A 57,671-nucleotide genomic window follows, 5' to 3' on the forward strand; every position below is an offset into this window, starting at 1 on the left:
ACCCTGGGCGCCATCACAGAGGCGCGTGCCGAGGTGCTCTCAGGCCTCACGGCAGGAACGGTGGTCGCGCTGCCCACGGGAAGCACGCAGTTTGCCGACGGCATGGCGGTGCGGGTCAAGTAGGGAAGGCTGTCGTGGTGGATCAAGAGGGGGCCATTGCCGCGAAGACGCCAGAGCTCGAGCCGAGCCCGTGCCGGGCGGACGCCGTTCTCCAGGTCCGTGGCGTGACGAAGCGCTACGTGCTCGAAGACGTCGTGGTAGATGCGCTCCGGGGAGTGGATCTCGAGGTCTGCCGCGGTGAGATGCTCGCCATCATGGGACCTTCGGGCTCGGGCAAGTCGACCCTCATGCACATCGTCGGCCTGCTCGACCATCCCACGACAGGAAGCGTGAACATCGACGGCGAGGATGTCTCGGGGATGTCGGCGAATAGCCTCGCTGCCGTCAGGAATCGGCGCATCGGGTTCGTCTTCCAGTCATTCAACCTGCTCGCACGCACAACCGCGCAGGCCAACGTGGAGCTGCCACTCATCTATGCGGGTCTCTCGGTGGGGGAGCGCAGCAAGCGCGCGAAGGCGGCACTGGAGCGCGTGGGGCTTGGGGACCGGCTCGGCCACATGCCAAACCAGCTTTCGGGCGGACAGCAGCAGCGCGTAGCGATCGCGCGGGCGCTGGTAACCGAGCCGAGCATCGTCTTAGCCGATGAGCCCACGGGCAACCTCGACTCGCGCAGCGGCGTCGAAGTCATGGCGATTCTCCAGGAGCTCAACAGTCAGGGAATCACGGTCGTGATCGTCACGCATGATGCCAGGGTTGCTCGGCATGCCGAGCGGGTGGTGCATGTGGCGGACGGTCGGCTCGTGCTCACCGAGCGCGTCACCGACCGCATCGTCGCGAACGCCGAGATCGCCGAGCTAAACGCAGATGCGTTGCAGGCGAGCGAAGCGGAGAGCCTTTCGGTCAACAGGAAGGCGGGCGCGTGAACCTCTTGGAGAGTTTCCGCATTGCGGTGAGGGCGCTTGGTGCGAACAAGGCGCGTAGCGCGCTCACGATGCTCGGCGTCATCATCGGCGTTGCGGCGGTGATTCTGCTGGTGTCGCTGGGCACCGGGGTGCAGCGCGAGGTCACCGGTCAGATAGAGGGACTGGGCTCCAACCTGCTGTTCGTGTTCCCGGGGAATCTCACGGGAGGCGGAGGCGGGCAGGGTGGAGCGGACATTCAGAAGCAGTTCACGCTCGATGACGCCGACTACCTTCAGTCGAGGTTGGGGGCGCAGGGGACGGTTATTCCGCAACTGCAGGCGGCGGCCTCCATGCGGGCCGGGAATCGTACGCTGAACGCCGCGCTCACAGCGTCAAACGAGAACGTGAAGGATGCCTCGCTGGGCACGCTCGCAAGTGGCCGGTGGTACAGCCGAGGTGAGGTTGTGGGCGCGTCTCGGGTGGTGGTCATCGGAAGCGGTGTTCGGGATCAGCTTCTGCCGGGAGTCAAGGATCCGATCGGCCAGCAGATCAAGGTCAACGGGCAGCCGTTCACGGTCATCGGCCTACTTGAGGCGCGCGGCGGTTCGTTCGCGGGCAACCAGGACAACAACATCTCGATTCCGATAACCACGGCGCAGCAACTGCTGGGGACTGGCGACATCTCTTCGATGCTGGTCAAGACGGTCTCGGCGAACACGGTGGATGCGGTCAAGGCCCAGACCGAGCGCATCTTAAGCCCGCGCTTCGGCGAGCAGTTCACGGTGTTCACGCAGCAGCAGACGCTGAGCATCCTGTCGACGCTGCTGGGGACACTCACGGCGATGCTCGCGGGGCTCGCCGGCATCTCGCTGCTAGTGGGCGGGATCGGCATCATGAACATCATGCTGGTGAGCGTCTCCGAGAGGACGCGCGAGATTGGGATACGCAAGGCGGTGGGAGCGCGGACTTACGACATCCTGAGCCAGTTCGTGATCGAAGCGGTGCTGCTCTCGGCGCTGGGCGGGGTCATCGGGATCGTCGTGGGAGCGGGCGGGGCGCTGGCAATCCATAAGTGGGTGCCCGCGCAGGTGACGCCTTGGGCCGTGGTGCTGGCGTTCGTGTTTTCGGCGGCGGTAGGGGTGTTTTTTGGCGTGTATCCGGCGTACAGGGCTTCTCGGCTTGATCCGATCGAGGCGCTGCGCTACGAGTAGAGCGTGTGAGCCGCGATCAGGACTTGAAGTCCTCGGGATCGACGGCGTCGAGGAACTCGCGGAACGCTTCGAGCTCGGCCTCCTCATCGACGACCTCGCCTGACTCGTCGGGGACGGACACCTCGGAGAAGACATCGTCGGCAACGAAGATGGGTGCGCCTGCGCGGACAGCCAGCGCGATGGAGTCCGACGGGCGGGCATCGATGTACAGCGGGCCGGTGGCGGTCGAAAGTTCGATGGTCGCGAAGAAGGTTCCCTGGTCGAAGCGAACGATCTCGACGCGTTCGACGCCGGCGCCCAGCGTCTCGATCAGGCTCTTCATGAGGTCGTGGGTGAGCGGCCGAGGAAGCTCGATGCCTTCAAGGGCGAGCAGTATTGCGGTCGCCTCCGGGTGGCCGATCCAGATGGGGAGCACCCGATTCTCCCCGGGAGTCTCGTCCTCGAGAGGGCGCAATACTATCACCGGTTGGTTGGAGCCAGAGTCCAATGCGAGGCTCGCTATACGTAGCTGAATCATGGGAGTTCACTTTCACGCGGCGGCCAGTGCGGCGGGCATGTGATGTCGGTTGCTGACCATCATACGCCAACGGCATCACGATTCTTGACCGAGGCATTATCGCTGGTATATGGTATGCGGGCGTTTCACCCGAAAGGGCCCGTAGCTCAGTTGGTTAGAGCGCACGGCTGATAACCGTGAGGTCGATGGTTCGAATCCATCCGGGCCCACCATCACATCAAAGGAGACCTGCTCGCATCTGAGCGGGTTTTTGGTTTCTCATGGGAATTGACAAACGAAAGGCAGCTCGTTACAGAAGTCGTGAGAGCGACGCCATGACTCTCGCTCAGAGTTCGGCAGTGCGAGACATTCTCAGGAAGGCGAACAAGGATTACCTATATTGGGACAAATTCAAGCACATTCCTTTGCCAGGGGTCTTGACCCGGAAGCTGCTTGGTTCGTGCTCAAGCTAGCGAGGGCGTTGGACAGGCACGAAACGCCCGTAGCCGATGTGAATGGTCGCACGTTCTCATACTCGCTCACACCCGAGGTGCTGAGATGTCTTCATGTAATTGACCAGCGTGCTGGCGGTAGTATCACGCTGGAAAGCGGTGGAATCCCCGAAGAGAACCGGAAGCGTTTTCTCGTGAACTCGCTAATGGAAGAGGCAATCGCATCAAGCCAGATAGAGGGGGCAGCAACGACAACGCGGGTTGCCAAGGAAACGGCGCACCTCGAACTCCTCGGGCTCTTCGAGATGTCATGCGGCCGCGCGAATCGATTCACTACGCATCTGCCTGCAGGGTCTCCATATGAGTTCTCTCGATCTCATCGAGGAGTTCCTGCTGCGAATTGATGCCCATCTTCCGGTAGATATGCGCCGTGTGGGTCCGCACCGTGCTTTCGGATAGGAAGAGGTCACGAGCAAGATACGGCGCAGTTCTCCCCTTTGCCAAGAGAAGCAGGATCTCGTTCTCTCGCGTGGTGAGTGCATAGCGTTTGCCGACGATCTTGCAGGAGGATTCGAAGCCGTATTCCGGCTTTGCCGAAAGGGCTTCATCCGTATCACGGTAGCTTCTTGCGAGCGACATGATACTCAGGACAACGAGGAGCACGAATGCCAAGATGACGACAACGGTCCCGATCCAAGCGTGGTATTGCCAAGGGAAGGAGCGGGTGAAGGCGAGCCCAATCGCCCATCCCATCTTGTGCGCAAGAAAACCAGCGGCCAAGACGTAGACTACCTTGGTTCTAGCGTAGATGAGCGGAGCAATCCAAATTGAGAAGAGGATCAATCCCCAAGCCAGATCGAACAGGAGAAGCGAGATCGAGACGACCGGACCCCTGAACACTGTGCCAAGATAGAGGGCACCAAGCGTGATAGGCAAGACAATCGTCTGACAGAGGAAGAAGAGCGATCGTATCCTCAAGTACTTCTGCGCAACGACGAGGCAAGCAGCGGCGAGAATCAGGCCCAGGCCTGAGAAGACCTGTATCAAGACGGAGGCGGCACCACCATCTTGCTGGCTCTGCCATTGGGCATACGCACCCATGAGCACTAGGCTTATGAGGAAGATCCTCCAAATGCTTTGCCTGAGGCGGTGGGGCTCCTTCGCGTCCTTCGCCTCTTCACGGAGCCATGGCCTGACACCTGCGACGAACATACGGTCGCGCTCGGTGGGATCCTCCGCCCTGTTCGCCATGGAGAAGTACAGCGTCACTGCGGAAGCAAGGCAGAAGGCGGAGACCAGCCATCTGGCAACCGCGACGTTGAGGAAGATCAGGAAGATCTGCATGGAGCCTGCGACGAAGATTCCGTAAACGAACGAGTTCACGATCTTCTGTCTATCGAAGGAATAGTGGTATTGCGCAATCACCAGAAGCAGGAAGACGGAGATCTCCATTCCAAGAAAAGAGATGAACACCAGATGCTCGGGAATGGCGACTCCAGAACTTCGGAGCGTGTGGAGGATCATTCCCGCAGTCTGGAGAAGCGCCAACATGATGATCGTCATCTTGTGGCGATACAGGACGACATCTCGCTTCTTTGAGAGAAACATGACGCCAGCGTAGACAAAGAGGTAGAGAATCCCGATAGCGACCACCAGAAAGATCGGTTTCTCGTCGAAGTGCCACAGGCCGGTGTAGCGGACGGACTCCTTCGCCGAGAGGCACAGGCCGAAGCTGACCCAAGCGAGCGCCCACGCTATGTTGCCCTGCCTCTCCATGTACGTGTCTCCCAGCCTCCTCAGTAGCACACCAGCAGGAATCATACCTGCATGCCTGCTGCGATGTCAGTGTCAGCAGACTTTGGCGACACGAAGGACGCGAGCCGATTCTGGTTCATGCTGGCGAATCCGTTCCTCTCCCTAGGATATCCCCGGCTGGTTCCAACACTTCAGCAGAAATCATAGCCGTGGGACTAGCTTGACTCTCCCGAAAAGGCAGCATCGTATCCACAGGATGAGGCCGGTTTTCCCAGTTCCTCGTATGGTCGGCTTGTTCGCGATGTCGTCCAGCGAGTGGGTCATGAGGAGGATAAGGAATCATGTTGGAGAACAAGGAAGCAAGTGGAACGGGCCTCTCCAGAAGGAGCTTTCTGGCAGGTGCAGGGTTGCTGGCGGTCTCGGTCGCAGGCGCCGGCATCGCCGGTTGCTCGGCGAAGCCAGAGGGGGCACAGGTTGCCCATGCTGGCACTTCGGCCAAGAAGAGAGCCGATCGTACGGTAGAAACCGACGTCTTGGTCGTCGGTCTTGGCGCATCCGGGCTCTTAGCCGCATACGGAGCCGCCGCAAAGGGCGCGAAGGTCATCGCCATCGACACTGCCGAGAACATGTCAGGAACAACCAACGTAAGAACTTCCGGCGCTTGGGCCGTGGGATCGGAGCTTCAGAAGAAGGATCCGAGGCCGTTTGGCATACGGGATGCGATGAACCACGTCAACGAGAAGACCAACTACGTGGCCAACCAAAAGGCGATGCGAGCGATCCTCGGCGCGGGAGGAAGAGCGATTGATGCTCTGAGTTCCGCTGGCATGAAGTGGCGCATGGAATACGAGGCGGGGCTTTTCGGCGATCCTGCCACTGCTGAACTTACCGTGCGAGGCATCCATTGGTACGGATTCAAGGGTGATGAGAGAGCGGCGGTCTTCCAGAAACTCGCGGACATGGCAGGCGTCGAGTGCATGTTCAGCACAACTGCCGAAAGCGCTCTGCTTGAGGACGGAAAGCTGGTCGGTGTCCGGTGCTCATCCAAGCGAGAGACCGTTGACATCTTGGCGAAAGCGACCGTGATGGCCGCAGGCGGGTTCCTGTCCAACCCCGAGATGGTTGCCGAGTACTTTGCCGGTGGGGATATCGTCAATATGGGGAGCCAAAACAGCACTGGTGCCGGTATTAGGTTGGCCATCGAGGCAGGTGCGCAAACCGGGATGAACTTCAGCGTTTCAGGTGGGGAGTATGGTGGAGCGAACAAACAGGCCACGCCCACGTTTGCCTTCCGCCCGAACACCGGAACCAACGACGCGATGCGCCTTCCCGTCTTCGGCGGGTTGCTTGTCGACGCAGAAGGCCGCCGTTTCATCGACGAAGGCTTCGCCAACGAGCGCGCAATGTTCGCGGGAGAGTCACTGATCCGCGAGAGGTTCTACTACGCAGTGGCCGATCGGTCCTTCATCGAACGACTCGCAACCGAACCTGTCTCGAACTTCTATGGGGACGAGCGAATGAAGGGCATGTTTGCGGGGATCGTTCTCTCTGAGATCGAGAAGCATTTCGACGAAGCCATCAAACAAGGATGGGCTTTCAAGGCCGATACCATCGAGGCTCTGGCCGCCAAGTTCGGCCAGGATCCGACGAAGTTCGCCGAGACGATCGCCCAGTACAACGAGTATTGCGCCAAGGGTGAGGACAAGTTCTTCTTCAAGGACAAGAAGTTCTTGCAGCCGCTCAGCAGAGCGCCGTATTACATTGTCCAATCACAGGCATCTGGATGGGTCTCGCTCGGCGGAATCAAGACCAACGCGTCTCTCCAGGCGCTCGGCTCTGACGGGCAGCCGGTACCTTCGCTCTTCGTCGCCGGTGCCGATGCGGATATCTTCACTACACCCCTCTACCTGACCGCCTCGGAGAACGGGTTCTCGCTTGCAAGTGGCTTAGTCGCGGGGGAGGCAGCCGCCGATAGCGTCTAGGCCACGTGCCATCAACATCGAGGGCTGAGTCTGTCGCTCAGGACTGGTCTGAATAGCGATTGGCGCAAGCCGACCGAAGAAACAGAGGCCGAGGTGGCTTGACGCCGCCTCGGCCTCCGACATGTGCGCGGGGCGGAGAGTCCCCTGCGCACTTGGCAGTAGAAGCCGCTTGCTCAGGGCAAGGGTGTCCGCTGCGAGGCCGGAATCTGAAGGAAGTCTGAGGCAGAATCCCGAGCCGACGAACAGAAACCGCATATGAGAGTGGACAGGGGTTGATGAGTTTGCATGCCAGCAGGCTGCCAGAAGCGCCGAAAACGCTACCGCGCCTACGATTCACGCGGAAGACTCTCAGGTAAGAGGCACATTTCCGAACAGCCGCCCGAGGTCGAGAGCCGAGAAGTGATGGGGCACTGGGAGATCGACACGGTCAAGGGAGACAGTCAAGGGAGGCACACTGTGGTGACGATGGTGGAGCGAAAGACGGGCTATCTGGTGATGGGAAAGCTCGAGCGCCACACGGCCGCCGAGGCGACAGTTTGCACCATCGAGTTGATCAAGCGACACACCAACAGAGTCGCAACTGTGACCGCCGACAACGGTACCGAATTCCACGGCTATCGCGACATCGAGGCCGCGACCGGAGTGCCGTTCTACTTCGCCACACCGCATCACTCCTGGGAGCGCGGAACCAACGAAAACACGAACGGACTCATCCGCCAATACCTGCCGAAAAGACAGGGCATGGCCCACGTGAACGGGGAAACCTGCGAGGAAGTCATGCGCAAACTCAACACCCGGCCGAGGAAGCGGCTGGGCTATCGAACACCGGAGGAATGCTTTGCCGAAGCCAGGTAGACGGGAACATCCGCGTCAGAGCAAGCGTTGCACTTCGCACTTGAACTCAGGCCGTCCAGCTTCTGGGGTCTAGTCCAAAACCGACCCATTCTCTATTACTGCAGCCCTTCTCGTCCACAGGGAGGCCTCATCACCACGCCGATCCCGAGATTCAGCAGACATCTGTAGGAAGTGCAACTAGTTCAACCCGTTGCCACCGGCTAATGCTTCAGTCTCTAGAAGCCTTGCCACCTGCTCCTCCGAGGGCGGCGTGCGAAAGCTGCATGGTACCAGCCTTCCAAGTGGCTGCGGCTCTGAACTCTTCCCACAGGGATTGGCGCAGATCAACCCCGCATGCTCACAGCGCGCCGGAATGGGCAGGCGGCGCTCGGGCAACTCGGCACCACATTTCTTGCACACACCGAACTCCCCCCTGTCGGGGAAGTTCGCCGTGTCGCACTGCACGCAGAGCAACGGCTTCTCCTTGGGTGGACGACATCTGCCACAGTAGGGATTGCAGACATGACCGTAGCCCATAGAACCCATAACACGTCCTCCAGTGAAACGCACTATCTTGTTCCGGCTCGGAACAAGAGCCTCAATCGCATCACACTAAGTGCGCGCGTGGACCTCCGTCAACTCCATCTACGTCGTGGGAAGCATCACAGGTCGCCACAACCCACTGTCAGAAAGGAATCCGCAATGCCGATGATAGTCCGTGTCAAGCAGGGTGTCCTCGAACTCAAGGTCCCGGATTCGCCTTCTTTGGCCCAGATCGATCTGTCTGTCGAGGAAGCGATGAGGAACCTGCAGCGCAGGGGCCTTCGCCTTGGCCTGTGCGGATGTCGAGCGAAAGCTGCTCGAAGATCGCTCTTGTCCTCTCTGCGGCGACAGGGCCATGATCGACGGTGGACACAAGGCGAATCACGATGCTCGCCGGAACGGTCAGTGTTCCCGCAAGGCGGCTTCGTTGTACGGGATGCGGTAACGTGTTCGCGCCCCCGTCGGCCGTCTGCCCAAGGACCGATACACCGCGCCCCTCGTGGAACGCGCGCTGCGTCTTGCCACCGAGATAGGCTGCGCGAAGTCCTCCGCGATGCCGCACCACCTCGCCGGTGCTCAGATCAGCCATGAGCAGATCGCCTGGCGCTTGAGGAGGAGAAACACATCGGAGGTGAGCTCACGGGGGAGACAACCGCCCTCTTCTCCCGTGGAATCTTCCCCAACGGCTGCGTAACCCGGGGAAAGGATGACACGCTGGTGATCGCTATTAACGGCGGCTTGTCGCCCACCGTGCGACAAGAGAGACGTTTGATGCCGCGCGCCGAGGTCGTGTGGTGCGGATGTGCCGAGATCTCGCATGACAGGAGGATGCTGCTTTCGCGACGGGCGCACGTCGGGATCGAGGGCATGACCGAGTTCGCGAGGAAGATGAGCACACTGGCGATCAAGTCCGGCATGACCCAGAGAGCGCCGGGCACCCCAGATGCCAAACTCGATCCCGGTACTCATCGAACATCGGATCGTCGCCTGGGCACTCGGCAATCCCGGGCAGGGACCGGCTAGGATCTCTTCAGAACTGGCCCGCGAGAAGAACGGAGGCTTCGGAGTCTCCGCCAACGGCGCCTACCGCATGCTCCGTCGTCACGGCCTCCACGCGCGGGCCTTGCGAAACGGCCTTCTCGCCGGCTACGCGGCACTTCCCGAGCCGATGCGCGACTGAAGAATCCGAGCGTCACATCGAGGGCGACCATTCCGGTGAGATCGTACAGTTCGACTGCCTCTGTGTGGACGTCTCTCCGGTACGAAGGGCGTCGTGCGGCAGTATGCGGCGATCGATGCCGAGATCGCACGACTCAGAGCGACGCACACCCTGATCCGTCCGGGTCGTCCGCAATTCAACGGCTTCGTCGAGCGGTTGCAGCGCACCATCCTCGAGGAGTGCTGGAAACCGGCGTTCGCACGCTATCTGGTCCGAAGTACATGGGTCTCCAGCGCGAACTGGAGCGCTACCTTCAGGTCTACAACTACGACCGGGCGCACAACGGACGCCCGGCAAAAAGGTCAGACGCCCGTACAAGTGCTCGGTGCCGCTAAGATCTGGAGGTGGCAGACAAGATGTGTCGGCACATCTCCGAATCAGTACAGACCAGTCTCCTCGGCGCCTTGCTGATGCCGCGACATCCTTTCAACGAACGAATCATGCCTGAGGCATTAGGGCCGTCTCGCGTGGACTACTCCCTTTCGAAATACCCCTCTGAAGAGAATCACGCCTCGCTGCCGATGCGAAACAGACCTGCTGTTCGAAAGAATGGCGGTGGCTTGGCAGCATGACGGAATTCTCGAAGGTCCTCATCTCCTGCTAGGGGCCGTGTCTGTGTCTTGGAAGGAGAGGTGAATCCATATTCCTACGATGCAGCCAGCGAAGGAAATCCGAAGGGCGGCGTGTGGAGAGTAGCTATCGGTTGTGCACGTGTACGCATGGGTATGAGGTTCCATCTAAGGAGGGCTTTGTATGGAAGAAGTGTTTCCCGCCAGACAAACGCGAAGTCTGCGACTCACTGTCCCTGGTTACGCTTGGGTACTTCTTGCTGTCGTGTTCTTGGCCGGGGTTACCGCACCGGCTAACATGTCCAAGGTCATGGTACTTGCTCCTGTATTGATGCAGGAGTTCGGTATCGGCGTGTCCCAAGTCGGTTACTTGATCGCCGGGTTCTATCTCCTCGGGTTTGTCTTGGCATTTCCAGCCGCTGCGATTGCCAATCGTTGGGGAGTCAAGGTCACGATTCTTGCTGCGGTGGGGGTGGGGGTTGTCGGCTCCCTGCTCGGCGCGCTGTCAACCGGCCTAGGTTTGCTTCTGGTCAGCCGCGTCCTAGAAGGTGCCGGTTTTGCCATGATGGGCGTAGCGGGTCCTTCGGCCATTTCCCCTTGGTTCCCAAAGGAAAGGCGTGGGACGGCCCTGGGGATTTGGGGTGCTTGGGCTGCAACGGCGATGGTCATCTGCCCGACTCTCTGGGCGTGGATCTACTCGGTTGCCGCATGGCGAACCGTTTGGTGGGCTACCTTCGCCTTTGACCTACTCGTATTCATTCTCGTCATGCTCTTCGTCAAACAGCCGGATTTCTATTATGAAGGCGAAGAGGAGGCACACCTTGAGCAGAAGACCAAGATCTCTGACGTCTTCAAGGTCAGATCCGTTGTGTTGCTCGGACTGATATTCTTGTTCGGCGAACTCGCATTCATGAGCATGAACGGCTTTCTTGTTACCTACCTCAATACCCAAGTCGGACTGCCCTTGAGTCTGGCTTCGCTGATGATGAGCGTCTGTGCCCTAGTCGGCGTCATTGGCTCAGTCTTGGCGGGAATGATCTCCGACAAGCTCAAGACTCGCAAGTGGGTTCTCATGTTTGCCATTGTCACAGGTATCGTCTTCTCCGCAGCCATCTTCAGCACTCACAACGTCACGGCACTCTGGATATGGATCATCATCGGTGGAGTCGCCGGTGCAGGTGTGCCGGCCGTGCTATGGGCTGCCGTTCCAGGTCTCGTAAGGCCCTCCCAAGTGGCAAACGCTGTGGCGGTCAATGCGTTCTCTCAGAACGTAGGGATGTTCATTGGGGCGACCGCAATCGGAACCGTCATCGCCTCCCTTGGCTGGAGTGCCGCAGGATACTTCATATTGGCGCCGTGCTATGTCATTTGCGCGATCCTCCTGCTCTTTACCGGGAAGCAACTGCGCTAAATGCCGTTGAGCTTCGTGCATGGAGCCAAACGCAGGAGGCTTGCCGGCAATCATGCGGTCTTGTGTGTCGCGGGCGAGACTCGATAGGGATTAGCCAATACGGGATCGATAAGGTCCGGCCAGAGTCTGGATAGAAGGCCAGACGCGCTGGAATCGCATAGCGACTATCGAAGAAGAGCAAAAGGAGCTGGCCAAATGGAATTTAAGAACGACATCGGAAAGCCATGGCGCTTTGAAGAGGGAGACTACACGGTCACTAGGTCGTCGGTATGGTCTCCCCCTGGGTGTCACCCGACCAGCTGTGGTGTGAAGTTCTACGTCAACAGCGACGGTATCCTCAAGAAAGTGGAAGGGGACGAGAACAATCCTATAACAAACGGTCGTCTCTGCCCGCGCTGCTTGGCTCTGAAGGATTACATCTACAATCCGTCACGTGTCATCAATCCAATGAAACGCGACCCAGAAGATCGCGGCAAGGATAAATGGGAACGCATTTCTTGGGACGAAGCTTACGATCTCATTGCTGAGAAGACCGCCTATTTCAAGGAGAAGTATGGCCCGGAGAGCATAGTCGCTTTTTCCGGTACCGGTCGTGACGGCGGCATCATGATTCAGAGTTATGCGCATCGTATGCTCGGCACGCCAAATGGTTGTTACACACAATCAGGCTATGCCTGCTACATCCCGCGCGTAGCGGGGACCTCCTACGTGCTCGGCGCCGCATACCCGGAGATGGACTACGCTGGCGGCCTGCCCGGGCGGTACGATGATCCTGCCTTCCAACTCCCCGAAGTCATCGTGGTTTGGGGTAAAGAGCCACTACCTTCTAACGGCGACGGGTTGTTCGGACATGCAGTAATCGACATGATGCGACGCGGAAGCAAGCTCATATCCATCGACCCGCGTCTCAATTGGCTGTCCACAAGGGCTTCCCTGCGTCTACCTCTGCGCCCCGGCACGGACGCCGCTCTGGCTATGGCGATGCTGAACATCATCATCACAGAAGGTCTCTATGACCACGATTTCGTCGACAAGTGGTGCTACGGCTTCGACGAGTTCACCGAGCGCGTGAAAACCATGTCTCCTGAGAAAGCGGCAGAAATCTGTAACCTCGATGTTGACGACATCTACGCGGTCGCTCGCATGTACGCGAAGGCGAAGCCAGCACAGATTGCTTGGGGCCTTGCCGTCGACCAGAACCCCAATGGCGTCCAGGTGGGGCACGGAATTCTCGCCCTTATGGCCATCACAGGGAATCTCGATCGTCCGGGCGGGCAGATTCTCGGCACCCCCTTCACTGAGGAGGCGACTCTTCCCCAGGTCGGCTGGAACGCGATGAGTGAGGAACTCCAATCCAAGATACTCGGCCTAAAGGAGTATCCGGCATATGTGAGTCTGATTCTCAACGCCCATGCGGATCTCATGCTTGAGACCCTTGAAACCGACAAGCCCTACCCGATAAAGATGGGCTACATCTCGTCAACCAACATCCTCGCTCCGACAAATTCGGCGCAGCCCAAGCGTTGGCATGATGCGCTCCTGCGGCTGGAGTGGACATTCGCTACCGATTGCTTCATCACTCCGACCATTCAGGCTGCAGCGGATCTCTTCCTGCCGTTATCAACGGTTGCCGAGCATGATGGTGTCACTTTCACCCATTACGACCAGACTCCCATCACGGTCGGCGCCATGTCCAAGGCGATCACTGTGGGCGAATGCAAGAGTGACCACGAAATCATCTTCGAGCTTGGCAAGAAGCTCATGCCAGAACTGTGGGACATGTACGCAGACATCGATGAGTTTATCAACGATGAGCGTCTCAGGGGCCATCCCGTGAACTTCGAGCAGCTGCGCAAAGAGGTCGTCCGTCAGAAACCTGTTGAGTACTACAAGTACCTGTCAGGGCACCAGCGAACAGACGGTCAGTTAGGCTTCCTCACGCCCACCGGTCGTGTTGAGCTCTACTCGACCATGTTCGAACAGTTCGGCGATGATCCACTGCCGTACTTCTCAGAGCCGCCCTATAGCCCTGTCTCTACGCCGGATACTTTCAAGGAGTATCCATTCATTCTGACTACTGGCGCTCGTACCTATGCGTTCTTCCACTCAGAGCATCGCCAGATCCCGCGTCTGCGCGAGCTCAATCCCAATCCGCTGCTCGAGATCAATCCGGCGGACGCCGACAAGCTCGGTATCACCGACGGACAGTGGGTTGAGATCGCCAATCAGTTCGGGAAAGCCAAGCTCAAGGCGAAAGTCTGTGAGATCGTAAAACCCGGCGTCGTTCATGCCCAGCATGGTTGGTGGTTCCCTGAAGAAGACGCGGAGGAACCGAGCCTCTTTGGAGTCTGGAAAAGCAACATAAACGAACTCGTGCCGCACAAGCACGTCGGCAGGATGGGCTTCGGAGCCCCCTACAAGTGCAACATCTGCAAGATCACTCCGCTCGCGGAGAATCTCGATTCGGACATGAGCTACATTTGGGATAAATTCGGAAAGCTGGTGATGTAAGTGACGCGCAATGGTCTCTTGATTGACTACGAGTTCTGTACCGGTTGCCAGTCTTGTGAGGTTGCCTGCAAGGAAGAGCACGATTTCCCAGTAGGGAAATGGGGCATTAGGGTCTATGACGAGGGCCCGTGGCAGGTTGACGAGAAGACATGGAACTGGAACAAGATTCCTGTTCCCACAACCCTCTGCGATCTCTGTGAAGACCGTGTAGCGGAGGGCAAGAAGCCGACGTGCGTCCATCATTGTCTTGCCGCTGTTATGAAGTTTGGTCCGCTCGACGAACTTGTTGAAGATCTCGACGCGAAGCCACGCCAAGTTCTGTTTGTACCTCGGTAGTTGTGCTGCTGCCTTGCCGAGCACTAGCTCGGCAAGGCAGCAGTTCGTCAAGCTTGTTGGGCCAAGTCCGAAACTGGCGTTGGATTGGAAATGGAGCCATGCAAGAACGAATGCGTTTCTGGATCAACTACAAGGGGATGTTTCCAGACGGTACCGTCTTCGATGATAACGAAGACGGAGAACCACTTGAGGTTCTTATAGGAGCACGTCATTCTGTGATGGAGCCGCTCGAAAACACCGTTCGTCAGATGAATATCGGAGAGGAGCGCATCGTAGAGATTCCGTGTGAACTGGCATACGGCAAGTATGATCGCGATGGTGTAAAGAGAATCCAGAAGTACTTGGTGCCAAATGCGGACAGACTTGAAGCCGGGATGAGTATTCAGTGGACCAGCACCAACAGTATTGAACCGATCCATGTCAGGGTTGTTCATGTTGATGATTTCGTGGTTGAACTCGATTTCAACCATCCACTCGCTGGGAAAGATTTGGTCTATTGGGTGAAAGTGGTCGATATTCTTGATTGATTATCCGCTCTATATTTGCGAGGAGAGTAAGCGCACGTATTTTGGGCCAACAGTCGTGAAGACGGAAGCCAAATGCCCCGCATATGGTGTTCTACGAGGTGGGAGAGAAGACCTGCAAGGCATGCGGGACTGAACTCACGGGAAACAGCCGCAGTCGAGCATCTCGTTCACTAGGCCCGCGATCGGGCTCGTGCCCGCGGTCCGGCTCACCACAATTCCGTCGAAACAGTCGATCACCGGCGAAAGATGGACCGTCCCTGCGGAAATCCGGAACTCAGTGAGGTCGGTGAGCCATTTGAGGTTTGGCGCGCCGGCATGGAAATCCCGCTTCAGAAGGTTGTGGGGGGCCGGACTTGTCTCGCCTCTGTAGGAGATGTAGCCGCGCCTTCTCTTGACCGGGACGATCATTCCTTGGACATGATGCGCCTCACGACCTTCTCGGAGATCTTCAGACCTTCGCGTCCAAGCAGTGAATGCATGCGGCGGAAGCCGTAGCAGCAGCCGTTCCCGTCGAAGAGCCTCGCGATCAGACAGCTCACCTCGGCGTATTTGTCCTCGCGGCGCAGCGCGAGGCGGCAATAGAAGTAGCTGCTCTTCAAGATGCCTAGGCATGCTCGGGGCTCGATGAGTCTACAGGCCGGCCTCAGGGCGTCGATCAGAAGAGTCTTCTCCATGTTCGCCAGAGATTACCCGGATCGGCGCCCGGATCTTCTCATACTATCTTGTGACCGTGCCTTAGAGAATGTAGCGTTCCATCTGGCGGCGGATCTGCTCCCTAAACGATTCGACTTTCGACTCCAAGGCATCCTTGCCATCAGGAAGGTCGGCGTTTCCGCGTGTTGCGTCCATGCGGGACAGGCCCCCTCTCCAAGCAGTGCGTTTCTCCACTTGTAGAGCACCGCTCTGGTCACCCCGACGGCAGTGGCGACTTCCCTGGCACTCTCCTGTCTGAAGCAGAGCGCCATCACGGTCTCTTACTTCTCCTCTGGGGAGAAGCGTACTCGGCCGCGGCGCCGGATCAACGTGTTTGGCGCGGTCTCGTCAATCCACTTTGCGAGTGTGTCAACGCCCGGATACCAGAATTCCCTGACGGGCGCCCGGCAAAAAGGTCAGACGCCCGTACAAGTGCTCGTTGCCGCTAAGATTTGGTGGCAGACAAGATGTGTCGGCACATCTCCGAATCAGTACACCCTAGACTCGAGCTGCTACTTCGCGGTCGAGTCGATGCTCTTGCGCTCTTGGGCATGGCGCGCGGTAAGGTCTCGACAATCTCAAGATCGCGTCCGGGAGATACCCGAGGGACCTGACCGCTTCGAGCACAAACCCCCTCATGGCGCCTCTGTCGCGCACGACGTCAGTAGTGACCGGCGACCCGTCCCGAGGCAATGAGCCATAGAAGGCGGATACCAGCGAAGGGACCCCAATTCTAAACCGGTATTGGCTCGATCAACGCTCTTCGACGGTAATATCGTGAATCACAGAGATAGTGCAATGTGTGCACACTTCGCACACCAAGTATTACTGACATTACGAATCAACAGCTTCTATGATGTCAAGAAGTTGCTGACGAGAACTCAAGTTCATCTTCTGATAGATATGATAGATGTGTGTCTTAACGGTATGATACGACAGGTGAAGACTCTGACTGATATATTCAGCATTACGCCCCTTGGCCAAGAAATACAGAATCTCACTCTCTCTCGGAGAAAGACCATAGCGGTTTGCAGCAGTCTCACATCCCTGTTTCCACTTCCCTGACTCATGTTTGTTCCATTTCTTGGAATCTTCAACACAGGAATCATCGATTGTATAAGCTTTATCAGGCAATCTAGGTTGAGTTGTTATGACAATCGCCAAGGCGACGACGATGAGAAGAGAAGACGCTGACATGAGCTCGGCGTCGGGCGTCCCGCTTCTGAAGACAAGCGCACCAAGAAGCCACCCAAGACTCTGTCCCAGGGTCATCGGAATTCGTCCATGCCCGAAGAAGGAATATGGAGAGAGCGAGAAATGGTTAGTGAGTTTCGTCAGGGTATTCCAGTTCGAAATATCAAAGGCATATACTAATACGATGACAAGAAACAACAAAGACAGACAGACTAGTGTGCTATATGAATTGGGATATATAATGTTAAGAGAAGTTACTAGAATTCCAGAGATCACAAACGGGAATGCCATTCTTAGCAGAGTCTCAGGATAGATAGACACTGAGTGTATTCGACGTTCCACGATAATAATAAGCGCTGAAAAAATAGATGCAGTAGCTACAGAGATAGTGAAACCAAATCTATGAGATACGAGAAACCCCGATAGTAAACAACAGACAAATCCAAGAGTAATACCACTTACCGCAATCGGAATATCTTGTGGCCATAGAGGAATCTGTTTGGTAAGTGCTGGACTCTCGGTGAAATCAGATTGGCGAAAGCCGCTGGTAGTGAGGAATAGCGCCCCTAGGGAGAAGAAAGGCATAAGCATGATGACGACGAAGTTGACGGGAGGAGCCATCGCGGCCGTTCCAACAATGGCGAATGCCGAGGCGATAACAGCAAGCGGCACGATTTCTTCAAGGAACCTCGACTTTGTTCGACCGAAATAGCGTGCCCAAGAGAGCGTCGCATAAGCAAATGAGATCCCAAAGAAGGCCCAGCTCATGATTTCTAGGGATAGGGGAACCTCTGTCCCGACACTGGTTGCGAAAGCGGCTATCGGAAGAGCCATCTGGGGAACAAGTGCCATTGCGGCCACAGATGGCGAGGTGAGCTTCCGGGAGAAGCTATCACCGCATAGCGTTGCAAGAAACAGAACAAGGGCTGCACAGCCAAAAGCAACAGCTCGCGCGAACAAGCCGACGTACATTTCGCCGATACTGCCCCGCATAGAGAGCGAGCCGTAGACACACGAGGCGCCCCACGCGACGAAGAGGGCGAACCCTAGCACTCCGGACAACGTCGGGGTGTCGAACTCATCTCGGGGGCTTCCTTCTGAGAGAACGATGTCTACCGCCACGAGGGCCTCCTTTCCGGACAGACGTTCGCAGAGTGTCAGCAGCTATTGGCATTCGCCACACAGAAGAGTGCAGCCAGTGCTGAGTTCGGTTCGCACGCTCGATTATAGCGCGTGCCCACGTGGTCGCACCAAGTGGCAAATCGCTGGATGGACTTGGCCCGTACGGAAAGCTCTCCGACTACCTGCACGGGCCGAAAGTCGTTCACAGACTCGATCCGTGGCACCTGAATCGGAAGATCGGGCGCGCCTTCCCGGACCCGCAAGACTCCAGCCTGCTCTTTGATCTGCTCCACGAGGGCAATATCGACGAACTGCTCGACGTGCCCCGTTTGCGGCTTGAGACTGATTACGGCGACGAGGGAAAGACGCGCGAGCTTCTCGGCTACATCGAGAACAACCGCATCGCGATCAAGGTGGCTGCTCCTTCGATGGAAACGATGGAGGGCACGAACGCGCATCTCTACGCCGAGAAGATGATGGTGTGGGGCGGAGCCTGGTCGAGGAAGAGAGCAGGCGACACGGATCGCATCAGAGCCGTGCTCTTCTCAGGAGAGCGTCTGTCGATGCCGCAAAGAGAGCCGACGTTTTCCGGAAAGGACCGCAAGCGACGCGAGCACGTCTTAGAGAAGATGAGATACGAGTTTGGCTACGAGGGGGTACGATTTCCGACAGGCCAGGTGTTCCGCGCGATTTTCAATCCCCTCAACTGAGAGTAGACCCTCCGAATTCTCACGCAGACATCAAGCACGCCGAGCTGGGCTTTCGCGACACAAAGGTTTACAATCAGCAGTAATAGACCCCCCCGCGTGAGCCGAGTTGCCGCGGAGGGGTCTATTGTGATTTCTATGGGTGTTGGCCGAGCAGGTCAGGTTACTTGCTGCTTGAGCCTGGCTGACCTGAGCCCATGCCGCTGCCGGCGCTTCTGCGCCTGCGGGCGCCGCCGCCGGGACGATCCTTGCGCGCACCGCTGCCGGGCACCGGGCGCTTCTGCTGGCCGCGCTGCTTTGCGGCGAGGCGATCGGGATCCGGAACCATGCGCGGGTCGCTGTAGTTGAAGCCTGCGTGGTCCTCGCATGCGATCACGGTGTTGATCTGGTGTTCGATGTCACGGAGGCAGTCGAGCTCATCCGGGGAGAAGAGCGAGAGCGCGATGCCGCTCTTGCCTGCGCGGGCCGTACGGCCGATGCGGTGGACGTAGTCCTCCGGAACGTTGGGCAGGTCGAAGTTGATGACGTGGCTGATGTTGTCGACGTCGATTCCGCGCGCGACGATGTCGGTGGCCACGAGCACGCGATGACGGCCGCGCTTGAACCCGTCGAGCGCCTGCTGGCGCTGCGCCTGCGTGCGGTTGCCGTGAATCGCCGCTCCGCTGATTCCGGCGTTCGCCAGAACCTTCGCGACGCGATCGGCACGGTGCTTAGTGCGCGTGAACACGAGAGTGCGGTCAAGCCCACCGTCCTGAAGGAGCCGGACGAGCAGGTCCATCTTCTGCTGGCTGCCGACGGGGTAGATCACCTGGTGGATCGCAGCGATCGGGGTCGAAGGCGGTGCCACGTCGACGCGGACCGGATCGGTGAGCTCGGCGCCGACTACGCGCATGACCTCGGGGGCCATTGTCGCCGAGAAGAGCAGGTTCTGCCGCTGCGACGGAAGCAGCGAGATGATGCGGCTGACGTCGGGCCAGAAGCCCATGTCGAGCATGCGGTCGGCCTCGTCCAAGACGAGCACCTCGACGTGCGAGAGGTTGCAGTCGCCCTGGTTGCACAGGTCGAGCAAGCGGCCCGGCGTGGCGACGAGTACGTCGACGCCCTTGCGGAGCGCCTTGGCCTGCGGGCCGTAACCCACGCCTCCGTAGATCGCGGCGACGACATGCCCGGTGGCGCGTGACGCCTGACGGGCGACGCCTTCGATCTGGACGGCGAGTTCACGGGTAGGGGTGACGATGAGCGCGGCCGGGCGACGGCCGCGAGCGCGGACGCGCTGCAGTGTCGGCAGGACGAACGCCGCTGTCTTGCCGGTGCCGGTCTGCGCGCAACCGATGACATCGCGGCCTTCGAGCACTGCGGGAATTGCGCCTAGCTGGATTGGGGTCGCAGAGGTATAGCCCATGCTTGCCACGGCCTTCATGAGGCGTGGTTCGAGACCCAGGTTGTCAAAACTCAAGTGAAAAGCTCCATTTCTGTGCGCCATCAAGGCTGCACTGCGTGTAGACGCAGTCATCCGACGGCCACAGGGGAGCGAGGGAAAACCGAGTCAGGGTGGGCGCCGCAAAGAACGGCGCACTTGCCGAGGGTGCAGTGTACACGCTTGAGGCCGATATGGGAAATCGCGCTCCGAGCGTGCGCTCCCTCACCCACCCAGCAGCGTCACCACGACTTCGTGCTTCGCGCCGTCATCGGGCAGCGGGATCGAGTGACCGTCGAGCGCGACGCCGTCGAGTGTGACCCGCGCGACGCCGCCGTTCACGCCGCGAGGGTTCTCGACCCGGATATGGTAGGTCGCCGAGCCGTGCCGATAGTCGATCTCGTACTCGCGCCAGCGCTTGGGGATGCAGGGGTCCATGCGCAAGACGCGCGCGCCGTTCTCGGCGAGGAGACGGAAGCCGAGCAAATCGTGCAAGACGACGCGGTGGAACCACGACGCCGAGCCGGTGTACCAGGTCCATCCGCCGCGGCCCACATGGGGGTTGGCGGCGTAGACGTCGGCGGCGACAACGTAGGGTTCGACGGCGTAGCGGTCGGCGTCGGCGCGGGTGGAGGAGTGGCGGATGGGGTTGATGAGGTCGAGGAGCCCCCAGGCTTCGTCGCCGTCGCCGCGCATGAGGTGCGCGAGCACGACCCAGAGCGCAGCGTGCGTGTACTGGCCGCCGTTCTCGCGGACGCCGGGGACGTAGCCCTTGATGTAGCCGGGATCCTGCACCATACGATCGAACGGCGGAGTGAGCAGCGCGATCAGACCGTCTTCCCGTCGGACGAGCTTCTCTTCGACGGAGTTCAGGGCGATGGCCGCGCGGTCGGGATCGGCGGCGCCGGAGATGGTCGCCCACGCTTGCGCGATCGCGTCGATGCGGCACTCCTCAGCCGTGTGGGTGCCGAGGGGGGTGCCGTCGTCGAAGTACGCACGGCGGTACCAGGCGCCGTCCCACGCGGCGGCCTCGGCGGCGGCGGCGAGGCGGGCGGCCCAGGCGCGGTAGTCGGCCGCGCGCTCGGGTTCGCCGCGCTGCGCGCAGATGGGGGCAAAGCGGGTGAGCACGTAGTTGAGGAACCACGCCATCCACACGCTCTCGCCCTTGCCCTCATGGCCGACGCGGTTCATCCCGTCGTTCCAGTCGCCGCCGCCGATGAGCGGGAGGTCGTGGACGCCTGTTGGCCGGCCGGCTTCCAGTGCCAAGACGCAGTGCTCGTAGACGGTCGCGGCGCGCTGCGAGGTCGCCGGTTGCAGGTAGGCGTCCTCGGCCTCGGGCGCGAGCGGTGGGCCTTCGATGAAGGCGGTACGCTCGCCGAGCACGGAGGTGTCGCCGGTTGCCTCGAGGTACTCGGCGAGTACGAGCGGCAGCCAGTGGCGGTCGTCGGAGATGTGGGTGCGCACGCCCCGGCCCGAGTAGGGCTGCCACCAATGGAGGACGTCGCCCTCGGCGAACTGGTGGCGCGAGGCCTCGATGATCTGCTGGCGCACGAGGTCGGGACGCACGTCGAGCAGCGCAAGCGAGTCCTGCAGCTGGTCGCGGAAGCCGAATGCGCCGCTGGACTGGTACGCCGCGGTGCGCCCCCAGAGGCGGCAGGCGGTGGTCTGGTAGAGCAGACGGCCGTTCGCGAGGAGGTCGAGGCGCTCGTCCGGCGTCCTCACACGCACGGTGCCGAGCAGGTCGTCCCAGAAGCTCGCGCACTCGGCGAGGGCGTTCTCGACGGTCGCCGGCTTGCGATACCGCGCGATCAGCTCGCGCGACTCCTCGAGGGTCTGCGTCTGGCCGAGCAGGAAGCTCACCTCGGCGGTCTCACCGGGTGCTAGGTCGATGGTGGTCATCAGAGCGCCGCAGTTGTCGAGGTAGCGTCCCGACAGTTCGCCGAGACGCGTCCGCCCCATGGCAGCCGGGTCACACGGACGTCGGTTGCGGCCGACGAACTCGGTGCGGCTCGCTGTCCAGGAGTGCAGCGGCCGGTCACTCGCGAGGAATGCGCAACGTCCGGGAAAGTCGAGGTTGAGGTGGTTGTGCGCGGTGAGGAACTGGTTCTCGGCGTCGAACCACGTGACGACATGCTGCTGCGCACGGCTGCGCGAGTCGCCGAGAACCCACTCGACGAACTGCGTGACCGAGAGCTTGCGCGAGCGCCCGGTCGCGTTGGTGAGACGCAGGCGGCAGACTCGTACCGGGTCACTCGGCGGCAGGAACCACTCGAGCTCGTGGGCGATGCCGTGAGTTTCGTGCTCGAAGCGCGTGCGGCCGAAGCCGTGACGGATCACGTAGGGTTCGGGTGTGCGGACGGGGAGCGGTGTGGGGCTCCAGAACTCGCCGGTCTCCTCGTCGCGGATGTAGATCGCTTCGCCACTGCCGTCGGAGACGGAGTCGTTGTTCCAGGTGGTGATGCGGTTCTCGTGACTGTTGAGCGCCCAGGTACAACCGACTCCGGCTTCCGAAACGGTGCAGCCGAACGTGGGCGAGGCGAGAACGTCGATCCACGGCGCAGGTGTGGTGTCAGAGCCGTCGAGGATGATGACGTAGTCGCCGGTTGCGGGATCGAATCCGCCGTAGCCGTTGTCGATGCTCAGCGCGGGGCGCCGGATGGGGGACGCGGCGTCTTGCGCGGGCGCTGACACAGGAGCGAGCGCAGGGGGGGCCTGCGGCCGCTTGCCCTGGCGGTTGAGCTGCATCTGGATGGTGCCCGCGTCGCCTTCAAGCGTGGCGCGCGCGACTGAGAGGAGGAGGTTGAAGACGTCGGGGTGCATCTGGTCGGCGCGGCGCAGGAAGACGCCGCCCGGCTTGTCCAACAACTGAAGAGCGTGGCCGGTGCGCACCAGCAGACGAAGCCGGTCGTCGAGATTGCTGGCGTACCCGGATGGCCGAGTGTTCAGGATCACGAGGTCGGTGATGAGCCCCTTGTGGCGCCAGTATTGGTGGGCGAGCAGCGCTTGTCGCACGAGCGGAGCGTGCTCGAGTTCCTCGACGCGTACGAGCAGGATGGGCAGGTCGCCTGAGACTCCGATTGACCACAGCCCCGACATCGGCAGGCCGTTCTCGATCGGCGTCTTGACCTTGAGCGGCGAGAACGGGTCCGTGAGCACCAAGCGGGAGGCCAGGCGCTCGAGCGTGGTCGCGTCCTGTGGCCGGATGCCGAGGTCGCGCAGTTCCAGCTGGGCGGCCGTCCACGCTAGGTCGATCGCGCGTTGTGCACTGCGGGCGTCGTGGTACTTCTCGGTCAGACGAAGGGCGGCTTCGCGGCTCTCGGCGACGCCGGTCACGAAGACGAGATGCACGCTTTCGTTGGGCGCCACCTCGATGCCGCGGCGCAGGGCGCAGCAGGGGTCGAGCACAGGTCCTTGAGCGCGGCCGAGCGGGCCTGAACGCGAGACGGCGACGGGATCGTCGGCTCCGCGCAGCCTGCCGAGAAACGCCGCGCGGTCGGTCTCGAAGGACGTATCGCACGGCGCCTGCTCGCACGCTATCGCGTGCAGCCCCCATACGCGCGTCTCAGCCGAGCTGCGCGGGCGGCGGGTGAAGAGCAGTGCCTCGGTCTGGGGGAGCCACTCGGTTTCCAAGAACAGGTTCGAGAACGACTTGTGCGCTTGGTCGGAACTCTGCGACGTCAGTGCGATCTCGAAGTACGAGGTCACCTCGAGGTGGCGCGTGACGTACCCGTTGTTGGCGATCGTGAGGCGACGCACCTCGACATCATCCTCGGGTGAGACCGCTATCTCCACGTGCGTCTCCAGGTCGCCGTCTCGGCGGCGAAACTCGGCTTTTTCGGGCGCAAAGACCACATGGTAGGCATCTGGCTGCTTGGGGCTCGGGTTATGCGGCGCCGAGAACACCTCGCCGCTTTCGGTGTCGCGTACATAGAAGAAGGTGCCCCAGCAGTCCCGGGTGACGTCTTCGCGATGACGCGTCACGGCGAGCCCCTGCCATCGGGAGTACCCACCGCCGCCGTTGGTGACCATGACCGAATAGCGTCCGTTGGAGAGGAAGTGCGTTGTAGGAACGGGGGTATCGGCGGTTGTGTAGGAGCGGTTGATGGTCGGCGGTAGGGCGTGGATCGGGCGCAGGCTCTCAACCTCTTCGACGTGGGGCGCGACCGTCTGCGCGAGGCGTGGCACACGCTCCTGCAGGAGCAACTCCGCTGAGCAGACCAGCGGCTCGGAGTGGAACCGCTGGCGCATGCGCTCGCCTACAACGGCGTTGCCCAGCGAGACGAACGCCATTCCCTGATGGTGCGCGAAGTACGCCTTGACCACCGCGCGGCTGGTGCCGGCGGGGATGCGGCCCGGCGTGTAGTCGAGCGCCTCGAAGTAGCCGAACCGCCCCTCGGCACCTTGCGCCGAGAACGTATGAAGGTTTTCGATCACGGCGTGCGGGTCGATGGTCAGCGCAAGCATCGAAGCGTACGGTGCGACGACAAGGTCGTCGGAAAGCCCGCGTTTCAGGCCGAGACCGGGAACGCCAAACGCTTGGTACTGGTACGTCTGTGAGGCGTCCTGCACATTGAACGCGGACTCTGAGACGCCCCACGGAACGCCGCGCGTCACGCCGTAGTCGATCTGCGCGCGCACCACGGTCGCGTACGTTTCTTCGAGGAGCGTGTCGGGCCAGTCGCGCATGACGAGCAGAGGCATCAGATACTCAAACATCGACGCACTCCACGACACGAGCGCCCGGCCTTCATGGATCTTGGTGAGCGTACGGCCGAGCCGGAACCAGTGTTCCTGCGGAACGTCGCCTTTCGCGATCGCGAGGAAGCTTGCTAGGCGGCATTCGCTCGCGAGCAGGTCGTAGTACGACGGGTCGAGGCGGCCTTCGCTCAGGTTGTAACCGATTGAGAAGAGCCTGCGATGCGGCTCGTACAGGATCGCGAAGTCGATATGTTCCCACATCTCGCGCGCGATCTCCGAGTTGAGGCGCAGTCGGGCGAGCAGCTCGACGCACGCCGGGCGTGCCGAGCGGATCCCTGCGGCAACCGAGGCGGCCCAGGCGATGACGGCCGCATCGTCCACGTCGTCGCCCGTGCCCCCGACGGTCGTAAGCCGGTCGAGCTCCGCAATTGCGGGGGCGAGGCCTTCCGCGAGACCGACGAGGCTGGGCACGTGGGCGAGCAGCGGCTGCAGTGCGGCGCTGCCACGTACGGCCGCCGGTGTCTCGGCGATGAGTGCGGCCCAAGGGGCGAGCGTTTCCAGCAGCGCGAGCAGCTCGCGGAGAGAACGCGCGGCATCAGACGCCGCCTCGGCGGCACCGGATGCGTCATCCGCGAGCGCGGCAAGGCGCCGCAGGAGCGCCGACCACTCGCCGAGGTTCGCGGGGCGCTCGGCGAGGTCGAGCGCGCGCAGCAAACCGTCGAGCGCCTCTCTCGCTGGTCGGCCGGAATGGCTTGCGTCGAACTCGGCCTGGCTGGCGAGGAAGTCTTCGAGCGCGAGCAGTGCCGTGTCGCGTGCGCCGGCGAGCAGCTGCGGGCCGAGCAGTGCGGCCTCGGAGGCCTCCAGCAACGCGAGCCGCAGGACCAGCAGGTGCCCGGCGAGGTTGCCGGAGTCCACGGTCGAGACGTACGCTGGGCGCAGCGGTTCGAGCGTGGTGATGTCGTACCAGTTATAGAAGTGTCCGCGGAAGCGCTCCATGCCGGCCATCGTTGTGAGCGTCGCGGCGGTACGCTCGGTCAATCCTGCGACCGAGACGTAGCCCAGATCGTATGCCGTCACGTTCGCCAGCAGCTGCAAGCCGATATTGGTGGGCGACGTGCGCCAGGCGACCTCGCCTTTCGGTTCCTCTTGATAGTTGTCGGGCGCGAGGTGGTGACCCTGCTTCGTGACGAAGGTCTCGAAGAACCGCCATGTCTTACGGGCGATGCGGCGAAGCACGAGCCGCTCGTCCTCGGCAAGATCCGCGACAGGCTTGCGGGTGGGCACGGGAAGAGAGATCCACCACGCGACTGTCGGCCCCGCGAGCCAGAGCGCCGCCACAAAGACGCCGAACGCAACTCGCAGCGGTTCGCTGCCGAGAAACCCCTCGGCGAGCATGATCAGCGCGGCCAGACCTGCGGGCGGCCCGACGATGCGCCAGAACGCCGTGCGTGTGGTGCCGGCGCGGCGCTCGACCTCGGCGGCGGTCTCCCACTCGAGCAGGTGGCGGTGCGAAACGGTCATGCGCCACAGGGCGCGGATGATCGCGTCGGCCATGAGCCACGCCTGGTGCGGCAGCATCACGAACGACAGGCCGCCGCGCTTGGTGTCATCGCGCAGGTCGGGGAGCGCCGAGCGGGCGGTCGACGAGAAGCTCACCGAGCGAGGGCGGAAGACCATCGAGCCCGCGAGCGAGAAGTAGGCGGGGAAGAAGACGACGAGCGCCATGAGCAGCGGCCACGAGAACGTGGCGCCAGGCAGCAGAAGCCAGCCTGCGAGGAACAGCGCGAGCGTGGCGGGCGCCACAAGTGAGCGCCGCAGGTTGTCGAGGATCTTCCAGCGGTGCAGCACAGACAACGGGTTGGGGGCGATGCGCCCGGCCGTGTCGACAGCGCGGGCAGCGAGCCACGGCAGCGTCTGCCAGTCGCCGCGCACCCAGCGGTGCATGCGCGAGGCGGCGGCGAGGTAGTTGGCCGGGTAGTCGTCGAGCACCTCGATGTCGCTCGCCAAGCCGGTGCGCAGGAACGAGCCCTCGATGAGGTCGTGGGACAGCATCGAGTTCTCGGCGAAGCGGTTTTCGAGCACGCCGGCGAAGACGCCGATTTCGAAGATGCCCTTGCCCGTGAACGAGCCCTCGCCAAAGGCGTCCTGGTACGTATCTGAGATCGCTCCCGAGTACGGATCGATGCCGGTCGGGCCGGAGTACAGCAGCGCGAACCGGCTCTTGTGCGAACCTTTGAGCGTCATGCCCACGCGCGGCTGTATGAGGCCGTAACCGCGGCGCACGCGAGGGTCACCCGGCCGCCAACGCGCGCGGTTGAGCGGGTGCGCGATCGCCGAGACGAGCTTGCGCGCGCCGTCCCTCGGCAGCACGGTGTCGGCGTCCAGTGTGATCACGAACGCGCACGACTGCCGAAACGCCGCCTCGCCCAGCTTCGCCGAGAACGTCGTGGCGCCGCTGCTGCGCATCTCGCGCGTGAGTTCGAGCAGCGCGCCGCGCTTGCGCTCCCAGCCCATCCACATGCCTTCGCACTCGTTGTACCGGCGCTCGCGAAGCAGCAGGTGAAACGGGCGTACGCCGTGCTCGGCTTCGTAGCGCTCGTTGAGCTCCGAGATGCCGCGCACAGCGGTCTCCGTGATCGCGCCGTCGCCCGGAAGTGTGGGTTCCAGCGCCGCCTTCAGATCGCCGAGCAGCGCGAAACCCACGTTGGAGTCGCGGTTGGCTAGATAGGTGATCTCGATGTGCTCGATGATCGCGCGCGTGGACGCAGCCGACGACAGCAGAGCCGGCACCACAACGAGCGTGCGGTGCGTCTCCTCGACGGGAAGACGGTAGTCGAGCTTGGTGAACGTTCTGGGCGGGAAGGCGACGGAGATGAGGCGGTTGACCACCACGAGTGCCAGCTCCGAGAACGGCACGAAACCGAGCATGAGCAGCAGCACGATCTGCCACGTGGCGGCCTTCTCGGCCATGGCGTAGGCGGCGAGGCCGGAAAGGGCGAGCGCAGTCAGGGCGACGAAGACGATCCAGTAGAAGAGGCCGCGGTGGGCGAGTGGGCCCCGGTGCAGGCGCTCGCGCAGGAGCGGCCGGTATGAGACGGCGCGCTCGAGCTCGAGGCGGCCCTCGGCAATGAGCCACCAGCCCACGTGGCCGCGCACGTCGTCGGAGGCGTTGCGTGAAAGCGCGGCCCGGGCGAGCGCGAGCGCGGAGGCAACGACTTCGGGTTCGCCCTTGGGGCAGCGCTTTGCGATGAGCTCGACCACGTGGCGGTAGCGGTCACGGCTCTCGAAGTCCATGACAGCGTACGTCTGCGCGGGATCGCTCCTCAGGGCGGCCTCGACGACCGCTACGCGCTCGAAGAAATCGCGCCACTCCATCGCGTCGAGGAAGCGGATGCTGGTGATCGAGTTCGCGATCGAGACTTGGTCGGCGGCCTGCTGTTGCTGCGATTCCGCGGCAACCCGCTCGAGCACGATGCCCTCGGCGGTCAAACGCCGCTCGAGCCAGGCGTTGATCGCCTCGCCACCGCTCTCGAGACCGCCGAGGCGCCGAGTCAGGCGCACCAAGAACGTCGGAGGCAGGTGCCGGCTCTCGGCGTCGAGTCGCGCGATGAGCTCGGGCAGGGCCTCTCGGCCGTCGCCGTCAGTCTCCGGTGCGGTGGCCAGCACCAGCGCAGCGGCCCACGCGTCGGCGGCTTCCTCGGCGCGCATGGAGAGCACGACCTGCCGAGACAGTCGGCGCAGGTTCTCGACGAGCCCCACGCGCAGCATGATCGGCACGGCCCATACCTCGCCGATGGAGAGCGGCGAGACCTCCTGGTAACCGCCGAGGAAGCGGATCAGGTACTCGTCATCGAGGCGCGAGTCGGTGTGTGCGATGAGGCCGAGCATCGCGGGATAAATGCGTGGGAAGCCGATGAGATCGCCCTCGAGCAGGCGTGGAAGCTCAACGCCGTAGTTGGCCGGCAGGTCCGCGCGGACGAGGTGGATCTGTTCCTCGATGAGATAGTAGTTGTCCAGCAGCCACTCGGCGGCAGGCGAGGAGCCCCCGCGCTCACGGGCGGCCGTGGCGAGTTCGTGGTTATCGGCAGCGAGGGCATGGGCTGCGGTCTCGACGAGAGCGAGTAGTGGCGTGGTACGGATGCGACCCTTCACAGTCCAGCTTTGCGACGCCGCGAGATTGTGCGCATCGGTTGCCATTCGCTCGGCAGACAGCAGCTCCGCGCGCAGGGGGGCGTCGCCCGCAGCGGGGGGCTCGTGCGATGGGATCGGCTGCTCTGTCATGCGGCTCCTATCCCGGGGGATACAGTGGTTCGAGGCGCCGCCCTGCCGATCGCGCTCGAAGACGGCTTCTACCATTATGCCCTTGTAGGGCGACTACCGACGGAGGCGCGGCAGAAGAAGCTCTGCAGAGTCCATCCTCTGGGGGCTGGGCGACTTCAGGAGGACGAAAGAACTCGTTGCGTTATACGCAGTATTGGCGTACAGTGCGTATAACTTTTCTGGAGGTGGACCGATGCAACGACAGCCGCTTGAAGTCCAGACCATCTATGCCGAGCTCCTCGATCAACTTGCCGCGTACGAAGCTTCGCGCGCCATCGGCCACACTGCCGGTTCGTTCGTCACGAAGATGGTGAAGGGTCAGGAGTACTACTATTTCCAGCACATGGGGCCGGGTGGAGCGAAACACCAGACCTACCTAGGGCGTCGGGACAGCGCACTGGACACACTAGCCGCGCAGTTTGCGGAGGGCCGAAACACCGTCGCCGCCGAGCAGCGATCGATCGAGCGGCTGGCTGCTCTGTTGCGGGCAGGAGGCGCGATGGTAACCGACGCGCCATCGGCCAGAGTGCTTCGCGCGCTCGCGGATGCCGGTGTCTTCCACGCGGGCGGTGTCCTCGTCGGCACCCATGCGTTCATCGTGCTCGGCAATTTGCTTGGGGTTCGCTGGGCCAGTGCTTTGAGGACTCAGGACGTCGATATCGCAGCCGACCCCAGACTTGATGTAGCTGTGCCAAGCATCGACGCCGATCTGCCCTCAGTCTTGGATAACCTCCAGATGGGATTCCTCCCTGTGCCCGGGCTTGACCCCAAGAACCCTACCACCTCATTCAAGGTACGGGGGCAAAGCCTGCGGTTGGACCTCCTGACACCGGCCGCAAGCACTCAGACGCGTCCGGTAAGCCTCCCGAGGTTCGCCGCCGCCGCTCAGCCTCTGAGATTTCTCGACTACCTGATCGACTCATCTGTGCGGGCGGCAGCAGTTGATGGCGGTGTCGTCGCGGTGAATGTGCCCGACGCCGCGAGGTTCGCCCTCCACAAGCTGATCGTTGCAGGGGAACGTCCCGCGGCCATGCAATCAAAGCGCGAGAAGGACCTCTCGCAGGCGGCGCAGATACTTGAGACGTTGCAGTCGGACCGGCCGGGAGATCTTGTGCTCGCTTGGGAAGCGCTTGTCGCCCGAGGGGAGTCATGGACGAGCCGGGTTGCGAAATCGATCTCCTCATTGGAGCGCATTTCAGCCGTTGCGGCCAAGAGCGTTCGGGATCTTGCCGGGTGATTAGTTGGGGTGGGTGGTGCTGAATGGTCAAATGCCACCTGATATGCACCCGACATCAGCGATGGCTTGCATCAACTGCCCACAGTGCTATCTTCGGACTGGCTGGCAATCAGGAGCCAACACGGCATGACAACGGGGATGTTATGAATTTGATTTCGAAGCTACCACTCTGGATCAAGATCGTTCTGGGGGTAGTCCTTCTTCCAGCGACAATCGTCTACGGAGTCTACGTCATGTGGAAGAGTCGGTTCTCCAGCACTCCAGTGAGGGTGGCGCTTATATCACCAAGACGGGATCGAAGTATCGCACGGGGGTACACCGCCTGCGCCAACCGCAAGCCCTAGCCGGTATCGTCAAGATGCGGCTCTCGACGAAATCACACCGGCTCCACAGTTGGCTGATCGCAATGGCGGTCGCCCTCAGTTTCACATTGGCATGCCCTGTCACAGCGTATAGCTGGGCTAACGGACCTGGAGGTGACGGGTTCGGCACCCATGATTGGGTACTATATGAGGCAAACCACCAGGCGACTTCCGCCGGGGTAACGTGGCTTGATTGGTCTGTCGCCCAGAAAGCTACCGATGATCCCGACACCGTCCTACACGACACCTACTATCACGTCTACGACATCTGGGGCTCGACCTATGGGAACTCACCTCAACGTGTCGCCCAGCTGTATGCCGAAACAGTCCAAGCTCTGAAGGCAGGCGACACAGCCGGTGCCAGTCGATCCTTCGGACTGCTGTCTCACTACTACAGCGACACCTGCAATCCTCTTCACACGGATCAGTCTACGGCTGAGGACTCAATTCACTCTCGCTACGAAGACGCCGTTGATAACGTGACTACCATGCCGGGACAGAACCGCTCTTGGGTTGGCTTCGACGGCATCCAGTATCTGTCGGATGCTTCACAGGCAACCAAGCTGGCTGCTTCGCAGGCCCACACGATGTACACGGATCTCGTCACGGAATACTCCAATAATGGGTTTGACCCGAAGGTCAGCGCGATCACGGCATCGTCGTTGAACAACGCGGTGAATGGACTGGTTGATCTCATGGCTAGCGCGCAGAAGGACGCCGCGTACAGCACAGTTCCGCCCACTACAGGATCGGCTCCAAGCCTTGCCTCCAGTCCCACGCAAGAGGCACAGACATCCTCAAATCCTCAGAAGATCTCGCCTAGTCAGCCCGCGCTGCAGGAAACGGACACAGCCTCGCAAGTCGGCGCCGAGAAGGCGACTGCGGCTTCAGCGTCCGTAGCCGCCGGAACATCACAGTCCCGTGATACTTGGCGCACGCTCTTGTTGTGGGGCATGGCCGGCGGAGTCTTTCTGGCGGCATTGTTCGGAGCCATGAAAGGAAGACGGGGGTAGCTTACTGGTGCGTGACCTCGCGCGCTCGGCAATGTATACTCTCTCGCGCACGGGGACGTAGCTCAGCTGGGAGAGCATCGGCTTTGCAAGCCGAGGGTCGAGGGTTCGAGCCCCTTCGTCTCCACCACAAGAAACAGCAGGTCAGCTTGGGTGGAAACATCCGCTGGCCTGCTTCTTTCTGATGGCGCGACGATCCACCAGACACGCAAGGTCGGGCATCTGCGGATCGTGAACTCGAGGCCGATGCGCGCTGAGTTCGTGCGGCAGCCACGCTCTCCGGGCATGAGGCGTAGGGACATTCACTTCGAGGAGTTCAGCCTGCGGTAGGGCGCCGTTAGACTTTCGGCCAGTTCAGGAGCGCCGCGGCAATGATCGCGGCGTCTAAGAACGGCGCGACGATGAAGTAGGGATTCCAGAACAGCCCCACCATCGCCAACGAAGCGACCGCACCTTCGACCGCGATGAGCCGCCATATTCCCGAGAGGAATGGCACGCCCATGACGCCCAACCCCGCCAGCACGAGATCGAGCATCACGACTGCCACGAGCACGAGCGCGATGATCTTGAGCGTGGCCGGCGACGTATTAGGCAGCAGCCGCGAATGCGTCACATTGAAGGGGTACGCGGGGTCGCTCGGCTTGGGTGCGACCCACGCCAGATGGACGAGTGCATGCGCGATCAGAAAGACACCAAACGCTGTCCGCATGGTTGAATTCCTCGCTCTCGACGCCGTCGCGATCGTCCCTGCTGCAGGATACGCTGTTGAGAAGACGCTCGGAAGTGTGGCGACGGATCTGAAATTCTGATATTCTGAATTACAGAATACGGAGGTGAATGTCATGTCCGACTACATTCGCGTTGGCAAGCGAGGCACTGTGGTCATTCCCGCAGAGATGCGTCGGCGCTATGGCTTCGACGAGGGTGAGATGCTCGTCATGGAGGAGTCAGCCGCGGGGCTGCTTCTGAAACCCGTGCGTTCCTACGAAGCCGAGATCTACACTCCTGCGCGTACCGTTGAGTTCATGCTCAACAACGCCGTCAGCACAGATGAATTTGACGAAGCGATCGCTGAGGCTCGCCTCTTGGGCCTCGATCCCGAGTCGATTCCACATCAGAAGCGACCTGAGGCGTGATGGAGCGGATCTTCCTTGACGCAAACGTGCTCGTTTCGGCCGCCCTGAAACCTGCCTCAAGGCTTGCCGAGCTGTGGCAACTTCCCGACGTGCGCCTGCTTGCATCGCCGCACGTGGTAGTCGAAGCGAAGCGCAATGTGGCCGATTCAGCTGCTGCTGAGCGACTGGAGATCCTTCTGGGCCACGTGGTGATATTGCCAAGCGAACCAGCGGATTTTGAGATTGCCGACGATCCATGTCTACCGCTCAAGGATCGGCCCGTGCTGCTCGGCGCGATCGTTTCGGGCGCCGATTACTTGTTAACCGGCGACCTGTCTCATTTCGGCAACTGCATGGGCCGGACGTTCGGAGGAGTGCGGGTCATGCTGCCGGGCGAGTATCTGCGGAGTCGATAGCCTCGCCTTTTCGTTCGTGTTTGCCTCGGCTTGGGGATAACTTCCTTGCAAGCGTCTCCAAGCCGACAACGGGAAGGCGGATGCCATGAAGAACGATCGGTATCCCGATGATGATGTGTTTCCACGCGGACAACGCCCCACTGACGAGAAGCTCGACCGCGAAGGCGCCGTGTTCATGGAGCCCGATTCCCGTAAGATCGGCTGCGATGACGATGAGTCGTCGTGCGCACCCGACGATTTCTTCGAGGACCCTTATGCCGACAATGCGACCGGAGTCCCCGGTACCGTCGACGACATTCCGCTGAGCTTTGGCACCATAACGCCGGCGCCCGATGACGCTCACCTGGTGGAGGAGGGCGCGACGCACCAGACCGGTCGTGCCGCGCCTGCCGAAGAGCCGGAAGGTGAAGTGGGCAAGCGTGACGAGAGAGAGCTGTGGGCGGAGCAGAAAGCCCTCATCGCCGAGGACGAGATCACCGGCCTGAAGCTGAAGAACTTCCCCGAGGAGCACATCGCCGAGATCCTCGAAGCCATGGGTGATGACGCTGCTGATCCACTGCAGGAGTCCCCGAACGGTACCAGTGCGACGGGCGCGTGGGGCGCACCGGAGCATGGAGGCTTCCCCGAGCGGAAGGACTGATTCTCGCACTCCCTCGGTTTACCACTACCACGTACCGCGCGACGGGACTATCCTGTTCAGATGCACTATCCGGACAGGGGTGAAGTGTGCACTCCTGAGTGCGCCGAGAGGCGCGTGAGCTCTTGAGGGGTTGTAAGATCGTATGGCCAAGAGTCTGAAGAACTTCTTCCTCGGCGATCCGCTGTCCAATGAGGAATCGCAGCATCAACGTCTCTCAAATCCGATGGCGCTTGCGGTCTTCTCGAGCGACGCGATCTCGTCGGTGGCCTACGCCTCCGGGGAGATCCTGCTGGTGCTTGCGCTCGCCGGTGCCGGATTCCTGCACCTGGCTTGGCCGATTTCGCTTGCGATTGGCGTTCTGCTGGTTATCGTGGTGACGTCGTATCGGCAGACGGTGCGTGCCTATCCGCAAGGCGGTGGATCGTACCGCGTTGCCAAGCAGAACCTCGGGACGATCCCGGGACTCATCGCAGCCGGGGCCCTCTTGGTTGACTATGTGCTCACGGTCGCTGTTTCGATCTCAGCGGGAACGCAGGCGATCACCTCGGCATTTCCGCAACTGGTCCAAGGGTCGGTCAACTTCACGGTTCCACTCGCCCTGTTCTTTGTGGCAGTACTTGCGGTTGGGAACTTGCGAGGCGTCAAGGAGTCGGGCGCTCTGTTCTCGGGACCGACGTTCATCTTCATCTTGCTGATGCTCGCGATGGTGGTGTCCGGCATCTTCATCGTCCTGACCCAGGGCGTCGGTGCGATCAAGGTGCCGTCTTCACACGAGGCGATCGTGGGAGCGAGCGGAACGCTGGGGCTGATCCTGCTGCTCCGCGCATTCGCTTCGGGTTGCACCGCAATGACGGGCGTGGAGGCCATCGCCGATGGGGTGCAGGTGTTCAGGGAGCCTGTCTCGAAGAACGCGGCCAAGACACTGACATGGATGGCGGGGATCCTCCTGACTCTGTTCCTCGGCATCACATGGCTCGCAGTGCAGGCCGGTGTTCGCGACATCGAGCACGAGACCGTCATCAGCCAACTCGCACGGCAGATATTCGGCACGGGCCTGATCTACTACCTGATCTCGTTTGCCACCATGGCGATCCTTGTGATCGCCGCGAATACTAGCTACGCGGACTTCCCGAGGCTCTCGTCGTTTCTTGCCGCCGACAACTTCCTTCCGCACCAGCTCAAAGATAGGGGCTACCGCCTAGTGCACAGCAACGGCATCCTCCTTCTGACTGGGGCGGCTGCAGCGCTGATCATCGTCTTTCAAGGACAGACCACAAGATTGATCCCCCTCTACGCCCTAGGCGTGTTCACGTCGTTCACCATGTCGCAGTCCGGGATGGTGATGCGTTGGATCAAGAAGAGGGACGAGTCGCACTGGAAGCGTTCCGCCGTACTCAATGCGGTGGGGGCTGCGACCACCGCACTTGTACTGGTGATCATCACGGTCGCGAAGTTCACGGAAGGCGCTTGGGCTGTGGTCGTTATCGTCCCGCTGCTGGTTCTGTATTTCCTGTGGGTCGAACGGCGCTATGCGCTCGTGCGGGCTGAACTCGCGCTGCCTGCCGACGAGCGGGTCGACCTCAACTGGCAGGCGTACAACCGGCTCCACAACCATGTCGTCGTGCTGGTGAAGGCGATCGACCGCCGGCTGGTACGCGCTCTGCAGTACGCAAAGACGCTGCGTGCGGATTCGACCGAGGCGATTTTCGTCGACGTGACCGGTGAAGAGGCGCAGATGATTCGCGAGGAGTGGGAAGAGGCCGGCTTCGGTGTCAAACTTACGATCATCGCCTCCCCATACCGCGAGATCATCGTTCCGGTTATCGACTATGTCCGTAGTTTTCCGCGTCCCAGCAAAGACCACATCGTGACGGTGATCCTGCCCGAATACGCTCCCACCAACATCGCCGATTCGATGCTGCACGACAGGACGTCGTCACTGATCAAGCAGCAGCTCTTCGGCGAAGAAGGCGTGATTGTCGCCGATGTGCCGTATCACCCGAGTTTCGACGAAGAGACCCGAAAGGCCGCCGCGTCCGAGAGGACGCCGCAAGTCTGATATTCCGTTCCAGAGACAGCTCACGCCGCAGTCCTTTGTGGATTGCGGCGTGATTCTCTTGTGTTCGGTTTCCGAGTGGCTAAGCTGAGATGTTGAGTCCCAGTGCTTTTCGGACATCGGGATTCTGTTGCGGTCCCTCTGAGATCAGGAGTAGTTGATCTCCTGCTGCCAGTACCGTATCGCCGGTTGCGATGGTGAGGCCGGTCTCAGGGCTGATGATCGCCATGACGTGCGACTTGCCCGGCAGCGGGACCTCGGCCAAGCGCTTGCCCACGGCAGTCGCGCCCTCGACCAGGGTGATCTCTTCGATGGAGACGTTGTCGGCCTGTAGGCGCAAAAGGGTGACGAGGTCCCCGAAGCCGATCTCCTTTTCGACCAGTGACAGCATTACCGATGCCGAGGAAACCGGCACATCCACGCCGAACTCCTTGGTGAACAGCCACTCGTTCTTGGGGTGGTTGATGCGTGCGAAGACCTTGCCTCTGCAGTAGTGCTTGGCAAGCATGGCGACTACGAGGTTGTCCTCATCGTCACCGGTGGCGGCGATGGTGAGGTCCGCCTCGGCAATGCCGGCGTGCTCGAGGACGTCCGGCTCGCATGCATCACCGTGGATCACCGGCACATCCGGCATCATCGCGTTCACGATTTCGGCGCGTTCGAACCGCGACTCGATTAGCGTGACGCTGTGCTCGCGCCTGAGTTCCTGGGCGAGGAACAGACCTGATTTGCCTGCTCCGACGACTACGATACGCACGTCACGCCTCCTGCTGGATGCCCAGGAGCTTGCGGAGCTCATGGATGGATTCACGGACCACGGCGATGAAGAGCCGGTCGCCTGTTTCAACGGCATCGGTATCGGCGAGTACGGCCGCGCGGCCGTTGCGCTCCACCGAGACAACCGTGAGCACTCTGGGAAGCTCGAGATCGACGACACGCTTGCCGGCGAGTTCTTCGGGCACCTCGATCTCCAGAAGCAGGACCTCGCCCTGGCCAAACGCGAAGTCGCTGCGCGCCTTGGGTTCGAGGAGGAGCGTCAGCAGGCGCGAGACCGACCACTGGACCGAGGAGACAGTCGGAATGCCGAACTTCTCGTAGATCGCTGCTCGGCGGGGATCGAAGATGCGTGCGACGACAAGCGGCACATTGAAGCGTTCTCTCGCTATGCGCGCAGCCACGATGTTGCTGTTGTCGCCGCTTGTGCACGCCGCGAAGGCATCCGCTTTCTCGATACCGGCCTTGATGAGCGTGTCTCGGTCGAAGACCTCGCCGGTGAGGCGTCGGCCTTTGATGTGATCGAACTCTTCGTAGACGTCGGGCTTGCGGTCGATGACAGCGACAGTGTGCCCCTGCGCTTCGAGCTCGTGCGCGAGGATCCTGCCTACCCGGCCATATCCTCCGATGACGACGTGCATATGAAAGCTCCCTAGGCCGGCGGGAATTCCGCTCACAAGAGCGGACCGCCCCAATCGATATCGCACCATCCTAGTACCCCGGAACGCCCGCGTCATCCTTCTATTGTGGAAAGTTCGTGATTCCTGAGGCGATGTAATCTACAGCAAATGCCTGACAAGGGGTGTCATCGAAGCGATAGAATGCGACGCGATAGCCGTTTCGCGTCTTTTCCGGAGGGCCCAGATGCGAGTCCATGTCGTGCAGCACGTCCCGTTCGAGGGTCCCGGTCTGATCGCCCAGTGGGCGGTTGCGCGAGGACATTCCCTAACCGCCGAGTTGGCGCTTACCGAGGAGTTCCCGAATCCGGGCGATGTCGATCTCCTCGTGGTGATGGGTGGGCCGATGGCCGCCGACGACGAGGTCGGCAACCCGTGGCTTGTCGCCGAGAAGCGCTTCATTTCCGCCGTGATCGCATCCGGCCGGCCGGTTCTCGGCGTGTGCCTGGGTTCGCAGATCCTCGCCGAGGTTCTCGGCGGGCGGGTACGGCGTAACGAGCACGTCGAGATCGGGTGGTTCCCGGTCGAGCTCACGGCTGCCGGGCGTGAGGAGCCGCTGTTTGCCGGATGGGAGTCGCCGTTCGTGGTGGGGCTGTGGCACGGTGACAACTTCGACCTGCCGCTCGGCATCGAACCGGTGCTCGCGAGCGAGGCATGCCGCAATCAGGCGTTCGTATGGGACGGCCGAGTGGTAGGGCTGCAGTTCCACATCGAATGGACCCAGGACGCACTGGCCGAGTTGGTGCGCTGCTGCGGCGCCGAATCCGCCCAGACTGGGCCATACGTGATTTCCGCGGAGACGCTGCTTGCCGGATTGCCCCGGCATCTGGAAGCCGGACGCAAGAAGCTGTATGAGCTGCTCGACAGGATGACGGAGGTGAGGGCATGAGCGTGATCGTCGAAGTCCGCGATCTCGTGAAGCGCTACGGCGATGCCGCGGCTGTGGACGGGGTGTCGTTCGAAATCGCCGAGGGCTCGATCTTCGGGTTGCTCGGCCCCAACGGCGCGGGTAAGACGACCACCATCTCGATGATCTCGTGCCTGATTACGCCGGACGGCGGGGACGTCACCGTTGGCGGACACTCGGTGCGCACGGAGTCTGCGGCCGTGCGGCGCATCCTCGGCGTGGTGCCGCAGGAAATCGCGCTCTACCCGACGCTGACCGCCGCCGAGAATCTGCGTTTCTGGGGCCGCATGTACGGCCTCGGCGGCAAGGCGCTCTCTGAGGCGGTTGCGTACGGCCTCGCGATGGCCGGTCTCGAGGACGTGGCGAAGAAGCGCATCGAGACGTTCTCGGGAGGCATGAAGCGGCGCATCAACATCGCTGCCGGCGTGCTCCACCGCCCGCGCGTGCTGCTCATGGACGAGCCGACCGTCGGCATCGACCCGCAGAGTCGCAACCACATCCTCGAGACGGTGCGGCAGTTCAACCGCGAGGGAATGACGGTGCTCTACACGAGCCACTACATGGAAGAGGTCGAAGAACTCTGCGACAGAGTCGCGATCATGGACCACGGCGGCCTCATCGCACAGGGCTCGCTTCCGGAGCTGCGCGCTCTTGTCGGCGACGAGGACGTCATCCGCGTCACTCTCAGCGACGAGGACGCCGAGAAGACCGCGGCTGCGATCTCGGCGATCTCGGCGGTGGACGGCATCAGCCGGGCCGAGGCGGTGGCCGGCGCGCTCGAGGTGCTGACCCGCGACGCCGGCGCCGCGCTGGGCGACGTGGTCGAAGCTGTCACGGCGACGGGGGCGCACGTGCGCACCGTCGAAGTCGTGGAGCCCGACCTCGAGTCCGTGTTCCTGCACCTCACCGGCCGAGGGTTGCGCGACTGATGCGCCACGTCCTGCATATCGCGCTCAAGGACCTGCGGGTCTATACGCGCGACATATCCGCGTTTGGCATCCTGCTGGCCATGCCGGCGGTGCTCATCGTGATTCTCGGCATGGCGCTGGGTGGGGCGGCTGCGTCCGGCAGCGGGCAGATCAACGTCGCGATCGTCAATTTGGACCGAGGGTCGGTGAGCGCCACGAGCGCTGCGCACGCGGCGGATCTGGAGAAGCGATTCACCGATACCAGCCAGATCACGGCGCTTTTCCAGATCGAGAGCAGCAGCGACCAGGATGCCGTGCGCAAACGCGTGGCGGCAGGCGAGCTGGCTGCGGCGCTCGTGATCCCGGAAGGGTTTGGCGCGGATCTCCAAGCGGGGCGCGCAACCAAGCTTGAGGTGATCAAGGACCCGGGGTCGCCCACTTCGGCGGGCATCTGGGAGAGCGTGGTCAAGGCGGTCGCAGCCTTCAACTCGGCGGGCTCGATCGTCGTGCAGACGACGATGCAGGCGGCGCAGACCGCTCAGTCGCCGATACTCTCGCAATCGGGAGAGGCTGCTCTTCGGGGGTATGCGGTGAGCCAGCTGGATGCAAACGCTCTGGACTCCGTCACCGTTGCGGACGGCGTCGCGGGCCACAACGCGGCGACCGATTGGAAGCCGCTCGACTACTACACCCTCGCGATGACTGCGATGTTCCTGATGTTCTGCGCCATGTATGGTGCGTTTTCGGTGGTTGGCGAGCGGCGCGAGCGCACGATGGCGCGGATCCTCGCGTCGCCGGCACCGAGATCGGCCGTCATCGGCGGGAAGATGCTGGGCATCTTCGTTCTCGGCGTTGCGCAGTTCGCGGTGCTCTACTTGTTCACACGCTTCGTGTTGAACGTGAACTGGGGCGAAAGCGTGGCCGCGATCGTGCTGGTCGCCCTCGCCGAGATTGCGGCGGTCACCGGCCTCGGCATGCTGATCTCCTCACTCGCGCATTCCGAGCGCGCGGTGGGCGGCATCGGCCCGCTCACGGTCCAGATCATGGCGCTGCTCGGCGGATCGTTCTTCCCGATCTCGATCCTGCCGATATGGCTGCAGCCGATCAGGTACTTGTCGGTCGTCGGGTGGACGATGGAAGGGTGGCGACGGATCCAGGTGCAGGGCGCGGGCGTTTCCGGCGTGCTCGGGCCGGTCGCGGCGCTGCTCGCATTCGCGGCTGTCTTCTACGCGTTCAGTGTGTGGCGGACGAGAGCGGGTGCGGCATGAGACGCATCCTGAGCATGGCGGGCCTGAACCTGCAGCAGCTCATCCGTGATCGCAGCGAACTCATCGGCTTCATCGTGCTGCCGCTGATGCTGACGTGGGTGTTCGGACTGGCGTTCGGGTCGTCGGGGGCTTCGCCGAGCAAGACGGTGGTGCCCGTGGCCAACCTAGACAGCAGCATCTACGCGACTTCCGTCATCGCCGAGATCGACGCTTCCAACACCCTCAAGACCGAGAGTGTCACCGAGGCCGAGGCGCGCCGGCGAATCGAGGCCGGCGAGGCGCCCACTGCCGTGATCATCCCGCAAGGCTTCGGCGCTGCCGTCGAGACCAGCGGCTCTGTCGCGACGATTCAGACGCTGCGCGATCCGGGGTCTTCCTCGGCACAGGCGATCGTCACGGTCGTGCGGGGAGCGGCTACGCGCATCGCGACAAATGCGAAGGCTGCGCGCGTCGCGACGCAGGCGCTCGCACTGGGCGCAGGCGGCGCCAGCGCGGCGGCCTCCGCGACCGCTCCCGCAACACCCGACTTCCGCACGCTCTACACGACCGCCGACGGCTTCTGGTCGCCGGACCCGCCCGTCGGCGTGACCTCCACCTTTGTGCAGGCTTCCGCCGCGCACTCTGCCGAGATCAGCGCACCCGCAGATACGCAGTACTCGATGGGCTTCACGGTGTTCTTCGTGGTCATGATCGCGATCGGAGGGGCCGGCGGCATCCTCGAGGAGCGGGAGATGGGGACGTTGCGCCGACTGCTCGGAACGCCGACGAGCCGAGCGCAGATCATCCTCGGCAAAGTGCTGGGCGTGGCCGTGCTGGCCGCAGCGGAGGCTGCGATGCTGGTCGGCTTCGGGACGGTGGTGTTCGGGGTCCCGTGGGGGAATCAACCGCTTGCCGTCGGGTTCCTGCTCCTGTCGCTCGTGCTTGCGGCGACGGGTCTCGGCGTCATGGTTTCGGCGCTCGTACGAACGCGCAGCCAGCTTTCCGCCGTGGCGCCCGCGCTTTCGACCGCTCTCGCGATGCTCGGCGGCTGCTATTGGCCGATCGAGATCACGCCGCCGCTCATGCAGAAGGTCGCGCTCGCGACGCCCACCGGCTGGGCGATGGTTGGTCTGAAGGACGCCGTCGCGCGTGGGCTCGGCGTGGGCGATGTGCTGGTGCCCGCGGCGGTGCTTCTCGGTATGGCGGTGCTGTTCTTCGTGATCGGTCTGACGCGGCTTCGGCTGGAGTAAGGTGGGGGTACCGTGAATGCTCGATTGCGGTACGATGACCTGAGGACAAGTTCGTGCGGGTCAGTGGTTCTTGAAGGGGAGGGGAAGAAGCATGTATTCGACGTCGAGTTCGGATCTGGACGCTTTGGCTTCCAGCTTGTCGGTGTTTTTCGGCTGTTTCGCGATCATTGGGCTCATCATGTTCGCACTCTACGTCTGGGTCTTCTGGCGGATCCTCAGTAAGGCAGGATTCAGCGGTTGGCTCAGCCTGCTCAACTTCGTGCCCTTTGGAATGCTTGCGCTGATGCTGGTTCTCGCATTCGCCAAGTGGCCTTCGCAGAGCGCACCCCAGGCCGCGTACTACCCAGCCACTCCGGCCTACGTCCCGCCGACGTCTCCTACGCCTCCGGCATACCAGCCTTCCCCAGTGGCCTCCTCCACCCCGCCCGCACCTCCGGCGCCCCCCGCACCGCCTATGCCGCCGATCGAGCAGTAGGCTCCTCAGACGTGCCGATCGTCAGAATCGATATCCAAGCCGGCAAGTCCGCCGCCTACAAGCGGGCTGTGCTCGACGGTGTGCGCGAAGCGATCGTCTCGACGCTTGGCGTGCCGAGCGATCGCGTCATGCAGCGCCTCGCCGAGACACCGGCCCAAGACGTCGATGCACCATCCAAGACCGATCGCCTGACCATCGTCGAGATATCGATGCTCCCCGGACGCGGATCGGACCTAAAAGAGCGTCTCTACGAGATGATTGTGGCCCGGCTCGGAAATGAGCCGGGCATCTCGGCGAGCGACATCATGGTGCTCGTGAACGATCCCGCCGCGGAGTGTTTCGCGATCGGCGGAGTGATCCAATGCACCATCCGACAGGCACCACAGAGCGAGGACACCGAGTGAGCAGCGCGATGAAGCCCGAGATCGACAAGATTCGCGCATATACACTCGGTGAGGAGATCGCAAACAGCATCATCCACGGCATCGGTGTCGGGTTGTCTGTTGCGGCACTCGCGATCCTGCTCGTGTTCGCCGCCCAAGGAGGCAACCGGTGGGCCATCGCCAGCGCGATTGTGTTCGGCATCGCGCTAATTCTCGAGTACACGGCATCCACGCTGTATCACAGCTTCCCGCAGCCCAAGGTCAAACACGTCTTCAAGATTCTCGACCACGCCGGTATCTATCTGCTCATAGCCGGCACCTACACTCCATTCACGCTCATCCCTCTGCGGAACAGCGGCGGGCTGAGGATATTCGCTCTCGTCTGGACGCTCGCCATCGCCGGCATCGCTGTCGAAGCGTTCTGGGTCTACCGGCCGCGTTGGCTTTCCGCCGCGGTCTATCTGGCCATGAGCTGGCTCATCGTTTTCACATTCAAGCCGTTGGCGGCCAACATGGATCCGGCCGGCCTATGGTTGCTGATAGCAGGCGGTCTCTCATACACGCTCGGCACGGTGTTCTACGTGCTCAAGAAGGTCAAGTACATGCACGCGGTGTGGCACTTCTTTGTGCTGGGCGGCAGCGTCGCGCATTTCCTCGCGGTGTTGCTGTACGTGATCATCCCTACACGTTAGCGACGTTGCTGTAGCCGCGCTGCTCCCAGTACCCTCTGAAGCTCGCATCGTTTGAGACCTCAATCGTCTTGATCCACTTCGCCCACTTGTAGCCGAGGTAGTTCTCGGCGACCGTCCTGAATGGGTACCCGTACTCGGTAGGGAGCGTGACGCCGTTGACTGACCAAGCCAGCATCACGTTGTTGTCGATGATGACCTTGAGCGGCATCGATGTCGTGTAGCCGTCCGAGCAGCGGAAGATCACGGTCGATGCCGAGGAGTCGTAGCCGGCGCGCTCAAGCACGTCGCGCAGCAGCACGCCGTCCCAGACATGCACGACGCTCCAGCCTTCGACGCACGGCAGCTTCACGAGCTTGCGGGTCGAGGGCATCGCATGCACGTCGTCGTACGAAAGCGACAGCGGCTTTGAAGTCTTCCCATTCACCTCGAGCCGATAGTCCGCTGTGGCGAGCTGCTGGACGCCATTGATGCCCTGCACCTTCGCCGATCGGTACGGGTCAAGCTGGGTTCCTTGGTAGTTGCTGATTTCGCTGCCGAACCCGGCGGATGAAGTCGTCGAACCGTCGCCACCGGTGCCGGTGCCGGATGGCTGCGACTCAAACACGCATCCTGCGAGTGCGAGCGTCGGCGCGAGGGCGGCAACGAAGGCCAGCCATTGGCGTCTACTGTACAGGGCCTGAGTCATGACGGTCGCTTCTCCTCATCAGTGCCGCTGCTGTATTGTCGGCACGTGAGGGGTATATCCCCCGAAATACAACGCACACGTGAGGAGACCTCAAGAATGTCGGGCCGATACACGATCGAGTACGTGGGGCGTGACCTGTGCGGAACCGATATCGCGACGTTTCGTTTCACCCGGCCCAAAGGCTACGATTTCGCGTCCGGCCAGTGGTTCACCCCGACGATCGAGACCGCCGAGGGCATGCAGACCAAGACGTTCTCGCACTCATCGGCGCCCGGTGACGACTGGATCGAGCTCACCACGCGGCTCTCAGGCTCCGCCTTCAAAAACGCGCTCCTCGCCCTTGCGCCCGGCACGAGCGTCACGATGTCCGGCCCCGGCGGGCATCTCGGCCTGCCCGAATCCGCCGACAAGGTCGCTTTTCTGGTTGGCGGCGTGGGCATCACGCCGGTGAGGAGCATCCTGCGCGATGCACAGCAGCGGGGCCGCCGATTTGAAGATGCGCTGCTGATGTACGGAAACCGCGATGAGTCGTGTATGCCGTTTCGCGCTGAACTCGAGGGCATGGCCGACATCGGCGTGCGGCTCGTCCACTGCTTCGAGCGTGCACCCGACTCGTGGGCGGGCGAACGGGGCTTCATCACCGCCGAGATGACTCTTCGGTACCTTGGTCCTTCCGACGAGCGGCTGTTCTTGGTGGCCGGACCGCCCGTGATGGTCTCGGCGATGGAGCGAGTGCTCGATCAACTCCAAATACCCGCCGCTCGCAGACTCGTCGAACGTTTTGGGGCCGCCGGATAGAAAACGGTTCGGCATTTGCTGAGACAGAGTTTGCAGTGCGCGGCTATTCAGCACCGTGGATGTCTGGTCTTGGCGAGAAGGTTCGGAAAACAGGGATGATCGAGCGAGCAAATCTGCCTGAAGGCTTTGTTGACCAAGCTGTCTTTGGGTTCGTCCAGACACATGTCACGTCGCTCTTGGCGTGGGACGTGATCATGTTCTTCGTGACCAACCAAGACGTAGTGCTCGACGATGCAACGCTGTCTTTTGTGCTGCGCCGTCACCCGGCTGAGATACGCGCCGAGGTCGAAGCTCTCTGCGATGCGCGGATTCTCCTTCCTTGTGATGGTGGGGTGCGCTACAGCCCCGAACCCGATCTTCATGAGCAGATCGAGCATTTTGCCGAGTCGTGCCGCGATCGCGAGCAGCGCCTCGTTCTAGTCAGTTCCGTCTTGCAGCGGACCGCCGAATAGTCGATTGTCGGTCGTCCGACGGGCCTCTTCTTGAAATCTCTTTATCTTTGGGCGGTTTCTAGAGGGCAGACACTGGTAACCTATACGGCATGGGCAGTACCGGTATTCAAGTTCTTCTGATTCTCGTGCTTGTGGGCATCGGGGGTTACTTCGCTGCGGCCGAGATCGCTCTCATCAGCGCTCGGACTTCCGCGCTGAAACGCCGCGCGGAAGAGGGTTCGAGGGGCGCCAAAGCTGCCGTCCAGCTTCTCGAAGAGCCCACCCGCCTTCTTTCCACGATCCAGATAGGGATCACGTTCGTAGGGTTCCTCGCCGCGTCAGTTGGTGCCGTAGCGCTGGCCAAGCCCGTCGAAGAGTGGTTCCGATCCTTCAACCTGCCATGGCTCGCATCGGTTGCGACGGGTCTCGGCGTCCTGCTCGTGACGCTCCTCATCTCCTACGTGACGCTGGTGTTCGGCGAACTCGTGCCCAAGCGCCTCGGCCTCCAGCGTGCCGAGAGGGTCGCGATCGCGGTTGCGCGACCGGTGCTGTGGCTTGAAGGAGCGTTCGCGCCTCTTGTCTGGCTGCTGAGCGCTTCGACCAACGCCGCCGCGCGACTCATTGGCCTCAAGGGTCAGGGCGGACGCCCCGGCGTCTCGGAAGAGGAGATCAAACTCCTCGTCACCGAACAGGGCAGCCTGCTTGATGAAGAGAAGCGGATGATCCACGAGATTTTCGAGATCGGCGATACCGTTGTGCGCGAGGTAATGGTGCCCCGAGTCGACATGGCGCTGGTCGAGGACACGGAGACGGTATCCCAGGCCACGTCCATCATGCAGGGCACAGGGTATTCTCGGCTGCCGGTTTATCACGAAGACCGTGACCGGATCGTCGGCATCACGCTGCTCAAGGACCTCGTCGGCCCGCTTGCGGAAGGTGACGGCCGCGAGCCGATCATCGAGCACATGCGCGAGCCCGTGTTTGTCCCAGAGACGAAAGGCATCCTCCCGCTGCTTTCCGAGATGCGTGCGACGCGCAATCAGATAGTCATCGTGGTAGATGAGTACGGTGGAACGGCGGGTCTGGTCACGATGGAGGACATCGTCGAGGAGATCGTTGGCGAGATCGCCGATGAGTTCGACCGCGACCACCGCTATATCCAGCAGGCTGGACCGCATGAGTGGGTGGTCGACGGGCGTTTCTCAATCGAGGATGCCATCGAGCGCAGGATGCCGGTCGAAGAGTCCGACGAATACGAGACCGTCGCCGGGTGGCTTCTGGCCGAGCTTGGCCACATACCGGTGTCGGGTGAGCGGTATGAGCATAACGGTTGGGAATTTCGAGTTCAGACGATGCGACGCCGCCGTGTTTCTCGAATCCGCGTGACGGAGCGCGTTGACGTTGCGGCGGCCGATGCGACCAAGAAACACGAGTAGGAGCCGTCATGAGCAAGAGCGAAAAACGTGAAGAGTGGACGGCGATCGTGGGCATCGGCCTCGTGGTGCTCGGGTTGTGGCTCATGATCGAACGGTTCTTCGGCGAGCTCGTGGCGCCGTTGCGCCAAGCGATTGACGTTCTCGGGCGTGTAGGCTGGCCGCTCTCACTGATCGCGCTCGGCGTGCTGCTGCTTGTTGCCGCGCGCCGCCGCTCGGTCGAAGGCGTCGATGCCCGCAGGCTGTATCGCTCGCGCAGCGAACGCATGGTGGGCGGGGTTCTCGGCGGCATCGCAGAGTACGTGGGCTGGCAGCCGACCGTCGTGCGCGTGATGTACGTCGTGTTCGCCGTCATCACCGGCTTCGGGCCGGCGCTGCTGCTCTACATCATCGCGACGATCGTCATTCCCGAGGGGGCCGTCGCAGCGCCCCCGGAACCCCCTGCACCGCCTGCACCACCCGCACCTCCTGCGCCCCCGGCGTACTAGGAGCATCATGCCGAGAATCGCCGAGGCCAAGCCCACGAAGCCGGGGGATGCGATCGACGCACACGTCCACCTGTTCACTGTTGGGCTGATGGAGGAGTTCGTCTCGGCGATGGAGGCTTCCGGCACCGGCGCTCCGGAGCGCTTTCGCGAGGCGCTTAAGCAGCGCCGATGGGGCCGGCGCAACCAGGTGCTCCCCAACAAGACTCCCGAGCAGACTGCGCGCTGGTACGTCAACCGTCTGCATGCGGCCAACGTCGCCAAGGCGCTGGTGGTCTCGGTGATGCCGGACAGCCAGTGGACGCGCGACTTCCTTGTGGCGGCGCGCGGTCACGTTCATGCGCTGTGCAACGTCGACCCACGCGATCCGGGCGCGCCCGCGCTGCTCGAGCGCGAGATGGCGGCGGGCTTTCGCGGCGTGAAGCTCTACCCCGTCAACCGCAGCTATCGATTGTCTGACCCGGCGTGCCGGCCGTTCTTCGAAAAAGCGCACGAGCTGGGCGCGAACATGATCATCCACTACGGCGTCACCGTCGACCCGACGGGCGACCTGCGCTACGCCGATCCAATCGACCTGTCGCCGGTTGCGCGCGACTACCCGGATCTGAAGTTCGTGGTCGCGCATTTCGGCGCCGGCTGGCTCGACAGCGTGCTGCGGCTGGCATACCAGTGCAAGAACGTGTGTGTGGACACCTCCGGCACCAACAATTGGATGGATTACTACGTCCCCAAGATGACGCTCGCCGAGGTCTTCGAGCGCACACTCACCGCGATGGGCCCGGAGCGCGTGCTGTTTGGCACCGACAGCGGCACGACCGCGCCGTACCGTACCTGGATCCGCTACATGCAGGAGCGCACGGTCGAGGAGCTGGGTGTCTCGGATGCGGATCGAGACCTCATCATGCGCGGCAATGCGTCGCGGATCTTCCGCCTCGACGAGCCGCTACTGCCGCCGTCGGAGGAGTAGAAATCATGCCTGCCGAGAACGACGTCCTCAAGCCTGCACCCGCTTCGGACTACGACGAGTTTGTGAATTGGAACGCCCGCCTCGCCCGTGAGCTGCCATTCTTCCGGCGGGTATTCGACGAGGTCGGTGCGCGCAGTGTGATCGACGTCGGCGCCGGGAGTGCTCGGCATTCGATCGAGTTCGCGGCGTGGGGGATGTCGGTCGACGCCATCGACCCCACCGACTCGATGCTCTCGCAGGCCGAGGCCAACATCGCCACTGCTGCCGAGCGGATTGCGGAAGCCGGCGGTGAGCTGCGGCTGACGCGCGGTGGGTTCGGGGGGCTGCAGGCGCTCGGACTGGGAGGTGCCGATGCGCTCATCTGCACCGGCAACGCGCTGCCGCACGTGGGTGGGCGCGTGAAGTTGCGCGGAGCGCTCGCGGATTTCGCCGCCGTGCTGCGACCAGGGGGAGTGCTGGTCCTGCACCTGCTCAACCACGCGCGCCTGTATGCGAGCAAGCCACGCGCGATTCCACCGGTGGTGCGCGATACTCCGGCCGGCACTCGAGTTTTCTTGCGAGTGATCAGCTATCCCGAAGGCGACGAGTACCTTGATTTCGACTTTCTGACGCTGACGCGCGATGCCGGTGGCGAGTGGACGACGACTTCGCGCAGATCCGCGCACACGGCGCTTCCTGTCGACTTGCTGCGCGAAGAACTCACGGCGGCGGGATTCGAGCACGTCGAGGCGTTCGGTGGCCACGACGGGCATGCGCTCGCCATCGAGCACGACGAGAGTGTGATCGTGGTGGCTCGGCGAGGGTAGGGCTGTAGCCGAGCACCTTGCAGCCCGACTGTCCTTTGACGTATATTTACGATACAAAGTATACGTCACTTTGGAGGTCTCTCGTGAACACAAAGCTGACCCTGCGTCTCGATGACCGTCTGATCGACAGGGCGAAGCGCTACTCTGACCGTTCGGGCAAGTCGGTCTCACAGCTTGTCTCGGATTACTTCTCCCTTATCGAGACGGACGAACACATCCCCGGCACAGAGCTTACGCCGCGAGTCCTCGCGATGATCGGCGCACTCAAAGGCGCCTCGACAACGGAAGAGGATTATCGCCGTCACCTTGAGGAGAAGTACCGGTGAACATTCTCTTCGACACCAATGTGATCTTGGACGTTCTGCTGGAGAGGGAACCGTACGTCGATGCTGCCGCAAAGCTGTTCGCACTCGTGGACAACGGACGCATTAAGGGCTTTATCTGCGCAACAACTGTGACGACGGTCTACTACATCGCGGCGAAGGACTTCGGTCGCCGCAGAGCTCGCGATCAAGTTCACGGGCTGCTCGGCTTGTTTGAGGTCGCACCGGTTGATCGCGACGTGTTGGACGGTGCGCTCGACATCGACTTTCCGGACTACGAGGATGCCGTGTTGCACGAAGCGGCGCGCGTGGCGGGAGCGGTTGCCATCGTCACGCGCGACCGTCGAGATTTCGCTCACTCGGCGATTCCGGCGCTCGATCCGCAAGAGTTGCTGGCGGCGATAGCGGCGCAGTAGGGTACCGCCTCTCCCACAGCGGGCTCTACCACAGTGCCATCTGATGCCCGGGCCGCTTGCCGTTCAGCAGGACGAATGGCGCGGCGCGCTTCGTGAGGATGCCGAGAGCGCGCAGATCACGCATCTCGCGCAGTGTGCCTTCCTTACGTGCGTCGAGGATCTGCCGAGCACCCACCGGACCGATTCCGGGAACTCGCAGCAGCTTTGATCGCTCGGCCGTATTGAGCTCGACGGGTTCCTCGGCGAGATGGGTGTGCGCCCAGACGAGTTTGGGGTCCTCGGCGAGCGAGAGCTTTCCCTCAGCGTCGTATGGAAACTCGTCAGCGTTGAACCCGTAGTCGCGAAGCAGGAAATCGCACTGGTACAGTCGGTGCTCGCGCACGGGCGACTCGGCGGGCAGGTCCTCAAAGGGAGTGTTGCTCACGGGGATGAACGCGCTGAAGTAGGCTCGTGCCAAGCCCGCCTTTTTGCGCAGGTATCCTACAGTGTCGATGATCTCTTTGTCGGTCTCTCCTCCGGGTCCGACGACAAACTGGGTCGTCTGACTCGGGCCGCTCCTGGCCCTGTTGCGCCAATCCCCGGGAACGCCCTCGTACCGGCTGCGAATCTGCTCGACCATCTGAAGCGGCCGCACCAGCTCCTCGACGAGCCTTTTGTGGGGAGCAAGGCGCGCGAGGGAAGCGCGGGTTGGCGCCTCTAGGTTCACAGACACGCGGTCGGCTAGTTGCATCGACCGCTCGATCTGCGCGTACTCGGCGCCGGGCATCAGCTTAAGGTGGATGTAGCCCCCAAAACCATAGTGTCCCCGAAGTATCTCGGCGGTCTTGATGAGGGCGTCCTGCGTGCGGACACTTCCCCCCGAAAGGGCGGAACTCAGGAAGATTCCTTGGACCGCGCCTTGACGGTGCAGCCGTTCGAAGGTGGCCGCCAGTTCGTCCGGAGTGAACCTGGGCTTGCGTCCGTCGCGCTCTGCTCTGAACGGGCAGTAATAGCAGTCACGCTCACATGCCGAGTTCAACAGGGTCTTGAGAAGCGGAATTGTTCTGCCGCCCGGCATCAAGGCGTGATGGATAAAATGCTCGTCCTGCTTGGATTGACCTAATCGTGACGCAGCGCGAGCTGGCCGCTGCTGCGGAGCACAATCGCTGCACTGCTCGAACTCCATGTAGGGAGCGATCTCTTCGAGCTTCTCGAGGGCGTCGTTTATGCCCATGGCTACCTCTGGACTGGGATGAAGGCATCTCTGAGTTTAGTATAGAACATATGTTCGATACTGGCACGAATCGTTACCCTGAGACTCTGCGCATATCCGTGATCTACTGTGCGATGTTTGGCCCCAACTTGCACTTTCGTCCCAGCGTCGCGTCGCATGCTGCGATCGGCACGCTCGGCTCGGCGGGCAGGCACCCTGGCGCCTCGCGCACAAGCTCCGCATACAGGTGGCACAGCGGCAATCCCGCGACGTTCTGGTAGCACTCGTCTGCGGTGACCTCGGCGATCTGGCCCTCGATGTTGTAGGCGCCGGCGCAGCCGAGAAACTCGCCGCGCGCCATCCACACCTCGATGTCGGTGTCGGAGAGAGCTTTCATGTCGACTGCGGTCGTGACCGCGAACGTGCGCGGCTCGGCGTCGTCGGGGCACTGAAGCGCGACTCCGGTGACCACGCTGTGCGTGCGGCCCGAGAGTGCGTGCAGCATCCGCCACGCGTCGACGACGTCATTCGGCTTGCCGAGAACCGCGTCGTCGAGAACCACGATCGTGTCGAAGCACAGCACGAGTCTGCCGCGAGCGTGCCCCTCGGCGTGCGCGGCGCGGGCCTTCTCGGCGGCGAGATGGCAGGCGAGGGCCTGCGGGTCGGACGCGAGTGGACTGTCGAGCTCCTCGGGCGTGTCGACCGATGTGACCTCGAACGGGATGCCGAGCCAACCGAGCAGCCGTCTGCGCCGCGGGGATTGCGACGCGAGTACGACTTCGGCAGGATGCGAATAGCTGTGGGATGGGTACTGACCGTTCATGGGCTGATGATAGCCCACGGCGCATTTCCGCGTCGCCGAGGTTCCGCCGCTGCGGGTGACAGCCTATAATTGCCAACAGCGAGCCGAAGGTGGCACTTACTCACAAAGGAGGGACTCCTGTGGCTCCGGCCGGGGGCGACGCGCCCAAAGCGCCTGCAGTCGTCGAACGCTTCGTGCGGCAGCTGATCGTCGCGGCTAAAGCTGCGGCCCTGTATCCGCCTGCGAGCAAGATCCCTGCGGAAGCGACGCAGACGGCGGTCGCGCTGCTCGGCGCGGCGACACGCGAGTTCCCGGAGCTGCGGATCTTCATCGACAAGAACGGCCTGTACTTCGCCGACGCGCCCTTGTCGCCCGGGCAGCTTTCGTTCACCGGTTTCGCCCAGGACCTCTATCACCACCACCTCGCCTCCGTGACGTTTCACGAGGGCGCTGCGCAGCGCGACCTCCTCACGTTCCTGACGGTCCTCAAGAGCACTCCCGAGGAGTTGCACGCATCCGGCGGTTTCGCCGCGAACCTGTGGTCGCAAAACGTCAGCGCGATCACCGTCGCCGAGACCCAAGTGATTCTCGTCGAGGCTGAGGTGTTCTCGGCGGAGGTACCCGAGTTGAGCGAGGCCGAGGACGGGGCAGAGGTGGAAACGACCCCTGTCGATCCTGAAGCCATAGACATTGCTCTGGAGCGTGTACTCGCCGGGCACTCGCGCGAACGGCGCGCGATCGCGCGCGTCATCGGCGAGCCTGCAACGGTGCGCCGATACCTTGAGACTGTGTACCGGGCCATCAGCGAGAGCGATGTCAATGACGCTCTCGAAGCGGTCGCTCAGCGTTTTTCGGAGTTCGCACAGGTGGCGCAGGGAAGCGAAGGCAAGGATGGTGCGCGCGATCTGTCAGAGGCGCTTGCCGGCCTCGAACCCGAGCTTCGGCGTCAGCTGCTCACTCGGAAGATCCTGCCCGAGGCTCGCACGTCCGACGCCATGGCCGAGGTCGTGCGCCAGCTTGGTGCCGATGAGATCCTGCGCATCCTTGTCGAGGACGTCTCGACAGAGGACCTTTCGGAAGAAGCGCTCATCGACGCCGTTCGCTGCCTCTCGGCGGTCCTCCCCATGGAGCGCACCGATCTTGCCGACAAGGCGCGGGCCGCAATGCTCGGCGCTGGCTTCTCGGCGGGCTTGGCCGAGACGCTCGTTGACCTGATCGCTCCCACCCGTCTGGTCATCCGTGGGGAAGAGGAGCCGCAAGCCGCCGGGGACGACGCTCGTCCGGCCGACGTCATCGCGCGGATCATGGATCTCGACCTCAGCCGTGAACCGTTGCGCTCGGACGATACAGATGTGCTCGCCCTGCGAGAAGAGGCCCGGCTCGGCATCACGGGTGGAGACGTCATCTCGACTCTCGTGTTGATGGCGACTCTTGACGTTCGCGAGACGGAGTTTGCGTCGACGATGGCGCTTCTGGAAGACTCGCTCAGCGTCTTGATCAGCCGAGGAGACGTCGAGCTAGCGACCCGGACGGCCGTCCTGATGCGCGCGGCTGCGGGGAGGCCGGAGTTGGCTCCGGTGCAGCGGCAGCGCTTGGAGCAGGCGGTCGAGCGGTTCTCGCGCCCTGAGGACGTGCGAACGCTTGCGCACGCGCTGCGCCTGTTCGCGCCCGGCACCGTCGAGCACGCTTCTGCGCGCGAACTGCTGGGGATGCTCGGACCGCTGGCGACAGATGCGCTGCTGGAGTTGCTCGCCGCCGAGCCCGACATGGCCGCCCGCCGCGTACTCGTCGAGCTGCTTTCGGGGATCTCAGGGAACACGCTGCAGCTTGCGCCGAGGCTCAGCGATCCGCGCTGGTACTTCGTCCGCAACGTGGTGAGCATTCTGGGTGCGGGGCGATCGCCTGAAGTGCTGCCGCTTCTTGAGCGCACACTGCGCCACCCCGACGCCCGGGTTCGCCGAGAGACCATCCGCGCGCTCTCTGGGATCCCGGATCGAGTGTCTACGAACCTGCTGGTCCTAGCGCTTTCCGATGCCGACGGCTCCAACGTGCAGCTTGCGGCGCGGTTCATCGGCGCATCGGGCGCATCGAGCGCCGTTGGTGCGCTTGAAGCCGTGGCGCGTGGCGAAGGTTCGGGCAACCGCGAGAACGGCCCGCGCATCGAGGCGATCGATGCGCTCGGGCGGCTCGGCGCTACCGAGGCGGTTCCTACGCTCGAGCACCTAGCGCGGGCGCGCAGCCTGTTCGGCGCGTCGCGAACGCGGGAACTGCGCACGGCGGCGGAGTCCGCGATCGCGAAGATCTCGGCGAAGAAGCGGGAGGTGCAGGGATGAGCGATCCGCTCGACTACCCGACTGCCGGGTCCGCAGAGGCAGGAGCCCCCGCCTCGCCGTCCCCGCGCGCCGACGTCGCCATCGCCGCCATCGGTGGAGTGCGTTTTTCGCGCGAACAAGTCGCCCGCGCGCGCGACATTCTCACGCGTATATATGCGCTTAGACGCGCCGCCAATCTGTATCCGGCCGAGCATCCGGCGACCGCAGAGAGCGTGCGGTTCCTGGGCGATTCGATCCGCCGGTACCATGCCGAGGGTGTGGAGCCGCAGTTCACCTTCTTCGAGGGCGAGATCTTTCTCGGCGAGCAGCTCCTATCTCGAGAGAGCCTCGTGTTCGACCAGCTCGTGCGCGACATGACCGCGATCGGCGTAGGGTCGCTCACATTTCGCCGTGGCATGACCGATGACGAGTTGGTCAGGCTCACGCCCATCCTGAACGCTGACTCTGGCGAGATAGCGCGGGTGGGCGGCATCACCAAGATGGCCGCCGATGCTCGTCTCGGCCACGTGCAGATGAGCGCGGTCCGGGCGTTCGAGGAGGTCGCCGCGTCGGTAGGTGGCACGCGGGAGGCCGCGCTGGCGGTGTTTGGGAACGCGGTCTCGCTGATCCGCGAGGTCGATCGGCTCCTGCGCTCGAACCGGCACATCAGTGCGGCCAAGGTCACGAGTGTAGCCGACGCGCTCGTGGACAACGTGCTGACGAACCGTGAGGCGATGCTGCAGCTCTCCGGTCTGAAGGACTACGACGAATACACGTACTACCACTCGGCGAATGTGGCGGTTCTGTCTCTCGCGTTAGGGGCCGCGGTCACCGATGATCGCCGGTTCCTCTCCTCTCTGGGTATCGGCGCTCTGCTGCACGATGTGGGCAAGCTCTCTATGGGACGCGACATCCTCGCGAAGGAAGGGCCGCTTTCCGAGGCGGAGTGGGAGGTCGTCTACCAGCACCCCGTCATCGGCGCCGAGATGGTCGCGCTGATGCAGGGCGTGGACAAGTCAGCTATCGTCACCATTCTGGAGCACCACATGAGATGGGATGGAGAGGGCTATCCCGCTCACGAGTCTCTCCGCCGCCAGCACCTCACAAGCCGCATTGTTGCGGTGGCCGACTCGTACGACGCGATGACATCGAGCCGCGTCTACTCGGATCCCATCGTTCATGACAAGGCGATGGAGCATCTTGCCGAGAGCTCGGGAACCGCTCTGGATCCGAGGTTGGTGCGCTTGTTTGTCGGTCTCATGGGCGTGTATCCGCCGCGCTCGGTGGTGCAGCTTTCGACCGGTGCGACCGGAGTGGTTCTTGCGCCGGGTGTGAACGACCCGTTCTTGCCGACTGTGCGAGTTTTCGCGGATGCCGATGGCACACTCATCGCTCCCGAGGACATCGCACTTGAAAGTGCCGGCGGCATCAGCGTGAAAGGGTGTCTCGACCCGCGCCGGCTCAACATAGAGGTGGACGACTACCTGTAGTCTCGCCAAAGGAGATCAGAATGGCTGGAAGAACGCATCGTGTCAGCAGGGGCTGGTGGACCGTCCTCGCTGCCGTCTTGGTCTTCGTTGTGGCGCCGCTCGTCATATGGGGCGCGCGAACATGGATCGACTGGCTGTGGTTCGCCGATCTGGGACAGAGCACGGTCTTTGTCACGCGGCTCGTGTCGGAGTTCGTGACGGGCGTGGTGTTCGCCGCGATCACGTTTGTGTTTTTGTTCGTGAACATGCGCATCGCGCGCCGGATGGCGCCGAGGGTCTTTGCAGTCGGTTCTCCCGAGCCAAACCCCGCCACCGAACAGATCCGCTATTTTGCCGAGCAGCTGCGCAGCAGGTTCGGTCCGGTGCTGGATCAGGCGGTCCTGTGGGGCTCGGCGGTGCTCGCGTTCTTTGTGGGCTTGGACATGGCTTCGCATTGGGAGACGTTCAGGCTCGCGCTGTCGGCCGTGCCCTTTGGCTACAACGACCCTCAATTCAATAAGGATGTCGGCTTCTTCGTGTTCCAGCTGCCGGCTTTGGACCTGCTTTACAGCTGGCTGGTCGGAATTCTCGTTCTCACGTTCGTGCTCACGATCTTCGTGCATGTCGTTGACGGTGCCGTTCAGCCGTGGGCCCGACTCAAGGGTTTCGCACCTCACGTCAAAGCGCACCTCTCCGTTCTGATGGCGTTCTTCGTCTTGGCCTTGGGCTTCGGATACTGGCTCGACATCTGGAAACTCGATTTCTCGCAGACCGGCCAGATCATAGGGGCCGGCTACACGGACGTTCACGCGCAGTTCCCCGCATACGTCATCCTGATCGTGATTTCGGCGCTGGTTGCCGTCGGGTTGCTGCTCAACATTCGCTACAAAGGATGGCGCCTGCCGATAATCTCGGTGAGCGCGTGGGTCGTCGCATCGATTCTGCTCGGCTGGGCATGGCCGGCGGCGGTGCAGGCCTTCATCGTCGCTCCCAACGAAGCGGCCGCCGAGGCGCCCTACATCGAGCGCAACATCACCATGACTCGGCTGGCATTCAATCTCACCGACGTGAAGGGAACGACGTTCGCTGCCGATGAGAGCCTGACCGCAACAGACGTGGTGTCCGACCCGACCACGCTCTCCAATGTGCGCCTGTGGGATCCGGCAATCGTGGGGCAGTCCTTTGCCCAGCTGCAGTCCATTCGCCCGTACTACGAGTTCACCGATGTCGATGTCGACCGCTACACCATCAACGGCGTAGCACAGCAGGTGCTCGTGTCTGCGCGTGAGATGAACTCGAGCATGCTGGCTTCGCAAGCGCAGACCTGGGTCAACCAGCACCTCGTGTACACGCATGGGTACGGGCTTGTGATGAGTCCCGTCAACGGTGCCGACTCACGCGGGATGCCGACGTTCATTATCGGTGATGTTCCGCCGAAGACGACAACCGACCTCAAGACCGAGCAGCCCCGCATCTACTTCGGTGAGGCCACCACCGACTACGCGATCGTCGACACCGGGATAAAGGAGTTCGACTATCCCGAGGGCGACGCCAACGCCTACTACGAGTATGACGGCACCGGCGGAGTCGCCATCGGCTCTCCGCTGAGGCGTCTGGCCTGGGCGCTGAACCTGGGATCGAGCCAGGTCATCTTCTCCAACTATGTGAAGTCGGACAGCCGCGTCCTTCTGCGCCGCGATCTGAAGTCTCGCCTGAACGCACTCGCTCCTTGGCTGACGTACGACAAGGATCCGTATCCGGTGCTGGTCAACGGCAGGATCCAGTGGGTCATCGACGCGTACACTACCGCCGAGTGGTTCCCATACTCCGAGGGCTTGCCCACGGCCCCGGACATCCGTTACATGCGCAACTCGGTCAAGGTCACCGTCGATGCGTTCAACGGCGAGACGAAGTTCTACGCGTTTGACGAGGAAGATCCGGTGCTGCAAGCGTGGCGCAAAGTCTTCCCATCACTCGTACTCGACGGTTCGCAGGTCCCTGAGGAGCTCGCCGAGCACTTCCGCTATCCCGAGGATCTCTTCTCAGCACAGGCCGAGATCTACCGGACCTACCACATGACGGATGCGCGCGTCTTCTACAACAAAGAGGATCAGTGGGAGATTCCCGGCGTGCATCAGAACGCTGCGATGCAGCCGTTCTTCGTGTTCATGACGCTGCCGGGCCAGACCAAGCAACATTTCTACATGATGCAGCCGTTCACGCCTCGCAACCGCGACAACATGATCGGCTGGATGGCTGTCAACTGCGATCCCGACGGCTACGGCGAACGGACGGTGTACCTGTTTCCCAAAGAGCGCGTGGTCCTTGGCCCGTCGCAGGTCAGTGCCCGCATCAACCAAGATGCCGTTATTTCTCCCCAGCTTTCTCTATGGAGTCAGCGCGGCAGCCAAGTCATCTTTGGCAATATGCTCGTGATCCCGATC

49 protein-coding genes and 2 tRNA genes (1 of these 51 running past the window's edge) are annotated in these 57,671 nt (G+C 62.2%); 37 read left to right on the plus strand and 14 right to left on the minus strand.

What is annotated here, in order from left to right; genetic code table 11:
• Positions 1–155: 155 nt before the first annotated feature.
• Together HGA39_06305 and HGA39_06310 are read left to right on the plus strand one after the other, a co-directional pair.
• On the plus strand, positions 156–983 hold the full coding sequence (locus HGA39_06305) for an ABC transporter ATP-binding protein (GenBank protein ID NTW28956.1): 828 nt from the start codon (positions 156–158) through the stop codon (positions 981–983).
• Positions 980–2,173, plus strand: coding sequence for an FtsX-like permease family protein (locus HGA39_06310; protein NTW28957.1), 1,194 nt, complete (start codon positions 980–982; stop codon positions 2,171–2,173). The genes HGA39_06305 and HGA39_06310 overlap by 4 nt, the downstream gene beginning before the upstream one ends.
• A gap of 16 nt (positions 2,174–2,189) precedes the next feature.
• Here the strand turns inward: HGA39_06310 and HGA39_06315 are convergent, their stop codons facing one another.
• Positions 2,190–2,690 carry a bifunctional nuclease family protein gene (locus HGA39_06315; protein ID NTW28958.1) on the minus strand — a complete coding sequence of 167 codons (501 nt, stop codon included), beginning with the start codon at positions 2,688–2,690 and terminating at the stop codon, positions 2,190–2,192.
• Between the two features lie 135 nt (positions 2,691–2,825).
• Between HGA39_06315 and HGA39_06320 the strand changes: the two genes are divergently transcribed.
• Positions 2,826–2,902, plus strand: a tRNA-Ile gene (locus tag HGA39_06320).
• 552 nt (positions 2,903–3,454) lie between these two features.
• On the opposite strand, the gene HGA39_06325 is transcribed toward HGA39_06320, so the two are convergent.
• Positions 3,455–4,897 carry a helix-turn-helix transcriptional regulator gene (locus HGA39_06325; GenBank protein ID NTW28959.1) on the minus strand — a complete coding sequence of 481 codons (1,443 nt, stop codon included), beginning with the start codon at positions 4,895–4,897 and terminating at the stop codon, positions 3,455–3,457.
• Between the two features lie 320 nt (positions 4,898–5,217).
• Between HGA39_06325 and HGA39_06330 the strand changes: the two genes are divergently transcribed.
• Together HGA39_06330 and HGA39_06335 are read left to right on the plus strand one after the other, a co-directional pair.
• Entirely contained in the window at positions 5,218–6,858 is a 1,641-nt protein-coding gene (locus HGA39_06330) for an FAD-binding protein (GenBank protein ID NTW28960.1), read from the plus strand.
• Between the two features lie 285 nt (positions 6,859–7,143).
• Positions 7,144–7,713 (plus strand): IS30 family transposase, encoded by a 570-nt coding sequence (locus tag HGA39_06335; protein ID NTW28961.1) that lies wholly within the window; start codon positions 7,144–7,146, stop codon positions 7,711–7,713.
• Between the two features lie 721 nt (positions 7,714–8,434).
• On the opposite strand, the gene HGA39_06340 is transcribed toward HGA39_06335, so the two are convergent.
• A complete protein-coding gene (locus tag HGA39_06340; GenBank protein ID NTW28962.1) occupies positions 8,435–8,824 on the minus strand; it encodes a hypothetical protein in 390 nt (129 codons plus the stop codon).
• 354 nt (positions 8,825–9,178) lie between these two features.
• Here HGA39_06340 and HGA39_06345 point away from each other — a divergent pair, with 354 nt between their 5' ends.
• The 6 genes from HGA39_06345 to HGA39_06370 all read left to right on the plus strand — a co-directional run bounded on the left by HGA39_06345 (position 9,179) and on the right by HGA39_06370 (position 14,808).
• Positions 9,179–9,415, plus strand: a complete 237-nt coding sequence (locus tag HGA39_06345; GenBank protein NTW28963.1) for a hypothetical protein — start codon at positions 9,179–9,181, stop codon at positions 9,413–9,415.
• A gap of 93 nt (positions 9,416–9,508) precedes the next feature.
• Complete coding sequence (locus HGA39_06350) at positions 9,509–9,865, plus strand: transposase (protein ID NTW28964.1); 357 nt, start codon at positions 9,509–9,511, stop codon at positions 9,863–9,865.
• Between the two features lie 342 nt (positions 9,866–10,207).
• A complete protein-coding gene (locus HGA39_06355; protein NTW28965.1) occupies positions 10,208–11,434 on the plus strand; it encodes an MFS transporter in 1,227 nt (408 codons plus the stop codon).
• 195 nt (positions 11,435–11,629) lie between these two features.
• The gene (locus tag HGA39_06360; GenBank protein NTW28966.1) at positions 11,630–13,945 is read left to right on the plus strand and encodes a molybdopterin-dependent oxidoreductase; all 2,316 of its coding nucleotides are present in this window, start codon (positions 11,630–11,632) and stop codon (positions 13,943–13,945) included.
• Positions 13,946–14,281 carry an oxidoreductase gene (locus HGA39_06365; protein NTW28967.1) on the plus strand — a complete coding sequence of 112 codons (336 nt, stop codon included), beginning with the start codon at positions 13,946–13,948 and terminating at the stop codon, positions 14,279–14,281.
• Positions 14,282–14,379: 98 nt separating this feature from the next.
• Positions 14,380–14,808, plus strand: a complete 429-nt coding sequence (locus HGA39_06370) for a hypothetical protein (protein NTW28968.1) — start codon at positions 14,380–14,382, stop codon at positions 14,806–14,808.
• Between the two features lie 135 nt (positions 14,809–14,943).
• Here HGA39_06370 and HGA39_06375 read toward each other — a convergent pair whose 3' ends face one another.
• The 3 genes from HGA39_06375 to HGA39_06385 form a co-directional block, all read right to left on the minus strand.
• On the minus strand, positions 14,944–15,216 hold the full coding sequence (locus HGA39_06375; GenBank protein ID NTW28969.1) for a hypothetical protein: 273 nt from the start codon (positions 15,214–15,216) through the stop codon (positions 14,944–14,946).
• Complete coding sequence (locus HGA39_06380; protein ID NTW28970.1) at positions 15,213–15,482, minus strand: IS3 family transposase; 270 nt, start codon at positions 15,480–15,482, stop codon at positions 15,213–15,215. Before HGA39_06380 ends, HGA39_06375 begins: the two co-directional genes overlap by 4 nt.
• An 853-nt stretch (positions 15,483–16,335) precedes the next feature.
• Positions 16,336–17,817, minus strand: a complete 1,482-nt coding sequence (locus tag HGA39_06385) for a helix-turn-helix transcriptional regulator (protein NTW28971.1) — start codon at positions 17,815–17,817, stop codon at positions 16,336–16,338.
• 119 nt (positions 17,818–17,936) lie between these two features.
• Between HGA39_06385 and HGA39_06390 the strand changes: the two genes are divergently transcribed.
• Positions 17,937–18,527, plus strand: coding sequence for a hypothetical protein (locus HGA39_06390; protein NTW28972.1), 591 nt, complete (start codon positions 17,937–17,939; stop codon positions 18,525–18,527).
• Positions 18,528–18,687: 160 nt separating this feature from the next.
• Here HGA39_06390 and HGA39_06395 read toward each other — a convergent pair whose 3' ends face one another.
• Both HGA39_06395 and HGA39_06400 read right to left on the minus strand, forming a co-directional pair.
• Entirely contained in the window at positions 18,688–19,980 is a 1,293-nt protein-coding gene (locus HGA39_06395) for a DEAD/DEAH box helicase (protein NTW28973.1), read from the minus strand.
• A gap of 186 nt (positions 19,981–20,166) precedes the next feature.
• Complete coding sequence (locus tag HGA39_06400) at positions 20,167–28,995, minus strand: hypothetical protein (protein NTW28974.1); 8,829 nt, start codon at positions 28,993–28,995, stop codon at positions 20,167–20,169.
• 157 nt (positions 28,996–29,152) lie between these two features.
• Here HGA39_06400 and HGA39_06405 point away from each other — a divergent pair, with 157 nt between their 5' ends.
• The 3 genes from HGA39_06405 (at position 29,153) to HGA39_06415 (ending at position 31,698) form a co-directional block, all read left to right on the plus strand.
• Positions 29,153–30,196, plus strand: a complete 1,044-nt coding sequence (locus HGA39_06405) for a hypothetical protein (protein ID NTW28975.1) — start codon at positions 29,153–29,155, stop codon at positions 30,194–30,196.
• Positions 30,197–30,431: 235 nt separating this feature from the next.
• Complete coding sequence (locus tag HGA39_06410; protein NTW28976.1) at positions 30,432–31,571, plus strand: hypothetical protein; 1,140 nt, start codon at positions 30,432–30,434, stop codon at positions 31,569–31,571.
• Positions 31,572–31,622: 51 nt separating this feature from the next.
• Positions 31,623–31,698: transfer RNA gene (locus tag HGA39_06415), tRNA-Ala, on the plus strand.
• A gap of 207 nt (positions 31,699–31,905) precedes the next feature.
• Here the strand turns inward: HGA39_06415 and HGA39_06420 are convergent.
• A complete protein-coding gene (locus HGA39_06420; GenBank protein NTW28977.1) occupies positions 31,906–32,277 on the minus strand; it encodes a hypothetical protein in 372 nt (123 codons plus the stop codon).
• 133 nt (positions 32,278–32,410) lie between these two features.
• On the opposite strand from HGA39_06420, the gene HGA39_06425 reads away from it, so the two are divergent.
• The 4 genes from HGA39_06425 to HGA39_06440 all read left to right on the plus strand — a co-directional run bounded on the left by HGA39_06425 (position 32,411) and on the right by HGA39_06440 (position 35,798).
• On the plus strand, positions 32,411–32,704 hold the full coding sequence (locus HGA39_06425) for an AbrB/MazE/SpoVT family DNA-binding domain-containing protein (GenBank protein ID NTW28978.1): 294 nt from the start codon (positions 32,411–32,413) through the stop codon (positions 32,702–32,704).
• Positions 32,701–33,099 (plus strand): PIN domain-containing protein, encoded by a 399-nt coding sequence (locus HGA39_06430; GenBank protein NTW28979.1) that lies wholly within the window; start codon positions 32,701–32,703, stop codon positions 33,097–33,099. The genes HGA39_06425 and HGA39_06430 overlap by 4 nt, the downstream gene beginning before the upstream one ends.
• Positions 33,100–33,184: 85 nt before the next feature.
• Positions 33,185–33,739 (plus strand): hypothetical protein, encoded by a 555-nt coding sequence (locus HGA39_06435; GenBank protein NTW28980.1) that lies wholly within the window; start codon positions 33,185–33,187, stop codon positions 33,737–33,739.
• Positions 33,740–33,881: 142 nt separating this feature from the next.
• Positions 33,882–35,798: an APC family permease gene (locus HGA39_06440; protein NTW28981.1), complete on the plus strand. Its 1,917-nt coding sequence runs from the start codon at positions 33,882–33,884 to the stop codon at positions 35,796–35,798.
• Positions 35,799–35,877: 79 nt separating this feature from the next.
• On the opposite strand, the gene HGA39_06445 is transcribed toward HGA39_06440, so the two are convergent.
• Together HGA39_06445 and HGA39_06450 are read right to left on the minus strand one after the other, a co-directional pair.
• The gene (locus HGA39_06445) at positions 35,878–36,552 is read right to left on the minus strand and encodes a potassium transporter TrkA (GenBank protein NTW28982.1); all 675 of its coding nucleotides are present in this window, start codon (positions 36,550–36,552) and stop codon (positions 35,878–35,880) included.
• Position 36,553: 1 nt separating this feature from the next.
• Positions 36,554–37,210, minus strand: coding sequence for a TrkA family potassium uptake protein (locus tag HGA39_06450; protein ID NTW28983.1), 657 nt, complete (start codon positions 37,208–37,210; stop codon positions 36,554–36,556).
• Between the two features lie 223 nt (positions 37,211–37,433).
• On the opposite strand from HGA39_06450, the gene HGA39_06455 reads away from it, so the two are divergent.
• The 7 genes from HGA39_06455 (at position 37,434) to HGA39_06485 (ending at position 43,108) form a co-directional block, all read left to right on the plus strand.
• The gene (locus HGA39_06455; protein NTW28984.1) at positions 37,434–38,135 is read left to right on the plus strand and encodes a type 1 glutamine amidotransferase; all 702 of its coding nucleotides are present in this window, start codon (positions 37,434–37,436) and stop codon (positions 38,133–38,135) included.
• 5 nt (positions 38,136–38,140) lie between these two features.
• Positions 38,141–39,082 carry an ABC transporter ATP-binding protein gene (locus tag HGA39_06460; GenBank protein ID NTW28985.1) on the plus strand — a complete coding sequence of 314 codons (942 nt, stop codon included), beginning with the start codon at positions 38,141–38,143 and terminating at the stop codon, positions 39,080–39,082.
• The gene (locus tag HGA39_06465) at positions 39,082–40,329 is read left to right on the plus strand and encodes an ABC transporter permease (GenBank protein NTW28986.1); all 1,248 of its coding nucleotides are present in this window, start codon (positions 39,082–39,084) and stop codon (positions 40,327–40,329) included. Before HGA39_06460 ends, HGA39_06465 begins: the two co-directional genes overlap by 1 nt.
• Complete coding sequence (locus tag HGA39_06470; protein ID NTW28987.1) at positions 40,326–41,558, plus strand: ABC transporter permease; 1,233 nt, start codon at positions 40,326–40,328, stop codon at positions 41,556–41,558. Before HGA39_06465 ends, HGA39_06470 begins: the two co-directional genes overlap by 4 nt.
• Before the next feature lie 91 nt (positions 41,559–41,649).
• Complete coding sequence (locus tag HGA39_06475; protein NTW28988.1) at positions 41,650–42,033, plus strand: DUF805 domain-containing protein; 384 nt, start codon at positions 41,650–41,652, stop codon at positions 42,031–42,033.
• A gap of 11 nt (positions 42,034–42,044) precedes the next feature.
• Entirely contained in the window at positions 42,045–42,437 is a 393-nt protein-coding gene (locus HGA39_06480; protein NTW28989.1) for a tautomerase family protein, read from the plus strand.
• Between the two features lie 8 nt (positions 42,438–42,445).
• Positions 42,446–43,108, plus strand: a complete 663-nt coding sequence (locus tag HGA39_06485) for a hemolysin III family protein (protein NTW28990.1) — start codon at positions 42,446–42,448, stop codon at positions 43,106–43,108.
• On the opposite strand, the gene HGA39_06490 is transcribed toward HGA39_06485, so the two are convergent.
• Positions 43,098–43,793 (minus strand): molybdopterin-dependent oxidoreductase, encoded by a 696-nt coding sequence (locus HGA39_06490; protein NTW28991.1) that lies wholly within the window; start codon positions 43,791–43,793, stop codon positions 43,098–43,100. The two genes, HGA39_06485 and HGA39_06490, sit on opposite strands and share 11 nt — an antisense overlap.
• Positions 43,794–43,889: 96 nt before the next feature.
• Between HGA39_06490 and HGA39_06495 the strand changes: the two genes are divergently transcribed.
• The 8 genes from HGA39_06495 to HGA39_06530 all read left to right on the plus strand — a co-directional run bounded on the left by HGA39_06495 (position 43,890) and on the right by HGA39_06530 (position 49,452).
• Positions 43,890–44,591: an FAD-dependent oxidoreductase gene (locus HGA39_06495; GenBank protein NTW28992.1), complete on the plus strand. Its 702-nt coding sequence runs from the start codon at positions 43,890–43,892 to the stop codon at positions 44,589–44,591.
• A 95-nt stretch (positions 44,592–44,686) separates the two neighbouring features.
• Positions 44,687–45,043 carry a hypothetical protein gene (locus HGA39_06500; protein ID NTW28993.1) on the plus strand — a complete coding sequence of 119 codons (357 nt, stop codon included), beginning with the start codon at positions 44,687–44,689 and terminating at the stop codon, positions 45,041–45,043.
• A gap of 89 nt (positions 45,044–45,132) precedes the next feature.
• Positions 45,133–46,458, plus strand: coding sequence for an HlyC/CorC family transporter (locus HGA39_06505; protein ID NTW28994.1), 1,326 nt, complete (start codon positions 45,133–45,135; stop codon positions 46,456–46,458).
• Positions 46,459–46,541: 83 nt separating this feature from the next.
• Positions 46,542–46,943: a PspC domain-containing protein gene (locus HGA39_06510; protein ID NTW28995.1), complete on the plus strand. Its 402-nt coding sequence runs from the start codon at positions 46,542–46,544 to the stop codon at positions 46,941–46,943.
• Positions 46,944–46,950: 7 nt separating this feature from the next.
• The gene (locus HGA39_06515; protein NTW28996.1) at positions 46,951–47,907 is read left to right on the plus strand and encodes an amidohydrolase family protein; all 957 of its coding nucleotides are present in this window, start codon (positions 46,951–46,953) and stop codon (positions 47,905–47,907) included.
• 5 nt (positions 47,908–47,912) lie between these two features.
• Entirely contained in the window at positions 47,913–48,713 is an 801-nt protein-coding gene (locus HGA39_06520) for a class I SAM-dependent methyltransferase (GenBank protein ID NTW28997.1), read from the plus strand.
• 83 nt (positions 48,714–48,796) lie between these two features.
• The gene (locus HGA39_06525; GenBank protein ID NTW28998.1) at positions 48,797–49,039 is read left to right on the plus strand and encodes an antitoxin; all 243 of its coding nucleotides are present in this window, start codon (positions 48,797–48,799) and stop codon (positions 49,037–49,039) included.
• The gene (locus tag HGA39_06530) at positions 49,036–49,452 is read left to right on the plus strand and encodes a PIN domain-containing protein (GenBank protein ID NTW28999.1); all 417 of its coding nucleotides are present in this window, start codon (positions 49,036–49,038) and stop codon (positions 49,450–49,452) included. Before HGA39_06525 ends, HGA39_06530 begins: the two co-directional genes overlap by 4 nt.
• A gap of 25 nt (positions 49,453–49,477) precedes the next feature.
• Here HGA39_06530 and HGA39_06535 read toward each other — a convergent pair whose 3' ends face one another.
• Together HGA39_06535 and maf are read right to left on the minus strand one after the other, a co-directional pair.
• The gene (locus tag HGA39_06535; GenBank protein ID NTW29000.1) at positions 49,478–50,665 is read right to left on the minus strand and encodes a radical SAM protein; all 1,188 of its coding nucleotides are present in this window, start codon (positions 50,663–50,665) and stop codon (positions 49,478–49,480) included.
• 103 nt (positions 50,666–50,768) lie between these two features.
• Complete coding sequence (gene maf / locus HGA39_06540; protein ID NTW29001.1) at positions 50,769–51,485, minus strand: septum formation protein Maf; 717 nt, start codon at positions 51,483–51,485, stop codon at positions 50,769–50,771.
• 101 nt (positions 51,486–51,586) lie between these two features.
• Between maf and HGA39_06545 the strand changes: the two genes are divergently transcribed.
• The 3 genes in view from HGA39_06545 to HGA39_06555 are tightly spaced (at most 20 nt apart) and all read left to right on the plus strand, a layout consistent with a single transcriptional unit that may run on beyond the window.
• Positions 51,587–53,779, plus strand: coding sequence for a HEAT repeat domain-containing protein (locus HGA39_06545; GenBank protein ID NTW29002.1), 2,193 nt, complete (start codon positions 51,587–51,589; stop codon positions 53,777–53,779).
• Positions 53,776–55,248, plus strand: a complete 1,473-nt coding sequence (locus HGA39_06550) for an HD domain-containing protein (protein ID NTW29003.1) — start codon at positions 53,776–53,778, stop codon at positions 55,246–55,248. Before HGA39_06545 ends, HGA39_06550 begins: the two co-directional genes overlap by 4 nt.
• A gap of 20 nt (positions 55,249–55,268) precedes the next feature.
• Positions 55,269–57,671 carry the 5' portion of a UPF0182 family protein gene (locus HGA39_06555; protein ID NTW29004.1) on the plus strand. Its footprint extends 357 nt past the window's final position, so 2,403 of the gene's 2,760 nt are visible here — the first part of the coding sequence; it begins with the start codon at positions 55,269–55,271; its stop codon lies off the right edge, out of view.

It is taken from the genome of Coriobacteriia bacterium (assembly GCA_013336165.1).
Taxonomy (GTDB): Bacteria; Actinomycetota; Coriobacteriia; order Anaerosomatales; family JAAXUF01; genus JAAXUF01.

What these genes read in the sequence shown, in the direction of transcription:
- HGA39_06315 (NTW28958.1), bottom strand. Translation starts at nt 2,690, where the DNA reads ATGATTCAGCTACGTATAGCGAGCCTCGCATTGGACTCTGGCTCCAAC.
- HGA39_06325 (NTW28959.1), bottom strand. Translation starts at nt 4,897, where the DNA reads ATGGAGAGGCAGGGCAACATAGCGTGGGCGCTCGCTTGGGTCAGCTTC.
- HGA39_06330 (NTW28960.1), top strand. Translation starts at nt 5,218, where the DNA reads ATGTTGGAGAACAAGGAAGCAAGTGGAACGGGCCTCTCCAGAAGGAGC.
- HGA39_06335 (NTW28961.1), top strand. Translation starts at nt 7,144, where the DNA reads ATGCCAGCAGGCTGCCAGAAGCGCCGAAAACGCTACCGCGCCTACGAT.
- HGA39_06340 (NTW28962.1), bottom strand. Translation starts at nt 8,824, where the DNA reads ATGGCTGATCTGAGCACCGGCGAGGTGGTGCGGCATCGCGGAGGACTT.
- HGA39_06345 (NTW28963.1), top strand. Translation starts at nt 9,179, where the DNA reads ATGCCAAACTCGATCCCGGTACTCATCGAACATCGGATCGTCGCCTGG.
- HGA39_06355 (NTW28965.1), top strand. Translation starts at nt 10,208, where the DNA reads ATGGAAGAAGTGTTTCCCGCCAGACAAACGCGAAGTCTGCGACTCACT.
- HGA39_06360 (NTW28966.1), top strand. Translation starts at nt 11,630, where the DNA reads ATGGAATTTAAGAACGACATCGGAAAGCCATGGCGCTTTGAAGAGGGA.
- HGA39_06370 (NTW28968.1), top strand. Translation starts at nt 14,380, where the DNA reads ATGCAAGAACGAATGCGTTTCTGGATCAACTACAAGGGGATGTTTCCA.
- HGA39_06375 (NTW28969.1), bottom strand. Translation starts at nt 15,216, where the DNA reads ATGATCGTCCCGGTCAAGAGAAGGCGCGGCTACATCTCCTACAGAGGC.
- HGA39_06380 (NTW28970.1), bottom strand. Translation starts at nt 15,482, where the DNA reads ATGGAGAAGACTCTTCTGATCGACGCCCTGAGGCCGGCCTGTAGACTC.
- HGA39_06400 (NTW28974.1), bottom strand. Translation starts at nt 28,995, where the DNA reads ATGGTAGAAGCCGTCTTCGAGCGCGATCGGCAGGGCGGCGCCTCGAAC.
- HGA39_06405 (NTW28975.1), top strand. Translation starts at nt 29,153, where the DNA reads ATGCAACGACAGCCGCTTGAAGTCCAGACCATCTATGCCGAGCTCCTC.
- HGA39_06420 (NTW28977.1), bottom strand. Translation starts at nt 32,277, where the DNA reads ATGCGGACAGCGTTTGGTGTCTTTCTGATCGCGCATGCACTCGTCCAT.
- HGA39_06425 (NTW28978.1), top strand. Translation starts at nt 32,411, where the DNA reads ATGTCCGACTACATTCGCGTTGGCAAGCGAGGCACTGTGGTCATTCCC.
- HGA39_06435 (NTW28980.1), top strand. Translation starts at nt 33,185, where the DNA reads ATGAAGAACGATCGGTATCCCGATGATGATGTGTTTCCACGCGGACAA.
- HGA39_06440 (NTW28981.1), top strand. Translation starts at nt 33,882, where the DNA reads ATGGCCAAGAGTCTGAAGAACTTCTTCCTCGGCGATCCGCTGTCCAAT.
- HGA39_06450 (NTW28983.1), bottom strand. Translation starts at nt 37,210, where the DNA reads ATGCACGTCGTCATCGGAGGATATGGCCGGGTAGGCAGGATCCTCGCG.
- HGA39_06455 (NTW28984.1), top strand. Translation starts at nt 37,434, where the DNA reads ATGCGAGTCCATGTCGTGCAGCACGTCCCGTTCGAGGGTCCCGGTCTG.
- HGA39_06465 (NTW28986.1), top strand. Translation starts at nt 39,082, where the DNA reads ATGCGCCACGTCCTGCATATCGCGCTCAAGGACCTGCGGGTCTATACG.
- HGA39_06470 (NTW28987.1), top strand. Translation starts at nt 40,326, where the DNA reads ATGAGACGCATCCTGAGCATGGCGGGCCTGAACCTGCAGCAGCTCATC.
- HGA39_06475 (NTW28988.1), top strand. Translation starts at nt 41,650, where the DNA reads ATGTATTCGACGTCGAGTTCGGATCTGGACGCTTTGGCTTCCAGCTTG.
- HGA39_06485 (NTW28990.1), top strand. Translation starts at nt 42,446, where the DNA reads ATGAAGCCCGAGATCGACAAGATTCGCGCATATACACTCGGTGAGGAG.
- HGA39_06490 (NTW28991.1), bottom strand. Translation starts at nt 43,793, where the DNA reads ATGACTCAGGCCCTGTACAGTAGACGCCAATGGCTGGCCTTCGTTGCC.
- HGA39_06495 (NTW28992.1), top strand. Translation starts at nt 43,890, where the DNA reads ATGTCGGGCCGATACACGATCGAGTACGTGGGGCGTGACCTGTGCGGA.
- HGA39_06500 (NTW28993.1), top strand. Translation starts at nt 44,687, where the DNA reads ATGATCGAGCGAGCAAATCTGCCTGAAGGCTTTGTTGACCAAGCTGTC.
- HGA39_06505 (NTW28994.1), top strand. Translation starts at nt 45,133, where the DNA reads ATGGGCAGTACCGGTATTCAAGTTCTTCTGATTCTCGTGCTTGTGGGC.
- HGA39_06510 (NTW28995.1), top strand. Translation starts at nt 46,542, where the DNA reads ATGATCGAACGGTTCTTCGGCGAGCTCGTGGCGCCGTTGCGCCAAGCG.
- HGA39_06515 (NTW28996.1), top strand. Translation starts at nt 46,951, where the DNA reads ATGCCGAGAATCGCCGAGGCCAAGCCCACGAAGCCGGGGGATGCGATC.
- HGA39_06520 (NTW28997.1), top strand. Translation starts at nt 47,913, where the DNA reads ATGCCTGCCGAGAACGACGTCCTCAAGCCTGCACCCGCTTCGGACTAC.
- HGA39_06535 (NTW29000.1), bottom strand. Translation starts at nt 50,665, where the DNA reads ATGGGCATAAACGACGCCCTCGAGAAGCTCGAAGAGATCGCTCCCTAC.
- HGA39_06550 (NTW29003.1), top strand. Translation starts at nt 53,776, where the DNA reads ATGAGCGATCCGCTCGACTACCCGACTGCCGGGTCCGCAGAGGCAGGA.